The sequence below is a fragment of the Polaromonas sp. YR568 genome, assembly GCF_943369415.1.
Lineage (GTDB): Bacteria > Pseudomonadota > Gammaproteobacteria > Burkholderiales > Burkholderiaceae_C > Polaromonas.
The window spans coordinates 55876-111618 of sequence record NZ_CALRNF020000014.1; the positions used below are offsets into that span (position 1 = coordinate 55876).

General features: G+C 64.8%; 56 protein-coding genes and 1 pseudogene (1 of these 57 only partly in view). 35 read left to right on the plus strand and 22 right to left on the minus strand.

All coding sequences use genetic code 11. The annotated features are described in order from the left end of the window. The 4 genes from ACLV74_RS10830 to ACLV74_RS10845 all read left to right on the plus strand — a co-directional run. Positions 1–195, plus strand: the 3' portion of a protein-coding gene (locus tag ACLV74_RS10830; RefSeq protein ID WP_411879406.1) for a response regulator transcription factor. Its footprint begins 156 nt before the window's first position; the window shows 195 of its 351 coding nt (coding positions 157–351); its start codon lies beyond the left edge, outside the window; its stop codon occupies positions 193–195. A gap of 139 nt (positions 196–334) precedes the next feature. Next, positions 335–712 carry a hypothetical protein gene (locus ACLV74_RS10835; RefSeq protein ID WP_411879407.1) on the plus strand — a complete coding sequence of 126 codons (378 nt, stop codon included), beginning with the start codon at positions 335–337 and terminating at the stop codon, positions 710–712. A gap of 68 nt (positions 713–780) precedes the next feature. Further along, positions 781–1713 carry a hypothetical protein gene (locus ACLV74_RS10840; RefSeq protein WP_411879408.1) on the plus strand — a complete coding sequence of 311 codons (933 nt, stop codon included), beginning with the start codon at positions 781–783 and terminating at the stop codon, positions 1711–1713. 307 nt (positions 1714–2020) lie between these two features. Continuing rightward, positions 2021–2242, plus strand: coding sequence for a glycine zipper 2TM domain-containing protein (locus ACLV74_RS10845; RefSeq protein WP_411879409.1), 222 nt, complete (start codon positions 2021–2023; stop codon positions 2240–2242). A gap of 213 nt (positions 2243–2455) precedes the next feature. On the opposite strand, the gene ACLV74_RS10850 is transcribed toward ACLV74_RS10845, so the two are convergent. After that, positions 2456–2800 (minus strand): hypothetical protein, encoded by a 345-nt coding sequence (locus tag ACLV74_RS10850; protein WP_411879410.1) that lies wholly within the window; start codon positions 2798–2800, stop codon positions 2456–2458. A gap of 53 nt (positions 2801–2853) precedes the next feature. On the opposite strand from ACLV74_RS10850, the gene ACLV74_RS10855 reads away from it, so the two are divergent. Continuing rightward, positions 2854–2979: a hypothetical protein gene (locus ACLV74_RS10855; protein ID WP_411879411.1), complete on the plus strand. Its 126-nt coding sequence runs from the start codon at positions 2854–2856 to the stop codon at positions 2977–2979. Between the two features lie 40 nt (positions 2980–3019). On the opposite strand, the gene ACLV74_RS10860 is transcribed toward ACLV74_RS10855, so the two are convergent. Both ACLV74_RS10860 and ACLV74_RS10865 read right to left on the minus strand, forming a co-directional pair. After that, positions 3020–3724 carry an SDR family oxidoreductase gene (locus ACLV74_RS10860; protein WP_411879412.1) on the minus strand — a complete coding sequence of 235 codons (705 nt, stop codon included), beginning with the start codon at positions 3722–3724 and terminating at the stop codon, positions 3020–3022. A gap of 138 nt (positions 3725–3862) precedes the next feature. Continuing rightward, positions 3863–4471 (minus strand): TetR/AcrR family transcriptional regulator, encoded by a 609-nt coding sequence (locus tag ACLV74_RS10865; protein WP_411879413.1) that lies wholly within the window; start codon positions 4469–4471, stop codon positions 3863–3865. 250 nt (positions 4472–4721) lie between these two features. Here ACLV74_RS10865 and ACLV74_RS10870 point away from each other — a divergent pair, with 250 nt between their 5' ends. Then, the gene (locus tag ACLV74_RS10870) at positions 4722–5087 is read left to right on the plus strand and encodes a nuclear transport factor 2 family protein (protein WP_411879414.1); all 366 of its coding nucleotides are present in this window, start codon (positions 4722–4724) and stop codon (positions 5085–5087) included. Between the two features lie 29 nt (positions 5088–5116). On the opposite strand, the gene ACLV74_RS10875 is transcribed toward ACLV74_RS10870, so the two are convergent. The 3 genes from ACLV74_RS10875 to ACLV74_RS10885 form a co-directional block, all read right to left on the minus strand. Next, the gene (locus ACLV74_RS10875) at positions 5117–5551 is read right to left on the minus strand and encodes a hypothetical protein (protein ID WP_411879415.1); all 435 of its coding nucleotides are present in this window, start codon (positions 5549–5551) and stop codon (positions 5117–5119) included. A 62-nt stretch (positions 5552–5613) separates the two neighbouring features. Then, positions 5614–6306, minus strand: a complete 693-nt coding sequence (locus ACLV74_RS10880; protein ID WP_411879416.1) for a response regulator — start codon at positions 6304–6306, stop codon at positions 5614–5616. Positions 6307–6635: 329 nt separating this feature from the next. Continuing rightward, entirely contained in the window at positions 6636–7091 is a 456-nt protein-coding gene (locus ACLV74_RS10885; RefSeq protein WP_411879417.1) for an SRPBCC domain-containing protein, read from the minus strand. 198 nt (positions 7092–7289) lie between these two features. Between ACLV74_RS10885 and ACLV74_RS10890 the strand changes: the two genes are divergently transcribed. Continuing rightward, a complete protein-coding gene (locus ACLV74_RS10890) occupies positions 7290–7721 on the plus strand; it encodes a response regulator (RefSeq protein WP_411879418.1) in 432 nt (143 codons plus the stop codon). Between the two features lie 147 nt (positions 7722–7868). Here ACLV74_RS10890 and ACLV74_RS10895 read toward each other — a convergent pair whose 3' ends face one another. The 10 genes from ACLV74_RS10895 to ACLV74_RS10940 all read right to left on the minus strand — a co-directional run bounded on the left by ACLV74_RS10895 (position 7869) and on the right by ACLV74_RS10940 (position 19413). Next, positions 7869–8606: a PaeR7I family type II restriction endonuclease gene (locus ACLV74_RS10895; protein ID WP_411879419.1), complete on the minus strand. Its 738-nt coding sequence runs from the start codon at positions 8604–8606 to the stop codon at positions 7869–7871. Continuing rightward, positions 8606–10318, minus strand: a complete 1713-nt coding sequence (locus ACLV74_RS10900; protein ID WP_411879420.1) for an Eco57I restriction-modification methylase domain-containing protein — start codon at positions 10316–10318, stop codon at positions 8606–8608. Before ACLV74_RS10900 ends, ACLV74_RS10895 begins: the two co-directional genes overlap by 1 nt. Positions 10319–10680: 362 nt before the next feature. Continuing rightward, on the minus strand, positions 10681–11781 hold the full coding sequence (locus tag ACLV74_RS10905; protein ID WP_411879421.1) for a VWA domain-containing protein: 1101 nt from the start codon (positions 11779–11781) through the stop codon (positions 10681–10683). Between the two features lie 19 nt (positions 11782–11800). Further along, positions 11801–12832: a DUF58 domain-containing protein gene (locus ACLV74_RS10910; RefSeq protein WP_411879422.1), complete on the minus strand. Its 1032-nt coding sequence runs from the start codon at positions 12830–12832 to the stop codon at positions 11801–11803. Between the two features lie 117 nt (positions 12833–12949). Then, the gene (locus ACLV74_RS10915; RefSeq protein ID WP_411879423.1) at positions 12950–13978 is read right to left on the minus strand and encodes an AAA family ATPase; all 1029 of its coding nucleotides are present in this window, start codon (positions 13976–13978) and stop codon (positions 12950–12952) included. A 50-nt stretch (positions 13979–14028) separates the two neighbouring features. Continuing rightward, positions 14029–14967, minus strand: a complete 939-nt coding sequence (locus tag ACLV74_RS10920) for a S1C family serine protease (RefSeq protein ID WP_411879424.1) — start codon at positions 14965–14967, stop codon at positions 14029–14031. Positions 14968–15294: 327 nt separating this feature from the next. After that, a complete protein-coding gene (locus ACLV74_RS10925) occupies positions 15295–16155 on the minus strand; it encodes an ABC transporter permease (protein ID WP_411879425.1) in 861 nt (286 codons plus the stop codon). A gap of 10 nt (positions 16156–16165) precedes the next feature. Further along, positions 16166–17068, minus strand: a complete 903-nt coding sequence (locus ACLV74_RS10930) for an ABC transporter permease (protein WP_411879426.1) — start codon at positions 17066–17068, stop codon at positions 16166–16168. Positions 17069–17078: 10 nt separating this feature from the next. Continuing rightward, complete coding sequence (locus ACLV74_RS10935; RefSeq protein WP_411879427.1) at positions 17079–18179, minus strand: ABC transporter ATP-binding protein; 1101 nt, start codon at positions 18177–18179, stop codon at positions 17079–17081. Positions 18180–18336: 157 nt separating this feature from the next. Then, entirely contained in the window at positions 18337–19413 is a 1077-nt protein-coding gene (locus tag ACLV74_RS10940; protein WP_411879428.1) for an extracellular solute-binding protein, read from the minus strand. A 219-nt stretch (positions 19414–19632) separates the two neighbouring features. On the opposite strand from ACLV74_RS10940, the gene ACLV74_RS10945 reads away from it, so the two are divergent. From ACLV74_RS10945 to ACLV74_RS11015, 15 genes are all read left to right on the plus strand, one after another. Further along, entirely contained in the window at positions 19633–20478 is an 846-nt protein-coding gene (locus ACLV74_RS10945) for a TatD family hydrolase (RefSeq protein WP_411879429.1), read from the plus strand. Next, the gene (locus tag ACLV74_RS10950) at positions 20475–20996 is read left to right on the plus strand and encodes a DNA-deoxyinosine glycosylase (RefSeq protein ID WP_411879430.1); all 522 of its coding nucleotides are present in this window, start codon (positions 20475–20477) and stop codon (positions 20994–20996) included. Before ACLV74_RS10945 ends, ACLV74_RS10950 begins: the two co-directional genes overlap by 4 nt. Further along, positions 20996–21769, plus strand: coding sequence for a spermidine synthase (locus ACLV74_RS10955; RefSeq protein ID WP_411879431.1), 774 nt, complete (start codon positions 20996–20998; stop codon positions 21767–21769). Before ACLV74_RS10950 ends, ACLV74_RS10955 begins: the two co-directional genes overlap by 1 nt. A gap of 53 nt (positions 21770–21822) precedes the next feature. Then, positions 21823–23625: a GspE/PulE family protein gene (locus tag ACLV74_RS10960; RefSeq protein ID WP_411879432.1), complete on the plus strand. Its 1803-nt coding sequence runs from the start codon at positions 21823–21825 to the stop codon at positions 23623–23625. A gap of 284 nt (positions 23626–23909) precedes the next feature. After that, positions 23910–24395, plus strand: a complete 486-nt coding sequence (locus tag ACLV74_RS10965) for a tripartite tricarboxylate transporter TctB family protein (RefSeq protein ID WP_411879433.1) — start codon at positions 23910–23912, stop codon at positions 24393–24395. Positions 24396–24408: 13 nt separating this feature from the next. After that, on the plus strand, positions 24409–25920 hold the full coding sequence (locus tag ACLV74_RS10970) for a tripartite tricarboxylate transporter permease (RefSeq protein WP_411879434.1): 1512 nt from the start codon (positions 24409–24411) through the stop codon (positions 25918–25920). Between the two features lie 120 nt (positions 25921–26040). After that, positions 26041–27021, plus strand: coding sequence for a Bug family tripartite tricarboxylate transporter substrate binding protein (locus tag ACLV74_RS10975; protein ID WP_411879435.1), 981 nt, complete (start codon positions 26041–26043; stop codon positions 27019–27021). 207 nt (positions 27022–27228) lie between these two features. After that, positions 27229–28839: an ABC transporter substrate-binding protein gene (locus ACLV74_RS10980; RefSeq protein WP_411879436.1), complete on the plus strand. Its 1611-nt coding sequence runs from the start codon at positions 27229–27231 to the stop codon at positions 28837–28839. Between the two features lie 58 nt (positions 28840–28897). Beyond that, on the plus strand, positions 28898–29863 hold the full coding sequence (locus ACLV74_RS10985; protein WP_411879437.1) for an ABC transporter permease: 966 nt from the start codon (positions 28898–28900) through the stop codon (positions 29861–29863). 46 nt (positions 29864–29909) lie between these two features. Continuing rightward, positions 29910–30818, plus strand: coding sequence for an ABC transporter permease (locus tag ACLV74_RS10990; RefSeq protein WP_411879438.1), 909 nt, complete (start codon positions 29910–29912; stop codon positions 30816–30818). Positions 30819–30836: 18 nt separating this feature from the next. After that, positions 30837–31937 carry an ABC transporter ATP-binding protein gene (locus ACLV74_RS10995; RefSeq protein ID WP_411879439.1) on the plus strand — a complete coding sequence of 367 codons (1101 nt, stop codon included), beginning with the start codon at positions 30837–30839 and terminating at the stop codon, positions 31935–31937. Further along, positions 31934–32926 carry an ABC transporter ATP-binding protein gene (locus ACLV74_RS11000; protein WP_411879440.1) on the plus strand — a complete coding sequence of 331 codons (993 nt, stop codon included), beginning with the start codon at positions 31934–31936 and terminating at the stop codon, positions 32924–32926. Before ACLV74_RS10995 ends, ACLV74_RS11000 begins: the two co-directional genes overlap by 4 nt. Further along, the gene (locus tag ACLV74_RS11005) at positions 32923–33618 is read left to right on the plus strand and encodes a GntR family transcriptional regulator (protein WP_411879441.1); all 696 of its coding nucleotides are present in this window, start codon (positions 32923–32925) and stop codon (positions 33616–33618) included. Before ACLV74_RS11000 ends, ACLV74_RS11005 begins: the two co-directional genes overlap by 4 nt. Before the next feature lie 61 nt (positions 33619–33679). Continuing rightward, positions 33680–35290, plus strand: a complete 1611-nt coding sequence (locus tag ACLV74_RS11010; protein ID WP_411879442.1) for a gamma-glutamyltransferase family protein — start codon at positions 33680–33682, stop codon at positions 35288–35290. Positions 35291–35299: 9 nt separating this feature from the next. Then, positions 35300–36235, plus strand: coding sequence for a DMT family transporter (locus ACLV74_RS11015; protein WP_411879443.1), 936 nt, complete (start codon positions 35300–35302; stop codon positions 36233–36235). A 128-nt stretch (positions 36236–36363) separates the two neighbouring features. Here ACLV74_RS11015 and ACLV74_RS11020 read toward each other — a convergent pair whose 3' ends face one another. Next, the gene (locus tag ACLV74_RS11020; protein WP_411879444.1) at positions 36364–37404 is read right to left on the minus strand and encodes a M48 family metalloprotease; all 1041 of its coding nucleotides are present in this window, start codon (positions 37402–37404) and stop codon (positions 36364–36366) included. A gap of 33 nt (positions 37405–37437) precedes the next feature. Next, positions 37438–38046 carry an SH3 domain-containing protein gene (locus ACLV74_RS11025; RefSeq protein ID WP_411879445.1) on the minus strand — a complete coding sequence of 203 codons (609 nt, stop codon included), beginning with the start codon at positions 38044–38046 and terminating at the stop codon, positions 37438–37440. 38 nt (positions 38047–38084) lie between these two features. Here ACLV74_RS11025 and ACLV74_RS11030 point away from each other — a divergent pair, with 38 nt between their 5' ends. The 9 genes from ACLV74_RS11030 to ACLV74_RS11070 all read left to right on the plus strand — a co-directional run bounded on the left by ACLV74_RS11030 (position 38085) and on the right by ACLV74_RS11070 (position 47048). Continuing rightward, positions 38085–38879 carry an SDR family oxidoreductase gene (locus tag ACLV74_RS11030; RefSeq protein WP_411879446.1) on the plus strand — a complete coding sequence of 265 codons (795 nt, stop codon included), beginning with the start codon at positions 38085–38087 and terminating at the stop codon, positions 38877–38879. Between the two features lie 18 nt (positions 38880–38897). Beyond that, entirely contained in the window at positions 38898–39272 is a 375-nt protein-coding gene (locus tag ACLV74_RS11035) for a hypothetical protein (RefSeq protein ID WP_411879447.1), read from the plus strand. Between the two features lie 39 nt (positions 39273–39311). Beyond that, complete coding sequence (locus ACLV74_RS11040; protein ID WP_411879448.1) at positions 39312–40355, plus strand: LacI family DNA-binding transcriptional regulator; 1044 nt, start codon at positions 39312–39314, stop codon at positions 40353–40355. Positions 40356–40476: 121 nt separating this feature from the next. After that, positions 40477–41496, plus strand: coding sequence for a Bug family tripartite tricarboxylate transporter substrate binding protein (locus tag ACLV74_RS11045; protein ID WP_411879449.1), 1020 nt, complete (start codon positions 40477–40479; stop codon positions 41494–41496). 2 nt (positions 41497–41498) lie between these two features. Next, positions 41499–42779 carry a glucarate dehydratase family protein gene (locus tag ACLV74_RS11050; RefSeq protein WP_411879450.1) on the plus strand — a complete coding sequence of 427 codons (1281 nt, stop codon included), beginning with the start codon at positions 41499–41501 and terminating at the stop codon, positions 42777–42779. Between the two features lie 105 nt (positions 42780–42884). Further along, a complete protein-coding gene (locus ACLV74_RS11055; protein WP_411879462.1) occupies positions 42885–44039 on the plus strand; it encodes an ABC transporter substrate-binding protein in 1155 nt (384 codons plus the stop codon). Between the two features lie 156 nt (positions 44040–44195). Then, on the plus strand, positions 44196–45290 hold the full coding sequence (locus ACLV74_RS11060; RefSeq protein ID WP_411879451.1) for an ABC transporter ATP-binding protein: 1095 nt from the start codon (positions 44196–44198) through the stop codon (positions 45288–45290). 1 nt (position 45291) lies between these two features. Further along, positions 45292–46182 carry an ABC transporter permease gene (locus ACLV74_RS11065; protein WP_411879452.1) on the plus strand — a complete coding sequence of 297 codons (891 nt, stop codon included), beginning with the start codon at positions 45292–45294 and terminating at the stop codon, positions 46180–46182. Next, the gene (locus ACLV74_RS11070) at positions 46179–47048 is read left to right on the plus strand and encodes an ABC transporter permease (protein WP_411879453.1); all 870 of its coding nucleotides are present in this window, start codon (positions 46179–46181) and stop codon (positions 47046–47048) included. Before ACLV74_RS11065 ends, ACLV74_RS11070 begins: the two co-directional genes overlap by 4 nt. A 278-nt stretch (positions 47049–47326) precedes the next feature. On the opposite strand, the gene ACLV74_RS11075 is transcribed toward ACLV74_RS11070, so the two are convergent. The 4 genes from ACLV74_RS11075 to ACLV74_RS11090 all read right to left on the minus strand — a co-directional run bounded on the left by ACLV74_RS11075 (position 47327) and on the right by ACLV74_RS11090 (position 51422). Next, the gene (locus ACLV74_RS11075; RefSeq protein ID WP_411879454.1) at positions 47327–49330 is read right to left on the minus strand and encodes an AAA family ATPase; all 2004 of its coding nucleotides are present in this window, start codon (positions 49328–49330) and stop codon (positions 47327–47329) included. Position 49331: 1 nt separating this feature from the next. Beyond that, positions 49332–49568, minus strand: a complete 237-nt coding sequence (locus ACLV74_RS11080; RefSeq protein ID WP_411879455.1) for a hypothetical protein — start codon at positions 49566–49568, stop codon at positions 49332–49334. 373 nt (positions 49569–49941) lie between these two features. After that, positions 49942–50385, minus strand: coding sequence for a hypothetical protein (locus ACLV74_RS11085; RefSeq protein ID WP_411879456.1), 444 nt, complete (start codon positions 50383–50385; stop codon positions 49942–49944). A gap of 137 nt (positions 50386–50522) precedes the next feature. Then, the gene (locus ACLV74_RS11090) at positions 50523–51422 is read right to left on the minus strand and encodes a DMT family transporter (RefSeq protein ID WP_411879457.1); all 900 of its coding nucleotides are present in this window, start codon (positions 51420–51422) and stop codon (positions 50523–50525) included. 134 nt (positions 51423–51556) lie between these two features. Here ACLV74_RS11090 and ACLV74_RS11095 point away from each other — a divergent pair, with 134 nt between their 5' ends. The 4 genes and pseudogenes from ACLV74_RS11095 to ACLV74_RS11110 form a co-directional block, all read left to right on the plus strand. Continuing rightward, entirely contained in the window at positions 51557–52552 is a 996-nt protein-coding gene (locus ACLV74_RS11095; protein ID WP_411879458.1) for a quinone oxidoreductase family protein, read from the plus strand. 116 nt (positions 52553–52668) lie between these two features. After that, on the plus strand, positions 52669–54120 hold the full coding sequence (locus tag ACLV74_RS11100; RefSeq protein ID WP_411879459.1) for a DUF1800 domain-containing protein: 1452 nt from the start codon (positions 52669–52671) through the stop codon (positions 54118–54120). A 15-nt stretch (positions 54121–54135) separates the two neighbouring features. Then, positions 54136–55497, plus strand: coding sequence for a DUF1501 domain-containing protein (locus tag ACLV74_RS11105; protein ID WP_411879460.1), 1362 nt, complete (start codon positions 54136–54138; stop codon positions 55495–55497). Between the two features lie 33 nt (positions 55498–55530). Next, positions 55531–55743: pseudogene (locus tag ACLV74_RS11110) on the plus strand (hypothetical protein); the annotation flags it as partial.

Genomic DNA, 55743 nt, shown 5'->3' on the forward strand with positions numbered 1-55743 from the left:
GACGTGAACCGCGTGAGCGAGCTCGCCCGCTATGCAGGCGGCGACGGCGAACGCGTCCTGACTTGCAGGGAGCAGGAGATCGTTCACCTGTTGCAGCTGGGCTGGACCAGCGCCCGGATCGCGCGGCACCTGGGCCTGAGCACCTATACCGTTCAAACGCACCGCCAGCACATACGCGGCAAACGGCCGCCTTGAACGCGCGCCCAAAGATACGCTGTTTTAAGTATTTCTCCCGCCAGGTGCGCTGCCTAGGATTCATGGTGTTGCATCAATACCTGATGAAACCGGGTTTGCCGAAAAACGTCAAAGAGTAGGCATTCGGGGAGAAACCAAGATGATGAAAAAAGTTTTGCCGGTGCTGCTGGCCGCGCTGCTTTGCGGGCCGGCCATGGCGGCCCAGGAAGTGGTGTTCAAGCCGGGCTGGGACAAGGGCGACAACAACGACCTGAACTACCCCGGCGGCGCGCGCCCCTATACCCAAAAGCAGGTCGAGACCTTTCTGAAGGGCAGGAAGGATTCCGGCGTCACCGACACCGACACGGGCATCAATGTCCTGCGTGCCTGCAACCACATCGAGGTCCAGAAAGGCTGCCACCTGGACCGCGACGGCCGGCATGTGACGATTTATGCCAAGGGCAGCCATCCCAAGAACCAGCTACTGGCCTGCGAGAAAGTCAACCAGGGCCACGCCGTTCACGTCTACGGGTGCTGATCCCCGCCGCGGCCGCTTTCATCCATTCCGGTTTTTCACATCAACTTTCAGCACAAGGGGTAACCATCATGGGCCAGTCAACCGACATCAAGGACAAAGAAGCCAATGACGCCAAATTCCGCGAGTACATGAACGCGCGGCGCCAGGACGGCGACAAGATCCAGAAAGAGCTGGTCGCCAAGCTCAAGGAGCAGATCAACACCTACTACAAGGAGACCAGGTTCGACCACAGCCCCTACCTGGCCAACGAATACCAGGAGTTCCAGAACACCAGCAAATGGTCCCTGGAGAACATCAACAAAATCATAGGCGCCGTCGCCAAGGTGCTGCTCGGCGAGAGCAAGGACTCGAAAGACGTCAAGGGGGCCGAGCCCAAGGTGGTCGCCAAGATCGGCGAAGGCGCGGCGGCCCTGGTGGCCAACCAGCAACTGGTTGTCGCCAGGGTGTTTGACGCCGTCGCGTCCATCCTGGGTACCTTCGACGTGGTCTCTGAAACCAAGCGTGTGGCCAAGCAGGAGCACTTTCCCGTGCTGGCCGGCCTGCACCTGTTCCTGAGCGTTTCCAACGAAACCTTCAAGTCGAGGGAGTTCTTCACCACCGAATACATCAACCAGCTCAACATCTGTTACGAGGTGCATTTTTCCGAAGGAGAGGCCGCGCGGGCCGGCCTCATCGACAGCGCCACGCAGTACTTCGACCAGATCGTGGTGTTCAACAACCGCCTGAAGAAACTCAACATAGACCTGGCGGCATCGGAAACCGCCGACGAGTTCACCAAGCTCGAGAGCTTCATCGCCAATTTCGAAAGAAGGCGCGACGCGGCCCAGGAGCAGCTCGACAAGATCAACAAGGCGCGCAGTTCGCTCAAGGCGATGGCCTTGAATACGGGTGTGGATACGGCCGCGCCACGGCTGCGGGGCACAGCGCCCGCGCTCCATGCGCCGAACGCGAACCTGCTGCGCGCGCAGGCAGGCAGCTGGCCGGACGCACCGCTTCTGTAGCACTGAGCCCTTTAACGCAAAAAGCCGGGGCCGGGCTCGTGCAGGAGCCCGGCCCCGGCTTTTGCGTACCAAAATTCCCTCCGCGAAATCGGGCGGAGTGCGCATCGTTGTAGCGACTTCGTCCTACAGCCCAAACCAGGCAGCGCCCTAGCATGGTCACACCAGCAAAGAAAAGCCATCGCCGTGATGTGTATCGCAAAAACGGTGGCGATTCGCTGATGTGACGAAGGCCTGATGGCGTGATCCCCAGGGTGATCAAGGCATTTGCTCTTCACGCACTTTCATCCACTTTTGAAGGAGATTCACCATGATCAGCATCCAGAAAAGCGCTATCTGCGCAGCAGCAATTGCAATGGCTGCCCTGACGGGCTGCGCCGGCATGTCGACGCAAGACAGGAACACCGCCATCGGTGCGGGCGTGGGCGGCGTGGCCGGCGGCGTGTTGACCGGTGGCAGCACGCTCGGCGTTGTGGGCGGCGCCGCTGTCGGCGGCGTGATCGGCCACGAAGTCAGCAAACCCAAGCAATAAGCAAAACGGCCGGGTGCTGTCTTCTACGCTTTCAAGCGGGAGACGGCCGGCGGGCGCTGCTTGAAGCGACTGGGGCGGCGGGTTCATCCGTCCGGCTCGACAGTTGATGGCACGCCGGCATTGAACCGGCATTTTGGCAACGCTGGCTGAGCGCGGCGTTTCGCATGCAAAGCAAAAACAAAAGCGGCCCTTGAGGCCGTTTTTTTGTTTTTGTCAGCGCGCGGCCGGTGCCGGCCACTTGAGGTTGGCCAGCAGGTAGACCCCGATGGCTGTTCCGATGGGAAAGCCGAGCAACAACACGCAGCCAATCACCATGGAGGACGTCCGGGCCCAGGGGGCTGAGCGGGCGGCGCCGAACGCGATCACGCCATGGGCCAGGCCCAGCAGCAGGATGAGCACAATCGTTCCAATGACGGACGCCGAGTGGTTGCCGAAGATGGCAATGAAGGTGAGGCCTGTCACCTCGTAGAGGACGCAGAGCCCGATGTGCGCGCTCATGCTGCGAATGTTGTCCGGTACGGTGTATTTTTTGACTGGATGGACGGTTGCCGTTTCCATGGGTGTTCCTCCCTTTGAACAGAGGGACTGTACCAAGACAAGCTCGCTCCCGGGTGCAAAGCACCATCGGCGCAGCAGCGATGGCACTGGCCGCCCTGACGGGTTGCAAGCGGCATGGCTACCCAGGATCGCAAACAGCCATCGGCGGCGTGACCGGCCACGAAGTCAGCAAGCACTAGCCATAAAACGGCCGCTCACAAGAGCTGGCCGCATTCAATGTCAGGCCGCCTGCGGCAGGTAGCTGGGCCGGGCCGCCGTCAAGCCGGCCTTGACCTGCTGGGTCGGTTCATCGGCCAGCACTTCATCGGCGCCTGCTTCCAGCCCGTCCAGCGCGCGCTTGACGATGTCCTCGGGGCTGGTCTTGGGCACGTCGAAGTCGCGGATCAGGTCGGTATCGACATAAGCCATGTGCAGGCCCAGCACCTGCGTCTTTTGCGCCGCCAGTTCATGGCGCAATGCATTCGTCAGCGACCAGGCCGCCGACTTGCTGGCCGCATAGGCCGCCAGTTCCCCGCCGTTCACCCACGAAACAATCGACAGCACATTCAGCAGCCCGCCGCCGCCGTTGGCCTTGAGCACCGGCGCGAAGGCCTTGCTCATGCGCAGCACGCCGTAGAAGTTGGTCTCCAGCATGCGGCGCGCCGTGTCTTCGCTGTCGCTTGCCAGGAAGCCGCCGGGCTGGCCGACGCCGGCGTTGTTGATCACCAGCGTGACGTCCGAAGCCAGCGCCGCCGCGGCCGCGACCTCTTCGGGCTTGGTCACGTCCAGCCGCAGGGCCTGCACGCCGGGCAGCTTGACGCTGGCGGGGTCGCGCGCGCCGGCATACACCTTGCGCGCGCCGCGGGCCAGCAGCTCACGCGCGAACGCCTGGCCAATGCCGCGATTGGCGCCGGTGACGAGGACAACAGCATCTTTGATCTTCATAAATACGCTCCAGTTAAAAAGTTAAGGGTTGAAGGGACACACAGGTTCAGCGGATTGCCGGGTTTTGCCGTTTCGCATGACGGTCGTCATATTTAAGGGCGAACAAAAAAACAAAGGAAATTCATGGCCAAAGGGGATTCAGGCGGCGAGTGTGGGCACAAGCTGCTTCACCGCAGCCTCGCACAGGCTGTCGGCCAGCGCGGGGTCGTCCACCGCGCGCGCCAGCAGCAGGGTGCCCACCATGGTGGAGAGCGTCACCAGCGCCCGTTCATGCGCGCCGGGCTGGCCCCAGTCAGGCGACTGGCGGGCCACCAGGTCAATCATTTCCTTGACGTGGCGCGTGGTCGCGCGCCGCACCTCGGGCGCCTGGCGCGGCGTCTCGGATCCCAGCGCCGCCAGCGGGCAGCCCATCTCGGCGCTCTCCACATGCTCGCGCGAAAGATAGCCGCTGATCAGGGACGCCAAGGCTTGCTCCGGCGGCGCGGCGGCCACACCGCGAGCCACCAAGGCGGCCGAATCGCTGCAAGCCCGCGTGGCCGCTTCCGCCAGCATGGCCTCGCGCGACTCAAAGTGGGCATAGAAAGCGCCGTGCGTCAGCCCGGCTTCTTTCATGATGTCGGCGACGCCCGTGCCGCCATAGCCGCTGCGGCGTATGGCCCGCGCGGCCACGGACACGATGCGGTCGTGGGAGGCCTCTTTGGCGGCGGTTCTGGCGTTGGGTTGTGGGTTTGGCATGACGTGCATCATACATCCGGCGGCAAAAATATGTGCGGTCGGGGTTTTTGCACGCCAGCCTCTCTCCAATCTGCGTAAATCTGCGAAATCTGCGGATGAAATCTTTATCCACAGATTACGCAGATGAACACAGATTAAAAGACGGGAACGGGCTCACCGAAGCCTGTCACCTACACGCTGTGCTGCCAGCGCCCGACAAATCCCTGTGTTGAGGCGCGATCAGACTGCGGAGGTCTGCCCCTGAAACAAAGGAGATTCCCCCATGCCAGAGAACCACAAAGATATTCTGCAGAAAGCCAACGCGGCCATCCTGAAAGGCGATTACGAAGGATTCCTGGTGTTCTGCACCGAGGACACCGAATGGACCTTCGTCGGCGACAGGACGCTCAAAGGCAAACAAGCCGTCCGCGACTGGATGGCGGCCGAATACAAGGAGCCGCCGAAGTTTGAGGTCCACCACCTGGTCGCCGAGAACGACTTTGTCGCGGCGCTCGGCGAGATCACCCTGAAAGACCAATCGGGTACGGCCGCCCGCCACGCCTACTGCGACGTCTGGCGTTTCCGGGATGGCAGGATGGCCGGGCTGCAGGCTTTTGTCATTGAAGCTGGGCCGCAAGACCGCGGCTAGCGCATCCGCGCCCGGGTCTTGATGAGGGCTCAGGAATGCGCGCAGCCGGCCTGGCGCTCAAAGAAAAATCCATTGAATTCGATGGGTATATCGCCCAGGCCAATGCGATACACAAGCAGACGTTTTTCGGCATCGAAGCTGGCAAGGCTTCCCTGCGGCCGCAACCTCAGCTGGTCCTTCGCGACAGCCGTGGGGAAGTCCTGCTTCCCGCCCAATTCAATATGCACCAGCGCCGGGTTCGCGCTGTCCTGCCGCCAGCGGCTTGGGTTGTAGCCCAGGTAACCGCCTTGAAAGCGCAAGGTCCCGCCCGGCTCAAAGACCATGCACATCGCCGCGAACTCCGTGCCGTCGTTGAACCAGGACGTCCCGGAGATATTGAACGGGGCGGCTACCGCGAAAGCGCAAACAACAGCAGTCGCAGCGCAAACCAGCGATGAGCGAAGTGAAGAGAAAAAGGGCTTCATGAGAGCGTGAACACCGATAGAAGCTTGCGGCCGCTCACCACTGCGCACGGCCGACGGACAGGTTAGACCCCGAGGTGCAGGGCTGAGAGAACATATTCGAACAATTCGGCCGCGCGGCTTGTCAAGCCGAGTGCGCCGTTCTTTCGTGCCTCCGCCTTGCGCTCGGGTGTGCTCGATCCGGCATAGATAATGAAGGGCGTCGTGTTGCCCGCTTCCCGGAGTTTTGAGAGAAGGGTGAGGCCCGCGCGTGGATCGGACGGGCGTCCCATGTCTGAAATGATGACGTCGACGTGCTGGCGTGACACCTTCTCGAGGGCCTCCTCGGTTGAAGTTGCCAATATAAATCTGGCGCCTAGAGCCTCGAGGGACTTTCTTTCATTGACGTTGTTGCCAGGCCGGTCATCCACCCAAAGCACAGTCGATCGCCGTGCTTTGCGAAGCACTCGCGGTGTAACCGTTTCGGCCACGAGGTCCGCCACATCCTCCGCGTCTCGCGCTGCGGTTTCCGGCGTTGCGCCGGGCTCGGGCCGGGAGGCATTGGCGGCCGCCAATGCCGCCGCCACCTCGGCTTGCTTGCGCTTCGCCGAGGCCTCGAAGCCCGCGCCCTTCAAGGAGAATTCGCCCAGACTCTCAAAGAAGCTTCCCAGCGCCGGCCCAAACCGGACAAGGACAAACACCAGAAGCGCCGGCCAGATCAGGACGGCTGCAAGCCTCGTGGCGGCCTCCAGCACCTTTACAAATTCGTCGATGCTCATGGATAGGGGCCTCTCTCGGGAGTCTGATGGAAATCACCATGCGGTGACAGGCGGCGCTCCAGCGTGGCCGCAGCGGGAGGATTTCCCGCTGTGTCTGCCGCCACCGCTTTGTGAGCTTGCAGATGACGTGGCGCCTGCCGGTTGTGCCTGTTTAGGGCCTGGAGATTCTAGGAAGCATGCTTGAGATTCACATCCTCCGAATAGACTAGATAAACGACCGCACAGCTCGCTGTCGTCACGGTAGCAAGAACAGGCTTGCGAAGCTGTCCCCCGCAAGAGGAGGCTTGTTAAGGGTTTTTAATGCGTCCCCGGGCTTTGCGGCATTGGGTTCAGCCCTCCACCAGCCGTGCCAGTTTTCCCAGCGACATGCGCCATCCGGCTTGGTTGTCGGCCGGTGCAACACCGGGCGGCACACCTTCATGCAACGCGACAAGCCGGGTGCCGGCATGCTCATCCGAGAGTTCTATCGTGGACCTCATTTCGCCCTGCATTTCGGGCCTGGAGGTTTCGAACTCCATCACCTCGACCACACGCTCATTGAGCACCAGCTCCTTGAAATAGCCGTGGTAGGTGTCGGTGTGCGCTGATGTCTTGCCGGCCGCGCCCGGCTCTTGGTAAGTCAGCGAGACGCGGTACTTGCCGCCTTCACGCGCTTCAAATTCATGCACCACCAGGGTCATGCCGTCGGGGACTTTCCATTTGGCGATGGCATCGGCTTCGATCAGTGCCGCATAGATGCGCGGGCGCGGGGCTTCGATGTGCAGCGATAGGTGGGTTGAACTCATGGCCACAGCTTAGTGGCGGCCCTGCACAAGATCAAGCACGCCCTCCCTGCCAGTACCAGCTTGGCCTGCGCTTGCGCACTTCTGCAAGGGCCCCGGAGAATCGCGCCCCGGCGCGGACTATGCAGTAGTATGGGCTTCCCCCATCCGCCAGGTGGTTTCTTTCCCGGGTTTCCCGCAACCACCGCACAGGCCAGTTCCATGCCCCCTCTCCACATCGCCGAACCGCAGGACGCGGGCGAAGAAGTACGCGCGCTTGACCTTGACAGCGGCCCCACCCCAAAAATCCTGGTGGTCGACGACAACGCCGATGCCGCCGACGCCTTGGGTGCGCTGCTGCGCGAGTTCGGCCACGAGGTGCTGGTCGCCTACGGCCCCGTCGAAGCCCTGGCCGCGGCACCCGGCTTTGCACCGGACATCGCGATCCTGGACATCGGCCTGCAGGTCATGGATGGTTATGAACTCGCCGGCGAACTGCGCAAGCGCCTGGGCCTACAGGCGCCGGCCATGATCGCGCTTTCGGGGTATGGGCAGGAGAGTGACCGCAACCGATCTGCCGATGCGGCGTTCTCCGCGCATCTGGTGAAGCCGGTGGATCTGGATGACTTGTTTGCGAGTATTGCGGGGGCCTAGGTGCTGGGGTCAGTGAATCTCCACATTGGTGTGAGATATTTTCCTGGCTGGCCGTGCTTAACAACCTAGATTGGTCACGCGTTTGATCATCAAACTCATCTTTGGTCTGGCAATCAACTCTAAGACAAATTATGGAGATTGGTTTCGTTAAATTTTCTTTGCTGCTTCAGTCGCAATGTGACCTGCGAACGAAGTGACAAAACTCTCAAGGCTCGAGAGCTCTGATAGTTCGCAATATTTACCGGATTTAACCGCTGTGCGTGGGCTGGCAATTAAAGCAGTAGCGGTATATAGCTGCTCTTTAACCAAACGCTGGCAAAGCAAGTCGTACCTTCTCAAATAGGACGCGCCATCAAATTCAGGGAATACTTTGAAATGAGGTTCGTCATTACGGACCGACGCCCGGGACTTCGCCGCGTCTTCCACAACCATGAGCCATCCTAGAAAGGGTTTTGTTTGTCCCCCAAAAGCGCCTTCTCGGTAGGCTGTCCAAAGACAATGAGCCGTGCCGATAGCTTCTTCCGCCCGATTATTAAAATTGTTGCCAAAGGAGCCAACTTGTGACTTGCATTCAATTGCAGCAACAAGCCGATCTCCATTCATAACCAATAGATCCCATTGCTTGGTAGGACGAAAGTAGCCCGGTAGTACTACGAAGCCCTTGTTTTGGTAAATCTTGGCGTGGCCAAGGCCATTTGCTTCGACGAGGCTTTTGATCATTGCCACAAAGCCATCCAAGTTCTTTCCCGCCGTTACGGACCCGCGGGTGCCCGCATCAATATTCCCGGACTCGATTTGCTTTACTCTCGCTGCCTCGCGATTTCCCCAAAATGCCTTGATCGCGTCGCGGGCTTGGCCTTTGTAGTTTGCTAAATTAAGCGCCATTATGCTAACGCGAGTGCTACGCGCTCTGCTTGAGTCAAGTTGTAGAGATCCGCGACAGCAGAATTGGAGGCATCCATGTCCAAATTCTCTCCCGCTTCAAATAGTTTTTTTCGCATCGTATCGGGCACGGAATCCCAATGGGGAAGTCGAATTCGTCGCAAATACTGTGCTTGAAACCTTAAAAATCCGCCGCGCATCTTTGTCGAATAGGTTGCAATAAACAATCGCGTAAGACCGGATAGAAGCACAGCCTGAAGCGCACGTAGCTCCCAAGCATCTGAGGTTACAAAGTACAGATTGTGGTGAGGGTAAAGCCCATCAGCCTCATAAACCACCTGGGCTTTTCCCTTTATATCGGGTATGAGTAGTTTTGGGCGCTGAGAGAGTGAGGGAGTAATGCGATCAATAGTCCTAAACCAGCGTGTGGAGTCTTTTCTTGCCACGTGTCTGGCGGTGATGGTTTCTCTGCGAGCCTCAAGGTATGCAGCAAGCCTTGGATACGCTTTCAAGTCGACGAGTGGTCCTTCGTCCGTAAAGGGATTGATCACGCCGTACCCGCGCCACTCAACGCGACCGGTAAGTATGTCTCTCGTCATCACGAGCGGAAGTTTCCGGTCCTCTTCGACGTCGAGGTCTGCAAATTTTCCGATGTAGGCTTGATCTGCGCCTGTTGCAACCCCAATTCCAACTTTGCACCCAGCCTGTTCAAGTGTGGGATAGTTTGATTCGATGCGACGTACTAGATCGGTGAGTGTTGATCGATTTAGAAGCCAAGGTTCAGCTCCATTCGTGACACCGTCCAGCCGATACACACCGGGATGCTCTGATTTGGTTTTTCCGCTAAGAGCTTTGGCTAAGAGTTTCAGGCTACTTGGGCTGAGGTCGGGGCGTTCGGCAACGTAGGTTGGGCCACTCAACGCCCTCTCGATGACAGTTATTGCGGGATACGCGATTACGTCAGAGTGAAATGCTGGTGTATCGACCATATCAATGTAAGCGCGTAGACGGAACTGTGAAGCAACTAGAGCTCGTAGCGGAGCACCATAGCGATTCTTGGTCCATCGGTCAGCACAAATAAAACTCAGTTGCCCCCCTTGCTTGAGCAAATTGAGTGATTTTTCAATAAAGGGCACATATAGATCTGCTCGGTCATAAAGCGTTGGGAATCGCTTTCGATACTCCTGCAGCAACGGCGCGGGTATCAACTCCTGCCTCACATAGGGTGGATTTCCGATGACGAAATCAAACTCAGTAGGCAGCCGCGCGAGGAGGAAGTCACCTTGGACTAGCCAAAGCGACGCCAGTCGCTCTGCTTCTCCGGGGTCTAATCCTTCCTGACAGAGTCGAGCTAATACAGCGGAGCGAGTCCTGTCGAAGGTTGGCTTGTGCAGTTCTACTGCGCGAATGCAATTGTCTAGAGAGGGAGAAGGAGTGCCATTCCTCTGGGCTCGTTGCCAAGAGTCCAATAGCCGGTCGATGGCGGGAAGAAGGAAATCGCCGCCACCGAACGAGGGCTCCAACAAGGACCGATTTTGCAATGCTCTTGATGGAACGTAGTCGACTAGGTCAAGTACGAAGTCAACTACCTCTTTACGGGTGAATATAGCTCCTCTCTCCTCGATGCCCGACGAATGCGCAAGTTCATTCACCGCATCAGAAAGGGCACAAAATCCCGGCAAAGCGGGTTGATCGAGGAAGAGTTCGGTTTCCATGCTGGTTGAGGATGACACAGATTATCTTGTAATTCGTGCAAGCCAAAGCGCAACTTCATCAGTGATGTGGCGAAGGGCGTGGACTTTTGGGCGTCTTGCCTTCCAATAGAGACAGAGTTTCGCATGCGAAACATAGCAGAGCGAAGATTAAGGCGAAGAGACCCTCCAAATAGAAGTTTGGCAGGCACTACGGCGCTAGGGTTGATTTGGTCGTGACGATGCCCTTGGGGGCAAACCAACAGTTTGGGGCAGGCCTTTTCTCGACCTGCTGGCTTACAGCAGGCGACCCGATTATGCCGACTCGAGGCAAAGCATCAAAAACCAGGGGCGCTTCTTACGGCACAGCATGCCAGTGCCTCTCCTCAAAGAATCCGGTTAAACCAAAGCAGCGACAAACTCGCCGACACCAGCGCCAGCGCAGCCGCCACCAGCGCGAGCAGCCCGGAGATCTCGGTTTCTTTTTTCTCGATCGCCAGCCGCGAGCTCAGCGTCTCATAGACCTTCTTCAAGTCCGCCGCCGTGCCGGCGTAGAAATACTCAGCCTGCGTGGTGCGGGCGATGCCCTTCAAGGTTTCCTCGTCGAGCTTGACGCGCATGGACCAGCCTTCAAAGCCGATTGTTTCGCCGTCCACCGTGCCGACGCCCACGGTGTAGACGCGCACGCCGCGGTCGGCGGCGGCTTTGGCGGCGTCCAGTGAATCCACGCCTGTGGTGCGCTGGCCGTCGGTCAGCAGGATGATGGCGCCTGAGGTGTAGGAGCCTGGGGCTACCGGCACGAACTCTTTCTTGGCGCCCTTGTCGGGGGCCAGTGCCTGGTCTATGGAGGTGCCGCGCGGTTTTTCTCTGCCGTATTGCATGGACGCCAAATCAATGCCGGCATCGGGGAAGAGTTCGGCCAGCGAGACGACGATGCCGTTGCCGATGGCGGTGCCGCGCTGCAGCTGGAATTTGTCGATGGCGACGACCAGGTCTTCGCGGCTGAGGGTGGGTTGCTGCACGACCGAGGCCGTGCCGGCGAAGGCGACTACGCCCACGCGCACATTGCGCGGCAGGTCGGCGAGGAAGGCCTTGGCGGCGTTCTGGGCGGCGACCAGGCGGTTGGGTAACACGTCGGCGGCGCGCATGCTGCCGGAGACGTCCATGGCCAGGATGATGGTTTCGCGCTGCGAGGGCAGGCTGATGACGGCGAAGGGGCGCGAGGCCGCGATCAGCATGGCGACAATCGACAGCAAAAACAGGATGGGCGGCACATGGCGGCGAAAGCCCTGGCCGCGGCCCATGGCTTCGCGCACGATGGAGAGGCTGGCGTAGCGCAGGGCGATTTTTTTCTTGCGGCGCAGCAGCCAGATGTAGATGGCGATGAGCACCGGAATGGCCAGCAGCAGCCATAAAAATTCCGGCCACAGGAAAGTCGGCAAGGGCAGTTTGGACATGAAGGAGGTGAGCCAGCTGGGGGTGTTCATGGGGGTGTCCTTGGCAGCTTCAGGCGGCGTGCCTCAGGTGGGCGGGCAGGGCGCCGCCGCCAGCACCCGAAGTGCGGCTGCGGCGCTTGCGCAGTTCGGTGAAGCGCATGATGGCGTCGACCAGGTTGTCGTCGGTGGAAAGTTCCAGCGTGTCCACGCCGGCGCGCGCCAGCGATTGGCGCAGCTCGGCTTCGCGCTGGGCGGCGATTTGCGCAAAGCGTTTGCGGAAACCCGCGTCGTGGGTGTCGACCAGCAGTTGCTCGCCGGTTTCCACGTCGCGTATCGGGATCAGGCCCAGGTCGGGCAGGTCCAGCTCCAAAGGGTCGAGCAGGCGCACGGCCACGACTTCGTGGCGGCGGGCGAGCTGGCCCAAAGGCTTTTCCCAACCGGGTTCGGTGATGAAGTCGGACACGACAAACACGGTGGAGCGGCGGCGCACCAGGTTGGCGGCGGATTCGAGCAGCTCGTGCAGGCGCGTGGGGCCCAGCGTGGTGGCCTCGGGCCTGGCCTGCAGGGTGTGCAGCAGGTGCAGCACGTGGTTGCGGCCGCCGCGCGCGGGGATCACGGCGTCGACGCCGGAGCCGTAGAGCATGGCGCCCACGCGGTTGCCGTGGCGCGTCAGCATGCGGGCCAACACGGCGACGAAGTCGGCCGAGACATTGCGCTTGCGTTGCTCGCTGGAGCCGAAGTCCATGGAGGGGCTCAGGTCCAGCAGGAACCAGGCGCTCATCTCGCGGTCTTCGGTGAAGACGCGCACGTGGGGTTGTTCGAGCCGTGCGGTGACGTTCCAGTCGATGTGGCGCACGTCGTCATGGTGCTGGTATTCGCGCAGGTCGGCCAGGTCCATGCCGGTGCCGCGCAGCAGCGTGCGGTAGTCGCCCTGCAGCAGGCCGTCGAGGCGGCGCAGCACGGTCCACTCGAGGCGTTTGAGCAATTGATCCGCGCTCGCACCTCCCGTTCGCCCTGAGCTTGTCGAAGGGTGGGCTTCGACAAGCTCAGCCCGAACGGAGGAGGTGCGAGCGTGTGGGGATTCAGGCGGCGGGTTTTTCATGTTCGAGCGGTGTTGTCATGCGCCATGACTCCCCGTTCGCCCTGAGCTTGTCGAAGGGCTGGCTTCGACAAGCTCAGCCCGAACGGAGGGGAGGGACGTGAGCGCGTGGGACTCATCTCATGCAGCCAGTTTTTCATGCTCTAGTGGTTTTGCTGGGGGCGGGACTTTTGCCATGATCTTGGCGATCAGCCCGTCTGCGGTCAGTCCTTCAGACAGCGCCTCATACGACAGCACCAGTCGGTGGCGCAGCACGTCGGGCACCAGGTCGCTCATGTCTTCGGGCAGGGCGTAGCTGCGGCCGCGCAGCAGGGCCAGGGCGCGCGCGCCTTCGGTCAAATTGATGGTGGCGCGCGGGCTGGCGCCGAAGGTGATGAAGCGCTGCAAGTCCTTGAGGCCGTGCTTGACGGGCGAGCGCGTGGCCGAGACCAGGCGCACGGCGTATTGCACGAGGGACGGGTCGACGTAGATGCGGCGGCACTCGGCCTGCAGCGCGGCCAGCTGCTCGGTGGTGGCGACGGCGCTCACGGCGACGGCCGGGCCGGTGACGCGCTGGACGATGACGAACTCTTCCTCGTCGGTGGGGTAGTCGACCAGCACCTTCATCATGAAGCGGTCGACCTGGGCCTCGGGCAGCGGGTAGGTGCCTTCGGTCTCGATCGGGTTCTGCGTGGCCATGACCAGGAAGGGCTCGGGCACCTTGTGGGTGAAGCCGGCAATCGTGACCTGGCGTTCCTGCATCACCTCCAGCAGCGCGCTCTGCACCTTGGCGGGCGCGCGGTTGATTTCATCGGCCAGCAGCAGGTTGGTGAAGACGGGGCCCAGCGAGGTGCTGAACTCGCCGGTTTTCTGGTTGTAGATGCGCGTGCCCACCAGGTCGGCCGGCACCAGGTCGGGCGTGAACTGGATGCGCTTGAAGTTGCCCTGCACGGTGTTGGCCAGGGTCTTGATGGTGAGCGTCTTGGCCAGGCCGGGCACGCCCTCGACCAGCAAATGGCCCTGGGCCAGGATGGCGACCATGACGCGCTCGAGGAAGCGGTCCTGGCCGACGACGACGCGCTTGACCTCGTAGAGGATCTGCTCCATGAGCTGGGCGGTGTCGTGGTTGGCGTTGGTATTGGCGTGCGGGGGCGTGGTGCTCTGTTCCATGCGGCGGTGTCCTTTGGAGGAGGTCGAAAGATGTTGGGGCTGGTGCCTGTTCAGAACGGCGGCATGCCGGCGGCCGAGGCGGCGTTTTCAATTGGCACGGCAAAGCCTATGCCGACAAAGCTGCGCTGCTGGTTGGGGTTGAAGATGGCGGTGACGATGCCGATGACCTCGCCGTCCATGGTGACCAGCGGGCCGCCGGAATTGCCGGGGTTGGCGGCGGCGTCGAACTGGATCAGGTTGGTCATCATCTGCTTGCCTTCGGGCGAGCGGAAGTTGCGCTTGAGCCCGGAGATCACGCCCTGCGAGGCCGAGGGGCCTATGCCGAAGGGATAGCCCACGGCCATGACCTGGTCGCCGGGGGCGAGGTCTGCGGTGGAGCGCATGGTGGCGGCGATCAGGTCGTCGGGAATCTTGTGGGCCTGCAGCACGGCCAGGTCGTTTTCAGGCTGCACGCCGGTGATGCTGGCGGTGGATTCGAGGCCGTCGGCAAAGGTGACCGTGATGGTCTGGGCGCCCTGCACCACGTGCAGGTTGGTCAGGATGATGCCCTTGTCGACGATGACGACGCCGGTGCCCACGCTGGTGTGCTCCTTGTCATCCTTGCCGTCCTTGTCCTTGCCCGTGCCGGTGATGCGCACGACCGAGGGGATGATGGTGTCGTAGGCCTTGGTGCCGGGGGAAGGCAGCACCGTGGTCTCCAGCGTCTTGAGCACGGCGGCGTTGATGTCTTCCTGCGTGAGCTTGCGCGCCGGGTTGCGCAGCGGCGAGGAAAAGCTGACGGCCAGCAGCAGCGCCAGCAGGCCGACCACCGACCAGAGCAGGTAAAGCTGGTGGCGCGCCAGCCGGGTGGCGAGGCGGGACAGCCGGGGGAAGCGGGAGGGTGGGGTGTCGCCGGCCAGGGCGGCCTGCTCGGGCGTTTGCGGTGTCTCCGCATCACCCGCGCCCGGCGCCGGACGGTTTGAACTGCTGTAAAGGGCTGGCCTGCGCATCCGTTCACCTTTGGGGTTTAAGTCAAAACCGGGCTGGTACCGGGTCCTGGAACGCCGTTCCAAACCCCGGATTCACAGCTGCACCGTATCACGATTTGTGCATCCATGCACGGGATTTGGGTATGCGTGGGAGGGGGTTTTGTAAACCCTCGTTGCGGCGGGCGGCGCCGAGGGGAATCCCGGTTTGGTGCATCCTGGTTTTTAACCCCCTCTCCCTCAGGGAGAGGGTTGGGGTGAGGGCCAGCGGCGATAGATACGCCTCCCTTTTGTGCACGGGCCGCAGCCCCCTCACCCCTGCCCTCTCCCAGAGGGAGAGGGAGCAAGACCTTAGCGCCCGGCGCCGTCGGCCGGCTTGCGCAGCAACGTCAACGCCAGCGCGGCCGAAGCCAGCATCAGGAACAGGCTCACCGCATTGAGCACCGGCGTGGCGCCTTCGCGCATGCGGCCGTACATCATGACGGTGAGCGGCGCGTCCGAGCCGACCAGCATCAGCGTGGTGTTGAAGTTCTCAAACGACATCAAAAACGAGATCGCCGCGGCGCCTATGAGCGCGGGTTTCAGGTAGGGCAGCGTGATGGTGCCGAAGACCGCCGCGCGCGAGGCGCCCAGGTTGTAGGCGGCTTCTTCCAAAGTGATGTCAAAACGTTTCAGGCGCGCGGTGATGATCAGGGTGGCGATGGAGACGATGTAAGAAAACTGGCCTATCACCACCAGCGGCAGGCCGGGGCGCAGGAAGTCCAGCTCCAGGCCCCAGGCGTCGTCGGCGAACTGCGCCAGCCGGCTGGCAAAGGCCAGCACCGAGATGCCCAGGATCACGCCCGGGATCACCAGCGGCGCCAGCATCAGCATGGACAGCGCCTGTTTGCCCGGGAAGCGCGCGCGTTCGATCAAAAAGGCATTGGTGGTGCCGACCAGCACCGCCAGCAGGGTGACCCAGGCGGCCACCACCACGCTGGTCCACAGGCTGGCCAGCATGGGCCCGTCGGAAAACAGCCCGGTGCGGCCAGCCCGGCTGCCGAAAAACCAGTCCAGCGTGAAGCCGCGCCAGGGCGGCGCCGGGTAGGGCGCGTCGTTGAAGGCGAACACGGCGACCACCACCAGCGGCAGGAACAGAAAGGCGAAAAACGCCAGCGCATAGACCACGGTGCCGGCGCGCAGCCAGGCGGGGCGGGGCAGGGAGGCGATCATGCGGCTTCCTTCATGACCGGCGCATCACTTCGCCGAATTTTTGGCCAGTAAGTTTCAGGCCTAACCAGACGATGGCGGTGGACAGCCCCAGCAACAAAAACCCGAAGGCCGCGCCCTGTTCCCAGTTAAAGCGCGTGATGAACTGGGTGTAGATCTGCTCGGTGAACCACAGCGAATTCTTGCCGCCCAGCAGGGTGGGTGTGAGGTAGTTGCCCAGGGTCAGCATAAAGACCACGATGCAGCCGGCCAGGATGCCGGGCGCGGCATGCGGGATGACGATCTGGCGCAGGATGGACGGGCCGTTGCCGCCCAGGTCGTAGGCGGCCTCGATCAGGGTGTCGTCCAGGCTTTCGAGCGCGCTGATCAGCGGCACCACCATGAAGAGCATGGAGGTGTAGACCAGGCCGACCAGGATGGTGGCGTCGCGGTACAGCAGCTCGACAGGCGTATCCGTGATGCCCAGCTGCACCAGCACGGCGGGCAGCACGCCGGATTCGCGCAGCAGAATCATCCAGCCCAGGGTGCGCACGGTTTCGCTGACCCAGAAGGGGATCAGGCACATGACCAGCAGCAGCGACTTGGCGCGGCCGCGCACCAGCTTGGCAATCGTCCAGGCAATCGGGAAGGCCAGCAGCAGCGTGATGCCCGTGGCCAGGATGGACATCAGCGCGGTGCGCACAAAGGTGTGCCAGTACAAGGGCTCTTCGATAAAGGTGCGGTACTGCGCGAAGCTGGGCGCGTACTGGCGCGGCGCGATGCGTTCGCGCAGCGAGAGCACGGCCAGGTCTATGTGCGGCAGCACGATGAGGCCGACCAGCCAGATCAGCGCGGGGGCCAGCAGCAGGAACAGGATCAGCCGGGCCTGGGCCGGCGCGGAGTCGCTGGGGGTGGGCAGGACGGCCGCGGCTTGCATGGTTGAAGCCTCAGCGGTTGCCGAAGCAGACGGCCTGCCCCGGGTCGAAGCTGAAGGCCACCGTCTCGCCGATGCGCAGGTCGGCGAAGCGGCCGGTCTGCGGCAGGGCGATGCGGAATTCGGTGCGGCTGGCGGTTTCGCGCAGCAGCACCGCCGAGTTGGCGCCGTCAAACAGCAGGCTTTCCACCTGGCCGGCGTACACCGTGTGGTTGGCGGGTAGCTCGGTGGCGTCGCGCGCCAGGCTGATGGCTTCGGGCCGCACAAAAGCCTGCACCGCCTGGTTGGCCTGCAGCCGGCCGGCGGCGCGCGCGCGCAGGGCCAGGCCTTCGCCGGTGGTGAGCGCCACCACGCTGCCGGCTTCGGCGCCCGCGGCCGTGGTGCTGCCGGTGAGCTTGTTGTTGGCGCCCACAAAGCCCGCGACAAACGGGGTTTGCGGCTGGTAATAGAGCTCCTGCGGCGTGCCCAGCTGCTCGAAGCCGCCGGCGTTCATCACGGCCACGTGGTCGGACAGCACCAGGGCTTCGGACTGGTCGTGCGTGATGTAGACAAAGGTGGTGCCGAAAGCCGCCTGCAGCTGCTTGAGCTCGACCTTCATGTGTTCGCGCAGCTTCAGGTCCAGCGCGCCCAGCGGTTCGTCGAGCAGCAGCAGCGTGGGCTCCAGCACCAGGCTGCGCGCGATGGCCACGCGCTGGCGCTGGCCGCCCGAGAGCTGGTCGACGCGCTTGTCCTGCATGCCGGGCAGGCTCACGCGTTCGAGCATGGCGCCCACCTTGGCGGCGATGTCGCTGCGCGAGAGGCCACGCCGCGCCAGGCCGTAGCCGACGTTTTCACCGACCGACATCATGGGAAACAGCGCCAGGTGCTGGAACACCATGTTGACGGGCCGCTGGTTGGGCGGCACGCCGTTCATGGGCTTGCCGCCTATGTGGATCTGGCCCGCGTCGGGCGACAGGAAGCCGGCGATCATGCGAAGCAGCGTGGTCTTGCCGCAGCCCGAGGGGCCGAGGATGGAGAAAAAGCTGCCGCGCTCCACCGTGAAGGACAGGTCCTTCACGGCGGGCTGGCCGGCGTAGGTTTTACCGACGTGCTCGGCTTGCAAATCCGCGTGCATGGGTGGGCGTGCCTGCTTTAGTGATCTGCCGCGTGCGCCAGCGGACGGGTGCTTGCACACAAAGAGCGAAAGGCCAGTGAAAGCGCGGAACCGGCTTTGCCGGGCCGCAGCTTTCGTCCCCCTGGGGGGAAGGCGCGAAGCGACTCAGGGGGGCTATTCAATTGGCAGCTTTAATACGGTCCAGTACGCGGCCTTCGATGTCTTCAATGCCTGCGGGAACGGCCGGGTACCACTTCACATTTTTCAGCGCGGCTTCGGGGAAGCTGGCGGCGAACTGGGCCTTGAGCTTGGGGTCGGCCAGCTGGTCGGCGCCCTTGGAGGCGGTGAAGTTGCCGGCCGAGCCCGCGACCTTGGCGGCGATTTCAGGGCGCATGTTGAAGTTGATCCAGGCGTAGGCGGCGGCATCGTTGCGGCCCTTGGCGGGGATGGCGAAGGTGTCTATCCAGCCGAGCGCGCCGGACTTGGGCGCGACGAACTGGATCTCGGGTTTTTCGGCATTGAGTTTCCAGCCGCCTGTGTCCCACATCATGGCGCCCACGACTTCGCCGGCGCGCATGCCGTTGAGCAGCTGGTCCTTGTTGTCCCAGTAGAACTTGATGTTGCTCTTGCAGGCCACCATGGTCTTGCCGACTTCGTCCATCAGCGCGCCGTAGGCTTTCGGGTCCTTGTACAGCGCGAACGGGTCCTTGCCGGAAGCGAAGGCAAAGGCCAGCAGGGTGGGGCGCTTCAGGCGCACGGCGGTCTTGCCCTTGACGTCGGCCTTGCAGAGGTCGGGGTAGTCCGTCATCTTGGCCAGCCTGGTGTTGACGACCAGGCCGTCGGTGCCCCAGATGTGCGGCAGGCCGTAGACCTTGCCGTCCAGCGTGGTGTTCTTTTTGGTGGCTTCCAGCATGGAGGGGATGAAGAGCTCGGACTTGATCTTGCTGAGGTCCATGGGCTTGTAGATGCCGAATTCCTGCTGCGGGCCGGTGATGCGGTCCTGCGAGGGCTGGGCCAGGTCGAAGCCGGCGCCGCCGGTGGCGCGCAGCTTGGAGATCATTTCCTCGTTGTTCGAGAGGGTGAGTTCGACGTCGATGCCGGTTTCCTTCTTGAACTGCGCCACGACCTCGGCCGGCACGTAGTCGGCCCAGGTGATCAGGCGCAGCTTCTGGTCTTGCGCCCATGCGGTGCCGCTGAGGCTGGTGGCAACAAGGCCGGCGCCGAGAATCTGGCTCATCAGGCGGGATAATTTCATTTGGCTTTCCTTGGGTTGTCAGTTGAAGTAAGGGTGACGAAGCAGGAGATCAGTTGAAAAGACCGGGACCTGAAGAGGCAGGCGGTCCGCCGAAAAGAGCATAGCGTGTCCCGATTTCATTTCTGTGTCAACATCTCCGGCGACACGGACAACCCCCGCATCCCTTGCTGCCGCCCGCTTCTTCATGGCTTCTTTCTTCTTACCGCACCACTTCAGCGCATGAGCTCCTGGATAGACACGCATTGCCACCTCGACGCCGGTGAACTGGCCGCCGACGTGGACGCGGTGCGCGCGCGCGCGGCCGCCGAGGGCGTGGCGCATTGCGTGATCCCGGCGGTGGGTGTCTTCAACTTCGAGGCGGTGCGGCTGCTGGCGCACCGGTTTTCCGACAGCTACGGGCTGGGCATACACCCGCTGTGCGTGCCGCAGGCCCATGACGCCGACCTGGCGGCGCTGGACGCGGAACTCACGCTCAGGCGTGACGACCCGCGGCTGGTGGCGGTTGGTGAAATCGGCCTGGATTATTTTGTGCCGGCGCTCACGCAAAGCCCGATGCGCGAGCGCCAGGAACACTTTTACCGCGAGCAGCTCAAGCTGGCGCGCAAGCACGGCCTGCCTGTGATCCTGCACGTGCGGCGCTCGGCCGACAAGCTGCTCAAGCACCTGCGCGACCTGGCGCCCGAAGGCGGCTGGCACGGCATAGGCCATGCGTTCAACGGCAGCGAACAGCAGGCGGGCGAATTCCTGAAGCTGGGCTTCAAGCTGGGCTTTGGCGGCGCGGTGAGTTTCGAGCCGGCGCTGCAATTGCGGCGCCTGGCGGCCGAGCTGCCGCTGGAATCCCTCGTGATGGAAACCGATTCGCCCGACATCCCGCCGCACTGGATTTACACCACCGCCGGCGAACGCGAGGCCGGCAAAGCGCAGGGCCGCAACGAGCCGGGCGAGCTGCCGCGCATTGCGCAGCAGGTGGCGGAGTTGCGCGGCATCAGCGTGGAGGCGCTGGCCGCCGCGACCACGGCCAATGCGCGGCATGCGCTGCCCAAACTGGGGGCGCTGCTCGGATGAAGGCGGCACCGGTACCGCCGGCGCTGACCGGCCTGGCGCCGCTGGTCTCCGGCAACACACGCTTGCTGATCCTGGGCAGCTTCCCGGGCGCGGCCTCGCTGGCGGCGCAGCAGTATTACGGCCACCCGCAAAACCATTTCTGGAAAATCCTCAAGGCGATCTGGCCGCCCGGCCCGCAGGACACGGGGCCTGGCGGCTACCAGGCGCGCAGCGAATGGCTGCTGGCCAAAGGCCTGGGGCTGTGGGACGTGTATGCGGCCTGCGAACGCGAGGGCAGCCTGGACAGCGCGATCCGCAACGCGGAGGTGAACGACCTGGCGGGCCTGCGGCGCCTGTGCCCGGCGCTGGAGGCGGTGGCCCACAACGGCGGTGAAAGCTACAAGCATTCGAAGCACACATTGGCGCTGGGATTGCCGGTTTACAAGCTGCCCTCGACCAGCCCGGCGAATGCCTCCTGGAGTTTTGAGCGCAAACTCGCGGCCTGGCGCGAAGTTTTTGAAAAACACGGACTGGTTTGATGCAAAGAAAAGAAAAAGATACGGTGAAGGCTGCGGTGGAATTGCCGGAAGTCAATTTCTCCGACTACGGCGACGTGCGTTTCCTGCACCTGGGCACCGAATGGGTGCAGGGCTCCATGCTGCGCGACGCGCCCTATGACATCGAGCTGGAGTACGTGCAGCGCATGATGGCCGGGCTGCTGTTCATGGATGCCGCCGGCCTGCCGAAAAAACACGCGATGCAACTGGGCCTGGGCTCGGCGGCCCTCACCAAGTTTTGCTACAAGAAGCTGCGCATGAAAACCACGGCCATCGAAATCAACCCGCAGGTGGTCACGGCCTGCCGGGTCTGGTTCAAGCTGCCGCGCGACGACCTGCGGCTGCACGTCATCGAGGCCGATGCCTCCGTGGAAATCAAAAAGCCCGCGCACCAGGGCGCGGTGGATTTGCTGCACGTGGACCTCTACGACCATGAAGCGGCCGCGCCGGTGCTGGACAGCGCCGACTTCTATGCCGACTGCCGCGCACTGCTGGCCGAGGACGGCGTGATGACGGTCAACCTGTTCGGACGCGACTCCAGCTACCTGCAGTCGCTGACCAAGATCGCCGAAGCCTTCGGCCCCGAGGCGGTGTGGGCCTTCACCCCGACGCGCGAAGGCAACACCGTGGTGCTGGCCCAACGCGAGCCCACGCGGCCCGAGCGCGCCGAGCTCCTGCAGCAGGCCGGCGTGATCGAGTCGCGCTGGGACCTGCCGGCCAAAAAGTGGCTGCGGCTGTTCAAGCCGGCGGCCTGAAGGGGCGCGCTGGAAGGTTCTAAGCCCGCCAAGGATGGGGTACAGTGCCAGCCATGAGCGCCGCGCCCCACCCCAAGCCCCACCGCGACCCGCACCCCAAAAAAGGCCATGCCGGCCCGCTCGACTGGCGCACGCTGGTGGAGTGGCTCAGCGAGGACGGCGTGATCAGCGCCAACGAAGCGCAGCGCACCATTGCGCGCTGCTCGCAGGTGCAGAGCGCGCAGCCGCCGCTGATACGGCTGGCCAGCGTGGGCATGACGCGCCTGGAGGACGGCAAGCCGCTGGACATGGAAACCATCGCGCAGTGGCTGGCGGGCCGGGCACACCTTTCCTACCTGCGCATAGACCCGCTCAAGGTGGACGTGGGCAAGGTGGCCGACACCATGTCGGCCGTGTACGCCGAGCGCCACAAGGTGCTGCCGGTGCAGGTCACGCCGACCGAGGTGGTGATCGCCACCTCCGAGCCCTTCGTCACCGACTGGGTGCAGGAAGTCGAGCGCCAGGCCAGGCGCAGCGTGCGCCTGGTGGTGGCCAGCCCGCTGGAGATCACCAAGTACACCGCCGAATTTTTCGCGCTGGCCAAATCGGTCAAGGCCGCGATCAAGGCGGGCGGCGGCTCCGGCACGGCGAGCTTCGAGCAGCTGGTGGAGCTCAACAAAAGCAACAAGCAGCTGGACGCCAACGACCAGGGCGTGGTGCAGGTGGTGGACTGGCTCTGGCAATACGCCTTCGACCAGCGCGCCAGCGACATCCACCTGGAGCCGCGCCGCGAGCAGGGCGTGATCCGTTTCCGCATCGACGGCGTGCTGCACCCGGTCTACCAGCTGCCCATGGGCGTGCACAACGCGATGACGGCGCGCATCAAGCTGCTGGGCCGCATGGACGTGGTCGAAAAGCGCCGCCCGCAGGACGGCCGCATCAAGACCCGCAACCCGCGTGGCGACGAAGTTGAAATGCGCCTGTCCACCTTGCCCACGGCCTTCGGCGAGAAGATGGTGATGCGTATCTTCGACCCGGACAGCACGGTCAAGAGCCTGGATGCGCTGGGGTTCGCGCAGCACGATGCCGAGCGCTGGGAGGCGCTGGTCAAGCGGCCGCACGGCATCATCCTGGTCACCGGGCCGACCGGCTCGGGCAAGACCACCACGCTGTATTCCACGCTCAAGCGGCTGGCGACCGAAGAGGTCAACGTCAACACCATCGAAGACCCGATCGAAATGATCGAGCCGTCCTTCAACCAGACGCAGGTGCAGGCGCACCTGGATTTCGATTTCCCCGAAGGCCTGCGCGCGCTGATGCGGCAGGACCCGGACATCATCATGGTGGGCGAAATCCGCGACCTGCAAACCGCCGACATGGCGGTGCAGGCGGCGCTCACCGGCCACCTGGTCTTCAGCACGCTGCACACCAACGACGCGCCGTCGGCGGTCTCGCGCCTCATGGAGCTGGGCGTTCCCTCCTACCTGATCAACGCCACGCTGCTGGGCGTGCTGGCCCAGCGGCTGGTGCGCACCCTGTGCAGCAGCTGCCGCGTGCCCGACGAGAACGCCTCGCGCGAAACCCTGGCCGAGCTGGTCAAGCCCTGGCAGATCAGCGGCGGCTACCGGCCCTACAAGCCGGTGGGCTGCGTGGACTGCCGCATGACGGGCTTTCGCGGGCGCATGGGCCTGTATGAACTGCTCACGGTCACCGAAGGCTTCAAGGAAAAGGTTTCGAAAGAGCCCAACATCGACGCGCTGCGGCGCCAGGCGGTCAGCGAAGGTATGCGCCCGCTTCGGCTGGGCGGCGCGCTGAAAGTGGCCGAGGGGCTGACGACCATAGAGGAAGTGCTGGCCTCCACGCCGCCGCTTTCCTAGGAGCCGCTCAAAAATTCTCCTGGCGTTGTTGCGCCGCCTTGCCGTACTGGTGTACTGTCTGCGGCGACGCGCCTGGCCAGGACCGCTTCGCTGGGTTTTGTGAACGGCTCCAAAAAACAGCGGCACTACGGGTTTTCACTGCTTTTCGCGCCGGCCGGCTTTCATGTAAGTGAGGGGTAAGCGAAAGATAGAGTGAAAGGTAAGTGAAAGCCACATGTCGCCCCCGGGGGATTGAATGCACAATCCACCGATTCTTTCTTTTTAAACGTATTGAGGAGACAGCCGTGAATATCAAAAGTCAGAAAGACTTTTTCTCCGGCCTCATGTTCATGGGCGTCGGGGTGGCGTTCGCATGGGGTGCGACTACCTACAACGTGGGCGAAGGCGCCCGCATGGGCCCGGGCTACTTCCCGCTGATGCTGGGCATCCTGATGACCCTGCTTGGCGCGGGCATCACCTTCAAGGCGCTGGTGGTGGAAACCGTGGGCGGCGACAAGATCGGCAAGTGGGCCTGGAAGCCGCTGTCCTTCATCATCCTGGCCAACCTGGTGTTCGGCATCCTGCTGGCCGGCCTGCCCAGCATCAAGGTTCCCGCCATGGGCATGATCGTGGCGATCTACGCGCTGACCTTCATCTCCAGCATGGCCGAAACCGGCTGGAAGGTCAAAAACACCTTCATCCTGGCAACGGTGCTGGCCATCGGCAGCTACCTCGCCTTCGTCGTCCTGCTCAAGCTGCAGTTCCCGGTCTGGCCGTTCTTCATCGGCTAAGGAGATATAAAAAATGGAATTGCTATCCCACCTGTCGATAGGTTTTGGCGTCGCGTTCACGCCCATCAACCTGCTGTATTGCCTGATCGGCTGTATTCTGGGCACGCTGATCGGCGTGCTCCCCGGCATCGGCCCCGTGGCGACCATCGCCATGCTGCTGCCCGCCACCTACGCGCTGCCGCCCGTGTCGGCGCTGATCATGCTGGCCGGCATCTATTACGGCGCCCAGTACGGCGGCTCCACCACCGCCATCCTGGTGAACCTGCCGGGAGAATCCTCCTCGGTGGTCACCTGTATTGACGGCTACCAGATGGCCCGAAAAGGGCGGGCCGGGCCCGCGCTGGCCGCGGCCGGCCTGGGTTCCTTCTTCGCCGGTTGCGTGGGCACCCTGATCCTGGCGGCCTTCGCGCCGCCGCTGACCGAACTGGCCTTCAAGTTCGGCCCCGCCGAATACTTCGCGCTGATGGTGCTGGGCCTGATCGGCGCCGTGGTGCTGGCTTCGGGTTCGCTGCTCAAGGCGATTGCCATGATCGTGCTGGGCCTGCTGCTGGGCCTGGTCGGCACCGACGTGAATTCCGGCGTTGCCCGCTTCAGCTTCGACATCCCCGAACTGACCGACGGCATCGGCTTCGTGACCATCGCCATGGGCGTGTTCGGTTACGGCGAAATCATCAGCAACCTGGCGCAGCCCGAGCATGAGCGCGAGGTGTTCACCGCCAAGGTGTCCGGCCTGTTCCCGACCAAGGAAGACTTCAAGAACATGCTGCCGGCCGTGCTGCGCGGCACTTTCCTGGGCTCGGCCCTGGGTATCCTGCCGGGCGGCGGCGCGCTGCTGGCGGCCTTCGCGGCCTACGCGCTGGAAAAGAAGATCAAGTCCAAGCCGGGCGAAGTGCCTTTCGGCCAGGGCAACATCCGCGGCGTGGCCGCGCCCGAGTCGGCCAACAACGCCGGCGCGCAGACCTCCTTCATCCCGCTGCTGACGCTGGGCATCCCGCCCAACGCCGTGATGGCGCTGATGGTGGGCGCGATGACCATCCACAACATCCAGCCGGGCCCGCAGGTCATGACCAGCAACCCCGAACTGTTCTGGGGCCTGATCGCCTCGATGTGGATCGGCAACGCGATGCTGGTGATCCTGAACCTGCCGCTGATCGGCATGTGGATCAAGCTGCTGACCGTGCCTTACCGCTACCTGTTCCCGGCCATCGTGCTGTTCTGCGCGATCGGCGTGTACTCGACGAACAACAACACCTTCGACATCTGGATGGTGGGCATCTTCGGCGTGATCGGCTACCTCTTCGTCAAGCTCGGCTGCGAACCCGCGCCGCTGCTGCTGGGCTTCATCCTGGGCCCCATGATGGAAGAAAACCTGCGCCGTGCGCTGCTGCTGTCGCGCGGCGACTGGAGCGTGTTCGTGACGCGTCCGCTGTCGGCCGGCCTGCTGGGCGCCGCCTTGCTGCTGCTGATCATCGTGCTGCTGCCGACGGTGAAGAACAAGCGCGAAGAAGCTTTCGTCGAGGAGTGATTCTCACGCAGCCGGCGCGAAAGCGCACGCGGCACCCAAGCACAAAAGGCACCTTCGGGTGCCTTTTGTTTTGCCTGTTTGCAAGCGAGTGGGCACGCAAAACCGTTGCACAATCGCTGGATGAAACGTACACATATCATTCACCTCGCGGCGGCTTTTTCAGCGGCTTTTTCCCTGGCATTCACGGCACCCGTCCTGGCCCAGAGCTATCCCTCCAAACCGATACGCATGATCGTGCCTTTCCCGGCCGGCGGCGCGACCGACATCCTGGCGCGCGCCCTGTCGCAAAAGCTGGGCGAAAAAATCGGCCAGACGGTCATCGTCGACAACCGCCCGGGCGCCGGCGGCACCATAGGCGCCGACGCGGCTTCCAAGGCGCCGGCCGACGGCTACACGCTGCTGCTGGCTACCTCCAGCACGCACAGCATAGGCCCGGCCATCAACCCGAAAATTCCCTACAACGCCGAGACCGACTTCACGCCGATTGCCTACGTGGCGAGCTCGCCCAACGTGGTGCTGGTGCCGAATTCGTCGCCGTCCAAAAACATGCGGGAATTCATCGAGCATGCGCGCAAGAACCCGGGGCGGCTGAACTATGCCTCCAGCGGCAACGGCACCATCGTCAACCTGACCAGCGAGTATTTCAAGGCGCAGTCGGGCACCTTCATGCTGCACATTCCCTACCGCGGCACGGCGCTGGCCATGCCGGACCTGATCAGCGGCAAGGTCGACGTGCTGTTCGATTCCTTCGTCACCGGCATGCCCCACGTCAGGGACGGCAAGCTGCGGGCGCTCGCGGTTACCTCGCTCAAGCGCACCTCGCTCGCGCCCGACATGCCGACGGTGGCGGAAACCCTGCCGGGCTTCGAGTCGGTCACCTGGTTCGGCGTGTACGGCCCCAAGGGCATGCCGCCGGAGCTGGCGGGCAAGGTCAACCAGGCCCTCAACGCCGCGTTGGCCGAGGCCGACGTGAAGGACCGTTTCGCCAAGCTGGGCGCGGAACCCACGGGCGGCACGCCGGCGGCCTTTGCGGCCATGGTCAGGGCGGATACCGCCAAGTGGAGAAAAATCATTACCGAACGGAAAATCACCGCGGATTGATACGCAGGCGTTTGTGAAGATGCATGCACATGCTTAGTGCCCGCGCACAACAGCGCGGCACGGGCAGGCCGCCGGGCGGGGCGGTTTCAAAGTGCAAAACGGAATAAATCCAATAAAAACAGGCGCTTGAAATAAACATGCGGCGCCGGAGCCGGACTGGCACATTGCATGCATCGCAAGGTCATTCTCAACCTTGCGGAGCTCTCCATGCTTTCTGTGTTCAAGCAAGTCCATCGCATCGCGCTGGCCCTTCCGCTGGCCGCGGCATTCGCCCACGGGGCCATCGCCGAAACCGTGGCCCGCTACGGGATCTCCATGGCGGACATCCCGCTGACCACCGGGCAGCCCGACCGCGGCGCCGGGGCTTACCAGTTCACCGGCCACACGATTTACGACCCGCTGGTCGCCTGGGAGTCCAACATCGGAACGCGCCCCGGAAAGCTGGTGCCGGGCCTGGCGACCGAATGGAAGAGCGACCCCAAGGACCCGAAAAAGTGGACCTTCAGCCTGCGCAAGGGCGTGAAGTTCCACGACGGTTCGGACTTCAATGCCGATGCCGTGCTGTGGAACCTGGAAAAGGTGCTCAACGACAAGTCGCCGCAGTTCGATGCCAAGCAGAGCGCCCAGGTGCGGCCGCGCATCCCGTCGATCGCCAGCTATAAAAAAACCGGCGAGCTCACGGTCGAGGTCATCACCAAGGACGTGGACGCGCTGTTTCCGTACCAGCTGCCGTGGTTCCTGATCTCCAGCCCCGCGCAGTGGGAAAAAATGGACAAGGACTGGGCCAAGGTGGCCTTCCAGCCTTCGGGCACCGGCCCGTTCCGGCTCGACAAGCTGGTGCCGCGCGAACGCGCCGAGCTGGTCAAGAACACGGGCTACTGGGACACCAAACGCCTGGCCAAAACCGACCGCATCATCCTGCTGCCGATTCCAGAAGCGCTGACGCGCGCCAACGCCCTGCTCAGCGGCCAGGTGGACCTGATCGAGACGCCGCCGCCCGACGTGCTGGAGCAGCTCAAGAAGGGCGGCTTCAGGGTGGTGAGCAACGTCACGCCGCATGTGTGGCCCTACCATTTCAGCACCCTGCCGGGCTCGCCCTGGACCGACATCCGCGTGCGCAAGGCCGCCAACCTGGCGATCAACCGCGACGAGGTGGTCAAGCTGCTGAACGGCCTGGCTACGCCGGCCAAGGGCCAGATCGACGCCTCCAGCCCCTGGTTCGGCAAGCCGGCCTTCGACATCAAGTACGACCTGCCGCAGGCCAAGGCGCTGATGGCGCAGGCGGGTTATTCCAAGGCCAAGCCGCTGAAGGCCAAGGTCATCATCGCGCAGGGCGGCACCGGGCAGATGCTGTCGCTGCCCATGAATGAATACATCCAGCAAAGCCTGGCGGAAATCGGCATTTCGCTGGAGTTCGAAGTGGTGGAACTGGAAAACCTCTACCTGCACTGGCGCAGCGGCGCCAAGGCCGACATGAGCGCCGGCAAGGGCATCAGCGCCATCAACCTCGGCTACGTCACGTCCGACCCGTTCTATGCGCTGACGCGCTTCGTCGACAGCCGCTACATCGCGCCCAACGGCGTGAACTGGGGCAATTTCTCCGACCCGAAAGTGGACGCGACCGTGGACAAGATCCGCACCACGTTCGACGTGAAGACGCAGGACGCCCTCCTGGCCAGCATTCACCAGACCATGGTGGACCAGGCGCTGATGCTGTGGGTGGTGCATGACGTGAACCCGCACGCGCTGTCGCCCAAGGTCAAGCAGTTCGTGCAGGCCCAGCACTGGTTCCAGGACCTGACCACCATCGGCATGTGACCGGCCCCGGCCCGGGCGCCGAAGTGCCCGGGCCGTCTCTTTTCTTTTGAAGCCCCGCATGTTCGCCTACCTGCTTCGCCGCCTTTTTTATACGCTGCCGATCGCGCTGGGCGTGACGCTGCTGTCTTTCCTGCTGGTCTACATCGCGCCCGGCGATCCGCTCAACGCGATTGCGCCGGCCGATGCGCCGGCCGAAGTCGTGACGGCGCTCAAGGCCGCCTACGGCCTGGACAAGCCCCTGCCCGTGCAGTACGGGCTGTGGCTGGCGCGCGCCGTGCGCGGCGACCTGGGCGTGTCCATCGCCTCGGGCCGGTCGGTGCGCACCGAGGTGTTTGCCGCGGTGAAAAACACCTTGATGCTGGCCGCTTTCGCCGCGCTGCTGGGCATGGTCTCGGGCGTGGCGCTGGGCGCCATCGCCGGCAACCACATAGGCGGCTGGGCGGACCGGCTGGCCAGCGGGCTGTCGGTGCTCGGGGTCAGCGTGCCGCACTACTGGCTGGGGCTGGTGCTGACCATTGTGTTTTCCGTCTGGCTCGACTGGCTGCCCGCCATGGGCGCCGGGCCGGGCAGTTCCGCCGACGGCGGCAACGGCTGGGCCTGGGACTGGGCGCACTTCAGGCACCTGGTGCTGCCCGGCGTGACGCTGTGCGTGATTCCCATGGGCATCGTGACGCGCACCGTGCGGGCGCTGGTGGCCGAGACGCTGCAGCAGGAGTTCGTGACGGCGCTGTGGGCGCGCGGCCTGGGCCGCGTGGCGGTGTTCCGGCACGTCGCCAAAAATGCGCTGCCCACCATCCTGGCGGTGGCCGGCCTGCAGCTGGGGTATTTGATGGGCGGCTCCATCCTGGTCGAAACCGTTTTTGCCTGGCCGGGCACGGGATTTTTGCTGAACACCGCGATTTTCCAGCGCGACATTCCGCTGCTGCAGGGAACCATCCTGGTGCTGTGCATGTTTTTTGTGGCGCTCAATTTGCTGGTGGACGTGCTGCAGCCGCTGATAGACCCGCGCATGCGCCGGGCGTGAAGCGGCGCGGAATTTTGCAAGCCTTTCCCGTTTTACAAGGACCCTGATGCCGGCGACCGTTTCCCACTCCTTGCCCGCGGCCGCGCCGGCGTTTGTGCTGCCGCCGCAGGCCGCCAGTGCCGGCTACTGGCTGTCGGTATGGCGGCGGCTTCGCCGCGACCGCCTGGCCATGGCGTGCGCGGCCATCCTGCTGCTGCTGGTGCTGGCGGCGGTGTTCGCGCCCTGGGTCGCGCCGGCCGATCCATTCAAGACCAGCATGCTCAAGCGCCTGCTGCCGGTGGGCAGCGCGGGCAACTGGCTGGGCACCGACGAGCTGGGCCGCGACCTGCTGAGCCGCCTGATTTACGGCGGGCGGCTGTCGCTCACCATGGGCATCGTGCCGGTGGCGCTGGCCTTTGTGATCGGCACCGCCATCGGCGTGACGGCCGGCTTCCTGGGCGGCAAGGTCAACATGGCGGTCATGCGCACGCTGGACGTCTTTTATGCGTTTCCCTCGGTCCTGCTGGCGGTGGCGATTTCAGGCGCCATGGGCCCGGGCATGAGCAACAGCCTGGTGGCGCTGACCATCGTCTTCATTCCGCAGATTGCCCGGGTGGCCGAAAGCGTGACGACGCAGGTGGCCCGGCTTGACTACATCGATTCCGCGCGCATGAGCGGCGCCGGCGCGCTGGCCATCATCCGCCTGCAGGTGCTGGGCAACGTGCTGGGCCCGGTGTTCGTCTATGCCACCGGCCTGATCAGCGTCTGCATGATCCTGGCGTCGGGCCTGTCCTTCCTGGGACTGGGCGTTCGCCCGCCGGAAGCGGAATGGGGCCTGATGCTCAACACCCTGCGCTCCGCCATCTTCAACAACCCGCTGGTGGCGGCCTTGCCCGGCGCGATGATTTTCATCACCTCGATCTGCTTCAACCTGCTGGCCGACGGCATACGCTCGGCCATGGATCTGCGCCGCTGAATCCGCATGAGCCTTCCCATGACCATCCCCACACCCCCGCCGCCCGAGGCGGCCCTGCTTCCCACGCCCGACCGGGGCGGCCCGGCGCAGCCCCTGCTGGCCGTGCGCGGCCTGGTCAAGCACTTCCCGGTGCGCGACCCCTTCTGGGTGCGCCCGCGGCGCGCCGTCCACGCGGTCGACGGCGTGAGCTTCGAGGTGGCCAAGGGGGAAACGCTGGGCATCGTCGGGGAGTCGGGCTGCGGCAAGTCCACCACCGCCCGCCTGGTCGCGCGGCTGGTGGCGCCCGACGCCGGCAAGCTGGTGTTCGACGGCGAGGGCGTGGGCGAATTCGGCGGCGTGTCCCTGCAGGACTACCGGCGCGGCCTGCAGATGGTGTTCCAGGATTCCTTTGCCTCGCTGAACCCGCGCATGACGGTGGAAGACACGATCGCCTTCGGCCCGCGCGTGCACGGCGTGGGCGCGGCCGCGGCGCTGGCGCGTGCCCATGATTTGCTGGAGCGCGTGGGCCTGCGCGCCGCGCAGTTCGCGGCCCGCTACCCGCACGAGCTGTCGGGCGGCCAGCGCCAGCGTGTGAATATCGCCAGGGCCCTGGCGCTGGAGCCGCGCCTGCTGATCCTGGACGAGGCGGTCGCGGCGCTGGACAAATCGGTGCAGGCGCAGGTGCTCAACCTGCTGCAGGCGCTCAAGGCCGAGCATGGGCTGACCTACATCTTTATTTCGCACGACCTGCACGTGGTGCATTACCTGTGCGACCGCGTGATGGTGATGTACCTCGGCCAGGTGGTGGAGGTCGGCCCCGTGGAGCAGATTTACGCCGCGGCCCGCCATCCCTACACGCAGGCGCTGCTGTCGGCCGTGCCGTCCATGGACCCGGCGCGCCGCACCACCCGGGCGCCGCTGGCCGGCGACCCGCCCAACCCCATCAGCCCGCCCGGCGGCTGCCGCTTTCGCGACCGTTGCCCGAAAGCCGAAGCGGTGTGCGCCGGCGCGGCCCCGGTGCTGGGCGCATGGTCGGCGGCGGCAACAACGCATGAGGTCGCCTGCCACATGGCGGTCGCGGGGTCCGGGCATTCGGCCGCGCCGGCTCTACCGTCTTCGTCGATGCAGGGGGCTTCATGACGGCGCCCCTTCTTCCCCCTCTGCTGTCGGTGCAGGACCTGAACGTCACCTTCAGGGGCGAGCGTACCGTGCAGGCCCTGCACGGCGTGAACCTGGAACTGGCGCAAGGCGAGACGCTGGGCCTGCTCGGCGAATCGGGCTCGGGCAAAAGCGTCACGCTGCGCACCCTGCTGCGGCTGAACCCGCCCAAAACCACCGGGGTGCAAGGCCGCATCCTGGTGGACGGCCAGGATGTGCTGGCCCTGCAGGGCGCGGCGCTGAACCGCTACCGGGGCGCCGTGGTGTCCATGGTGTTTCAGGAGTCGGGCCTGGCCTTCGACCCGGTCTACACCATAGGCCGGCAGATGGTCGAGATGATCCGCGCCCACGAGGCGGTGGACGCGAAAACCGCCGGCGCGCGCGCGCTGCAGATGCTGGAGCGCGTGCAGATTCCGCAGGCGGCACGGCGCATGCAGGCCTATGCGCATGAGCTGTCGGGCGGCATGCGCCAGCGCGCCATGATTGCCCTGGCGCTGTGCTGCAAGCCCAGGCTGCTGCTGGCCGATGAGCCCACCACGGCGCTGGACGCGACGGTGCAGATCCAGATCCTGCTGCTGCTGCGCGAGCTGCAGCGCGAGCTCGGCATGTCGGTGATTTTTGTCACCCACGACATAGGTGCGGCGGTCGAGATCTCGGACCGCCTGGCCATCATGTACGCCGGCCGCATCGTGGAGCAGGGCCGTGTGGCCGACGTCATTGCGCGGCCCGAGCACCCTTACACCCGCGGCCTCATGGGCTCCACCGTGATGCCCGGCATGCGCGGCCGGCCGTTGCCGGCGATTGACGGCGCGCCGCCCGACCTGGCGCAACTGCCCGCCGGTTGCGCCTTTGCGCCGCGCTGCAATGCCGGCAGCGAGGTCTGCCGCGCGCGCGTGCCTGAACTGGCAGCGCACGGCACGCACCAGGCTGCCTGCTGGCATCCGGCGACACCGGCGGCGATGTTGCCATGACGGCCGTGACCGCGCATCCGCTGGCGGGCCAGGGCAGCTTGTGCGAGCGCGTCTTCAGCCGCCTGGCCGATGAAATCGTGCTGGGCCAGTTGCCGCCCGGCACGCACCTGGATGAAAAAGCCATTGCCAGCCGCTGCGGCGTTTCGCGCACCCCGGTGCGCGAGGCGCTCAAGCAACTGGCCGCCACCGGCCTGGCCAACTACCGCCCGCACCGCGGCTCGGTGGTGCGCAGCCTGACCTCCGCCGACCTGGACCTGATGTTCGAGGCCATCGCTGAGCTCGAGTCCTCCTGCGCCCGCTATGCCGCGCTGCGCATGACGCTGCCCGAGCGCGAGGCTTTGCGCGCCTGCCACGCGCTGGGCCGGCAGGCCGCGCGCGAGCGCGACATGGAGCTGTATGACCGCGCCAACCGTGAATTCCACGCGCTGGTGTTCGCGGGCGCGCACAACCCCTTCCTGCAGGAAACCACGGGCGCCTTGCGGGACCGCGTGATGCCCTTCCGGCGCGGCCAGTTCGCGAGGCACGAGCGGCTGGAAGAATCCGTCCTTGAGCACAGCCGCGTGGTCAATGCCATCCTGGCGGGCGATGCCGAGGCGGCCGGGCAGGAGATGCGCAACCATTTGCTGTCGGCGCGCATGGCGGCTGCGCGCCTGTCGGCCGCCGCCGCGGCTTGCACTCCCGCCGCCCTCTGACGCCTGGCCGCGGGCCTTCCGGGCGCCGTTCCCTTTGTTTTAAACCCTGGATAATCCCGCCATGAACTTCAACTTCGGCAACCCCTACACCTCCACCCGCCTGCCGCTGTTCGCGCGCAACGTCGTGTCGACCTCGCACCCGCTGGGCGCGCAGGCCGGCCTGCGCATGATGCTCAAGGGCGGCAACGCGGTCGATGCAGCCATTGCGGCGGCGGCCGCCATGACCATCGTCGAGCCGGTGAGCAACGGCCTGGGCAGCGATGCCTTCTGCATCCTGTGGGACGGCAAGGAACTGCACGGCCTCAATGCCTCGGGCCGTGCGCCGCAGAGCTGGACGCCGGAGTACTTCCAGCGCAAGTACGGCGCCGACGCACAGACGCCGCCCAAGCGCGGCATGGATTCGGTCACCGTGCCGGGCGCGGTCGCCAGCTGGATGGCGCTGAGCGAGCGCTTCGGCAAGCTGCCCTTTGCCGACCTGATGGAGCCGGCCATCGAAATCGCCGAGCGCGGCTACCTGTTGCCGACCGTGGTGCAGCAGAAGTGGGCGGCCGCTACGGACGAACTCAAGTCGCTCCCGGGATTCGCGCAGTCCTTCCTGCCCTGGGGCCGCGCGCCGAATGTGGGCGAGTTGTTCCAGTTCAAGGCCGCGGCCAAGGCTCTGCGCGCGATTGCCGAGACCAAGGGCATGGCCTATTACGGCGGTGCGATTGCCCAGGCGATTGAAAAATTCTCCGCGCAGAACGGCGGCAGCATCACCGCCAAAGACTTTGAGAACTACAAACCCGAATGGGTCAAGCCCATAGGCCGGGACTACCGCGGCTACACGCTGCATGAGATCCCGCCCAACGGCCAGGGCATTGCCGCGCTGATCGCGCTGGGCATCCTGGACAAGTTCGACGTGGCCGGCATGCCGGTCGACGGCGTGGATTCGCAGCACCTGCAGATCGAAGCCATGAAGCTGGCCTTTGCCGACGTGTACAACTATGTGGCCGAGCCCTCGTCAATGGCGGTGACGGCCGAGCAAATGCTAGATGACGCCTACCTCGCATCCCGTGCCAAACTGATCGACATGAAAAAGGCACAGGACTTTGGCGCGGGCAACCCCGTCAAGGGCGGCACGATTTACCTCACGGCGGCCGACGAAGACGGCATGATGGTGAGCTTCATCCAGAGCAACTACATGGGCTTCGGCTCGGGCTGCGTCGAGCCCGAATTCGGCGTCAGCCTGCAAAACCGCGGCCACGGCTTCAGCCTGCAGCCGGGCGCCAACCAGGTCGCGCCGGGCAAGCGGCCCTTCCACACCATCATCCCGGCCTTCGTGAGCAAGGACGGGCAGCCGGTGATGAGCTACGGCGTGATGGGCGCCAACATGCAGCCGCAAGGCCACATGCAGACGCTGGTGCGCATGCTGGACTACGGCCAGAACCCGCAGGCCGCCTGCGATGCGCCGCGCTGGCGCTACAACGCGGGCCTGGAGATCAACGTCGAGTCCGCCATGGACGCGGGCACGGTGCAGGGCCTGGCCGGACGCGGCCACCGCATGGAAGTCATCAACGACTCCTACCAGGATTTCGGCGCGGGCCAGTTCATCTGGCGCGCCGGCAACCCCAAGGTTGAAGGTTATGTGGCGGCCAGCGATGCGCGGCGCGACGGCCAGGCCGTGGGTTTTTAAGAAGCGATTTTGAGTCCATCACCCCACACCCCCACAACCCCGACGCTTCCCGCGACCCCGGCAGAGCCCAAAAGCCTGGTCCCCGGCCTGCTGCTGGCCACCTTCGGCGCCATCGCCTTCAGCGGCAAGGCCATCATCGTCAAGCTGGCTTACCGCTACGGCGTGGATGCGGTCACCCTGATCATGTACCGCATGCTGTTCGCGCTGCCCATCTTCGCGGTGATGGCCTGGTGGGCCAGCCGCGGCAAGGCGGCGCTCACGCGCAAGGACTGGCTGGGCGTGCTGTGGCTGGGCTTCACGGGTTACTACCTGGCGAGTTTTCTGGACTTCGCCGGGCTGGCTTTCATCAGCGCCTCGCTGGAGCGCCTGATTCTTTACCTCAACCCCACGCTGGTGCTGCTGCTGGGCCTGGTGATGTACAAGCGCCGCGTCAGCGCGCCGCAGATCATCGGCATGGCCATCAGCTATTGCGGCGTGGTGCTGGTGTTCGGCCACGAGATCACGCTGCAGGGCGCCGACGCGGCCTGGGGCGCGCTGCTGGTGTTCCTGAGCGCGGTAAGTTACGCGCTGTACCTGGTCTACAGCGGCGAGATGGTCAGGCGCCTGGGCGCGCTGCGCCTGGTGGGCCTGGCCACCACGGTGGCGTGCCTGTGTTGCCTGCTGCAGTTCGTGCTGCTGCGGCCCATGAGCGCCGCCGCCGTCGCGCCCGAGGTGATCTGGCTGTCGCTGCTCAATGCGACGCTGTGCACCGCCGTGCCCGTGCTCATGGTGATGATGGCCATCGAGCGCATAGGCGCCGGCATGGCCGCGCAGACCGGCATGGTGGGGCCCATGTCCACCATCCTGATGGGCGTGCTGATTCTGGGTGAGCCGTTCACGGCCTGGGTGGCGGCGGGGACGGCGCTGGTGATTGCCGGCATCTTTGTGTTCACCAGAACCAGATAGAGCCCCCACGGTCGCTCACTTCGTGTAGCTCCCTGCCCCCGAGGGGGCGCTGCGCCTGCGGCCCGGCAAAGCCGGTTCCGCGGCCCCGGCTGGCATAAGCCTCCACACCTTCGCAGCGGTCGGGCTTTTTATTTTTTGGCTGATGGCTTTGCAGGTGCCTGGGCTGCCGTGGGCCGGCGGTTCGAAGCACTCACGCGCTGCGCCACCGTGACGGCCGGCTGGCCGGCATAGGCGTCCAGGCGCGTGCCCATGGCTTGTTCCAGCTGGTTCAAACGCGTTTGTGCGGGCGGGTGCGTGCTCAGCGACAAGGCGAACAGCGCGTCGTCGGGTGCGGCGGTGCGCAACTGCTGCAGCACCGCGACCAGGCCGTAGGGGTCGAAGCCCGCGCGCGTGGCCAGGGCCACGCCGCTGCGGTCGGCGTCGAATTCATCCTGCTGGTCCAGCCCCTTGGTGTACATGTTGCGTCCCAGCGCCAGCAGCTGCGAGGACACCAGGCCGCCCAGGTCGTTCTTGAGCTGCGAGCCGATGACCTGCGTCAAGAGGCCGGCGCGCGCGGCCTTGTTCATCGCGATCAGGTGGTGTTTGGCCGTGACGTGGGTGATCTCATGGGCCAGGATGCCGGCCAGCTCGCCTTCGTCGGCGACGCGGTCTATCAAGCCCTTGGTGACGAACACATAACCGCCCGGCGTGGCGAAGGCGTTGAAGCCCGGGTCGTCGAGGACGGCGAAGGTCCAGGGCAGGTCGGGGCGGGACGACTGCAGGCTGATCCAGCGGCCCAGCTGGTTGACGTAGCGCTGCAGGGCCATGTCGGGGTAGAGCGGCTTGCTGCCCAGCAGCACGGCGGCCAGCTGCTGGCCGATCTGGATCTCGCGCGGCTCGTCGATCTGGTCCAGCGACTGCGACAGCAGCTGCACCAGGTCGCCGCCCTGGGCCGCCTGCTGCGCGCCCGCCGGCGCCAGGCTGGCGCCCAGCAGCGCGCCGGCGATGCCGGACGGCGAGTTGGGTTGCGGTGCCGGCTGCGCGGGCTGGCCGGGGCGTATCAGCGACTGGAACAGGCCGCCCAGCGCCTTGCCCGCGTCCTGCGCCTGGGCAGCGGGGGAGGCCAGGCCGGCGAGGAGCGCCAGGAGGGCCAGGGAAGGAGCCGCGCGGCCGAAGTGGTGAAGATGCATGTCGATGCCTCCTGTTTTTTTGTCGTTGCTTTGTCAGCGGCTGTACTGGTCGGGCCCGGCGGCGCCGGGCGCGGCCGGCGGCGGCGCGGGCACCGGCAGCGGCTCGACCTGCCGGCTGCTGAGCGAGGCGCCGCCGGCGAACTGCCGGGCCTGCGCGGCGTTCACGCGGTTGGCGTCGGCCTGCGCCACCGCAGCCAGGTTGGGCTGCGCATTGGCCAGGTCTTCGGCGCCCAGGCCGCGTATGCCGACGGTGGAGGTGGACACCGTGCTGGAAGGCGTCTGCGCGCTGCCCTTGTTGAAAAAGCTTGAAAGGCTGCGCAGCGCGCCGGTTCCGGCGCCGCCCGATGGCGCGCTGGCCGAGGTGATGTCGAACATGTGCACCCAGCCGCTGGTGCCGTCGGCCGTGCGCACCTTGATCCAGGCGCCCTGGCGCTCGCCCAGGCGTGTCACCGAGGTCTGCACCGGCAGCGGCGCCAGGCTGCGGGCCGTGTCGCCCGGGCCGTCGCGCAACTGCGCCGCGCGCTTGATGAGCACCGCTTCGCCCTGCGGCTGGGCCTGGGCCGCGGCGCCGAAGGCCAGCAGGGCGGCCAGCAGCAAGGGGATAACCACCCCCGCCTGCATGTTGGATTTACTCAGTATCATCAGCCGCTCTCCCCCCGTGTTGTCATCAAGGAATTATTATGGATTTGGGTATAGCAGGCAAATGGGCGCTGGTGTGCGGCGCGAGCAAGGGTCTGGGCCTGGGCTGCGCGCAGGCGCTGGTGCGCGAAGGCGCGCATGTGCTGATCGTGGCGCGCGGGGAGGAAGTGCTGCGGGCCGCGGCCGCCCAGCTGACGGCCGACAAGGCCAGGCCGGCGAGTGCCAGCGTGCAATACGTCGCGGCCGACATCACCACCGTGGAAGGCCGCGCCGCGGTGTTCGCGGTGCGCAAGGACTTCGACATCGTGGTGACCAATGCCGGCGGCCCGCCGCCCGGCGACTTCCGCGACTGGGACCGCGACACCTGGATCAAGGCGGTGGACGCCAACATGCTGACCCCGATCGAACTCATCAAGGCCACGGTCGACGGCATGGCCGCGCGCGGCTTCGGGCGCATCGTCAACATCACCTCCAGCGCGGTCAAGGCGCCCATCGACATCCTTGGCCTGTCCAACGGCGCGCGCAGCGGCCTCACCGGTTTTGTGGCCGGCGTGGCGCGCAGCAAGCTCGCGGCGCAGGGCGTGACCTTCAACAACCTGCTGCCCGGCGCCTTCGAGACCGACCGCCTGCGCGACAACTTCAGCAGCGTCGCCCAAAAAAGCGGCCAGCCTCTGGAAGCCGTCATGGATGCGCGGCGCAAGAATATCCCCGCCCAGCGTTTCGGCACGCCCGAGGAGTTCGGCAGCATTTGCGCTTTCCTCTGCAGCCAGCAAGCCGGCTACATGACCGGGCAGAACGTGCTGGCCGACGGCGGGGCCTACCAGGGTACTTACTGATACGGAGGGGGCAATCCCATGAGCCTGCGTTACCTCAGCTTTGGATATGCCGAAGATACCGACGGCACAGGTTCGATGGAGGCCGTGGCCTCCACCTGGCCGGAGCGCGCGCCGGCCGTGCATGCCGAGGTCGTGCGGGTGCTGGACTGGGCACATGCGCAATTCCCGGGCCGGCGCGGCCCGCTCGACGAAGGCTTTGACTGGGACTACGACCTGCACGGCCTGCTCGAATACACGGCGCCGCAGGTGTTGCTTTACGACGAAGCGGCGCGCGCGGTGACGGTACTTGCCGATCCGCCCGGCAAGCCGCGGCACACTGTCACCTTGTCCCTCAGCGGCAGCGCTGAATTTTGCGATGCCTTCAGGCGGGAGTTCGGCCTGGATGAGGAATGAACGGCCGCTGCGGGCCAGGTTAGCGTTAACATCCGGGGCATGAAGTCACCCTCAGAGACGCTGCGAAAAGCCAAGCGCGCCCCGCGCCCCGGCACCGGCGGCATCACCCTCAGCGACGTGGCCAGCCTGGCCGGTGTTTCGGCCATCACGGTGTCGCGCGCGCTCAACACGCCGGCGGCGGTGTCGCCCGAAACGCTGGAGCGCGTGCGCGGCGCGATTTCGCGCAGCGGCTATGTGCCCAACCTGGTCGCCGGCGGCCTGGCATCCAACCGCAGCCGCCTGGTGGCGGCGCTGGTGCCCACCATCGCCGGGCCGGTGTTCCTGGAAACCATACAGGCGCTGACCGACGCGCTGGCCGAGGCCGGCTGCCAATTGATTCTGGGCCAGAGCGGCTACAGCGGCGCGCGCGAAGACGCGCTGATCGACGCCATCGTGGGCCGCCGGCCCGACGGCATCGTGCTGACCGGCATCATGCATTCTTCCGAGGGCCGGCGCCGCCTGCTGGCCTCGGGCATTCCCATCGTCGAAACCTGGGACATCACGCCCACGCCCATTGACATGATCGTCGGGTTTTCACAGGAGAAAGCCGGCGCCGAAGTGGCCGACTACCTCTACCGCAAGGGCTACCGCAAACCCGCGCTGATCACCGCCGACGACCAGCGCGCCATGCTGCGGCGCACGGGTTTCGAGCAGCGCTTCGCGGCGCTGGGCGTGCCCGCGATTCCCGCCTGCATGGTGCCCGCGCCCTCGTCGCTGGCCAACGGGCGGTCCGGCTTCGCGCAGCTGTGGGCCGGGCATGGGCAGACCGACGTGGTGTTCTGCGGCTCGGACGTGATCGCGCAGGGCGTGATCACCGAAGTGCAGGCCATGGGCATGACGGTGCCGGGCGACGTGGCGGTCATGGGTTTCGGCGACATGCCCTTTGCCGCGCACACCCATCCCGCGCTCAGCACCGTGCGCATAGACGGCACCTCCATAGGCCGCCAGGCAGCGCGTTTTATCCTGGACCGCGTCGAGGGCCTGGACCCCGGTCCCAAGGTCCGCGACCTCGGGTTTTCCATTATCGAAAGAGCCAGCGCCTGACTTGACGGCACAGGTTTTGCTCATTAACATCCTCATTTGTTAGCGCTAACATAAGCGTTCGATCAAGACCCGGAACGTCCGCCGGACGGGCAGGGGCCCTAAAACATCAGGAGACAAAAAGATGAGCACTCACTTCACGCGCCGCACGGCGCTGGGCAGCCTGGGCGGCCTGGGCCTTTCGGCGCTTTCCGCGTCCTTGCCGCTGCGCGCGCTGGCCGCCGGCGACACCACCACGCCGGGCTGGCCCACCAAGCCGATCTCTTACGTCGTGCCTTTCACGCCCGGTGGTTCCACCGACGTCATAGGCCGCACCCTGTCGCAAAAACTCTCGGAAACCCTGGGCCAGCCGGTGGTGGTCGACAACAAGCCTGGCGCGGCCGGCGCCGTGGGCGCGAGCTACGTGGCCAAGGCCAAGCCCGACGGCTACACGCTGTTCGGCGGCACCATCAGCACGCATGCCATCAATGCCAGCCTCTACAAGAACCTGCCCTACGACCCGGTGAAGGATTTCGAGCCGGTCTCGCTGGTGGCCATGCTGCCCAATGTGCTCATCGTGAATCCGGCGCTGGGCCTCAATTCGGTGGCCGACCTGGTGGCGCTGCTCAAGCGCGACCCGACCAAGCGCTATTTCGCGTCGTCGGGCGCGGGCACCTCCACCCACCTGGCCGGAGAGATGTTCGCCGAGCTGATAGGCGTGCCGCTCACGCACGTGGCCTACAAGGGCACGCCGCCCGCGATGATGGACGTGGTGGCCGGGCAAGTACCTTTCATGTTCGACCAGATGACGGCCGCCGTCTCGCTGGTGCAGGCCGGCAAGCTCAAGCTGCTGGCCGTGACCACCGCCAAACGCATCGCGCTGGCGCCCGAACTGCCCACCATGATGGAGTCGGGCATCGCGAAGTTCGAGATGTCGTCCTGGCAAGCCGTCTATGCGCCCAAGGGCACGCCGCAGCCCATCGTGCAGCGCCTGAATGCCGAGATCACCAAGATCCTGAAAATGCCCGACGTGGTTGCCAAGCTGCACGACCAGCTCGGCATGGAAATCATCGCGAGCACCCCCAACGAACTGGCCGCCCACATGAAAAGCGAAATCACGCGCTGGGCCGAGCTGGTCAAAAAATCCGGAGCCACGGCAAGCTGACAATGAGAAAAAACGACATCCGCATCACGCACGCCCGCGTCACGCCCATTGCGTTCCGCGACGGCCCGCTGCTCAACGCCAGCGGCATCCACGAGCCCTGGGCCCTGCGCAGCATCATCGAACTCGAAACCTCCGACGGCCGCCTGGGCATTGCCGAAACCTATGGCGACGCGCCCATGCTGGCGGTGCTGGAGCAGGCGCGCGCGCTGGCCATCGGCCTTTCGCCCTTCGACCTCAACGTGATGGAGCAGCGCGTGCGCGCCAGCATCAAGCCGGGGCAGGGCGGCGGCGTGCAGTTTGAACTCGCGCCCGGTTCCCACACCGCGAAGAACGCCGAGAAGGTCATCAGCGCGCTGGAAGTCGCGATGCTCGATCTGCAGGGCCAGTTGCTGAACCTGCCCATCTGCGACCTGCTGGGCGGCGCGGTGCGCGACGCCGTGCCGTACAGCGCCTACCTGTTCTACAAATACGCCGAGCATGCGGACAAGCCCTATGCGCCCGACGCCTGGGGCGAGGCCGTGACGCCCGCGCAACTTGTCAAACAAGCCCAGGCCATGGTGGACCAGTACGGCTTCAAAAGCATCAAGCTCAAGGGCGGTGTATTCACGCCCGCCGAAGAGATCGCCGGCATCAAGGCCTTGCGCAAAGCCTTTCCCACGCATCCTTTGCGGCTGGACCCGAACGCCAACTGGTCGCTGCAGACCAGCATTGACGCCGCGCCCGAGCTCGACGAACTGCTTGAGTACTACGAAGACCCGACGCCGGGCCTCGAAGGCATGGCCGAGCTTGCCAAACATTGCCGCAGCCCGCTGGCCACCAACATGGTGGTCACCACCATGGACGAGTTCCGCCGCAACGCGTCGCTGAACGCGGTGAAGATCCTGCTGTCGGACCACCACTACTGGGGCGGCCTGCGCGCCACGGCATCGCTGGCGCGCATGTGCGAGGTCTTCGGCATGGGCATGTCCATGCATTCGAACTCGCACCTGGGCATCAGCCTGATGGCGATGACGCATGCGGCGGCCGCGATTCCCAACCTCACCTATGCCTGCGACACGCATTACCCGTGGCAGGAAGAAGAAGTCATCAAGGGCGGCCGCATCCAGTTTGAAGAAGGCGCCGTCAGGGTGCCGACAGCTCCCGGACTGGGCGTGGAACTCGACCCGGCCAAACTGGTCGAACTGCACCAGCAATACCTTGATTGCGGGATACGCAACCGCAACGACCTGGCGCAGATGCGCAAATACCAGCCGGAATTTTCCGGCGTGAGCCCGCGTTTTTAGGGGCCGGCCGAAGCCCGCATTTCCGTTTTCCCTGTTCACCGTTCACCGTTCGCTTTTCACACCAACAATGAAGGAGACAAGATCATGATCAAGTTCGAGCATTTGATGTCCCGCCTGGCCCGGGGCCTGCGGGCCGCGGGCTTCCTCGCGGCGTTCGCGGGCGCTTCGGCGTTCGCGCAGCCCGTGACCCTCAACGTCGTCGACGTGGCCGGCAACCTGGCGCTCACGCAGGAAGCGCTGGAGTCCTTCGCCGCGAAGAACCCGACGCTGGTCTCGCGCATCACCTTCACCAAGGCGCCGTCGCCCGAGCTGCCCGGCAAGATACGCGCCATGCAGGCCGCCGGCCGCACCGACATCGACCTGGTGCTGACCGGCACCGACGCGCTGGCCGCGGGCATCGCGCTCAACCTCTGGGAGCCGCTGCTGCCCGCGCATGCCGCGACATTCCCCAACCTGGTGGACAACTACCTGCCGGCCGCGCGCAAGATGCAGGACCTCTCCAGCGGCCAGGGCGTCATGGTGACTTACACGCCGGCAGGCCCGCTGCTCGAGTACAACCCAGACAAGGTCAAGACCCCGCCCAAGACGCCCGCCGAACTGCTGAGCTGGTGCAAGGCCAATCCCAACAAGCTGATCTACGCGCGCCCGGCCAACTCCGGCCCCGGCCGCACCTTCCTGATGGGCCTGCCCTACATGCTGGGCGACAAAAACCCCAAAGACCCGATCGCCGGCTGGGACAAGACCTGGGCTTACCTGAAAGAACTCAACAGCTGCATCGAGTACTACCCCACAGGCACAGGCGCCGTGTTCAAGGAACTCGGCGAAGGCTCGCGCGACATGACCGTGACCATGACCGGCTGGGACATCAACCCGCGCGCATTGGGTGTAGTGCCCAAGCAGTTCAAGGTCGCGGCCTTCAGCAATTTCACCTGGGTCGATGATGCGCACTTCATGGTCATGCCCAAGGGCCTGCCCGCCGCGCGCCAGGCCGTGGTGCTGGAGCTGATGGCCTTTTTGCTCAAGCCCGCGCAGCAGGCGCTGACCTATGACGCCGGTTATTTCTACCCCGGCCCGGCCGTGAAGGACGTGCCGCTGAGCGCCGCGCCGCAAAAAAGCCAGGACGTGATCAAGGAGTTCGGCCGCGCCGAGTACGCCGACTGGATCGCCAAAAACCCGCACGCCCAGCCGCTGGAAGACAAGGCCCTGGTGGCCGCCTTCAAGAAGTGGGATCAGGAAATCGGTTCGGGCAAGGCGAAGTAGGAGTCGCTCAAAAACCCTCCTGGCGTTGTTGCGCCGCCTTGCCGTGCTGGTGCACTGTCTGCGGCGACGCGCCTGGCCAGGAACGCTTCGCTGGGTTTTGTGAGCAACTCCAAATAACAAACAAACCCGCGATGCGGGCATGAAAAGGTTTCTGACATGGTGATGCCCAACACCGCGGGACGGCCCGCGGCGAAAAACGAGTTCAGGCAACTGCGCCTGGACGGCGTGAGCCGCAGCTTCGGCGGCGCCCACGCGCTCGAAAAACTCTCGCTGACCATAGAGCGCGGTGAATTCATCGCGCTACTGGGCCCCTCGGGCTGCGGCAAGTCGACCGCGCTCAACTGCATGGCCGGCCTGATGCCGCTGTCGGACGGCAGCATCTGGCTGGACGAGCGGCGCATAGACACCTTGCCGCCCGAAAAGCGCGGTTTCGGCATGGTGTTCCAGAACTACGCGCTGTTTCCGCACCTGTCGGTCAGCCGCAATGTGGGCTTCGGCCTGAAGATGCGCGGCGTGCCCTCGGCCGAGATCGACCAGCGTGTTGCCGCCGCGCTGGACACCGTGCAGCTGCAGGCGCATGCCAACAAGCTGCCCGGGCAGCTGTCGGGCGGCCAGCAGCAGCGCGTGGCGATTGCGCGCGCCATCGTGATCGAGCCGCCGCTGATCCTGATGGACGAGCCGCTGTCCAACCTGGACGCCAAGCTGCGCATTGAAATGCGTTCCGAGATCCGCCGCATCCACCGCGCCCAGGGTTGCTCCACCGTCTACGTGACGCACGACCAGGACGAAGCCCTGGCCATGGCCGACCGCATCGTGGTGATGAAGCTGGGCGTGGTGCAGCAGATCGGCACGCCGCAGGAGGTGTTCGCGCGCCCGGCGACGCTGGACATCGCGCGTTTCATGGGCTACCGCAATGTGCTGCCCGTGCGGGTGGCGCAGGCCAACGGAGTCGGGCTGACACTGGAAGGACCCGGTGGCGTGCTGATGGCCGCCACCGCCATGCAAACGCTCACAGGTGGCACGGCCATGGCAGCAATAAGGCCCGACGAATTGATCATCGGCGAAGGCCCGCAGGCCTTTCCCGGCATTGTCGAAACCGCCGAATACGGCGGCCGCGAATGGCTGCTGCAGGTCAGGACCTCGTTTGACGATTTGCTCTACGTGCGTTCGTCGCGCGCCGTCGTCCCGGGCGACCATGTGATGCTGTCGGCCCCGGCCGAACGCGTGCTGGTCTACGCAGGGGAAAGCTGAGATGAGCGCCATGACCCTGCCGCCGCCGCAAGGCGCCGCGCGGCGCCCGCCTTTCGACCCGGCCGTCATGCTGGTGGCGCCGGCCGCCGCGCTGATGGTGATGTTTTTTGTCTACCCTTTTGCCTACGGCTTGCTGTTGTCCTTCCAGCCGCAGCAAGGCGGGATATTCGACAACTACATCCACTTCTTCCAGACGCAGGATCTGTGGATGACGATAGGCAACACCATGCAGCTGGCGCTGCCGGCCACGATCATCAACGTGGCCTGCGCGCTGGGCATCGCCTATGCCACGCGCGTCAAGGGCCCGTACCAGCGTTTCCTGTCCACCCTGCTGGTGGTGCCGCTGACCCTGGGCACGGTGCTGATCGCCGAAGGCATGCTGACCTACTTCGGCCCGCAGGGCTGGCTCGCGCAGACGCTGCGTTACCTGCATGTGTATGAGGGCTCGATACGCCTCACCCATAACTACTGGGGCGTGCTGATCTCGCTGATCATCACCGGTTTCCCGTTTGCCTATCTGCTGATCCTCTCCTACATCACCGGCATAGACCCGGCGCTGCCGCGCGCCGCGGCCACGCTGGGGGCCGACGGCTGGAACCGCTTTCGCCACATCTACCTGCCGCTGCTCACGCCGGGCCTGGTCATGGCGTTTTGCCTGTGTTTTGTGCAGGCCTTTTCGGTGTTTCCTTCGGCCGTGCTGCTGGGCTCGCCGGCCGGCACCACGCGTGTGATCGCCATCGCCGCCTATGAAGCGGCCTTTGAACAGTATGACTATTCGCTGGCCTCGGCCGTCGCCATGATCATGGGCCTGGTCCAGCTGGCCATCGTCGTCGCGGCGCTGGGCTTGCGCTCCTTCTTCTACCGCGGCCCGGTGGCGGGGGGCAAGGGATGAGCAGCATGAACACTCAACAGATGCACGAGAAAGACCCGCTGCGCGACCGCGCCTGGCGCGCGCTGGTCTGGGGGCTGATCGCCTTCTTCCTCGTGAACGTCGGCATGATGATCATCGCCGTCGCCACCAACTCGGTCGCCACGCGCTGGCTGGGCACCTGGCTGCCCGAGGCCTACACCCTGAACTGGTACGTCTCGGCCTGGAAGGAATTCCAGCTCGGCCACGTGCTGGTCGTCACCGTGGTGGTGGTGTTCTCGGTGGTCTTCCTGTCGCTGCTGATAGGCGTGCCCGCCGCCTACACGCTGGCGCGCAAGGACTTTCGCGGCAAGAAGCTGCTCACGCTGCTGTTCCTGCTGCCGCTGATGGTGCCGCCGATTACCTACGGCATTCCGCTGGCCACGGTGATGTACCAGCTGCACCTGGCCGGCACCTTGCCGGGCGTGATCATCGCCAACATGATCCCGGCCTTGCCGTTTGTGATCCTGGTGATGACGCCTTTCGTCGAGCAGATAGACACCAACATCGAATCGGCCGCGCGCGTCTTCGGCGCCAACACGCGGCAGATGTTCCTCTACACCCTGGTGCCGCTGCTGGCGCCCGGCGTGCTGGCGGCCGGCTTGCTGGTGCTGGTGCGCACGGTGGCGATGTTCGAGCTGACCTTCCTGGTGGCCGGGCCCGACACCCAGACCCTGGTGGTCGCGCTCTACTACGCGGTGTTCGCCGCCGGCGTGCGCGCCGGCCAGTCGGTGGACGCCATGGCCATGATCTACATGGCGATCACCGTGCTGTGGCTGCTGATCGCGCTGCGCTTTGTCAACCCGACGCAGCTGGTCAGCCGTGTGAAGGAGCATCCGGTCAAGGCTTGATGACCAGGAGCCGCTCACAAAACCCGGCGAAGCGGTCATGGTGTTACTCCCTCTCCCTCTGGGAGAGGGTTGGGGTGAGGGCTAGCGGTGGTCAATACGCCACCGTTTTTTGCACGGGCAGCGACCCTCACCCCCGCCCTCTCCCAGAGGGAGAGGGAGCAAGGCTTGGTCAACAACGCGGCAGAGGTTGTGAGCGGCTCAGATTTGAAAAGATTTCCGTTGGTGGAAAGTTGGGCACGGAGGGCAGCATGGGCTGCCCACCGTGCTTTTTTTTGCGTTCATCCCAGTGATTTCTCACGGGGTTCCGCCGCCGCTTCGCGCACCCGCCGCATCAGCCCGTGCTGCAGGCCGAACACCTGGAGCTGCTCGGCATAAGGCATGAGCATCTTTTCCTCCGTCGCGATACCCACCCCCAGCAGGCCGGCCATTTTTTCCTTGCTCACCTGGCCGTGCGCCAGCAGCTCGTCCACGATCTGCAGCAGTAGCGCCGAATCCGTGGCGAGCAGCGCCTGCGCGCGTGCATAGGCCTGTGCGAGCAGGGCCTCGATCTCTGCGTTGGTCGGCTCCACGTCGGTGTTGATGTTCTCCTCCGTGCTGTCGGTCACGTCGGTGCGGCTCAGCCGCTTGCCGAAGCCGAAGTGGCGCACAAAGCGCGCAGCGAGCGCGGTGGCGTTCTTGAAATCGCTCTCGCTGCCGGTGGTGCAGGCGTCCTCGCCGAACACCAGGGCTTCGGCGGCGCGGCCGGCCAGGCCCACGCAGAGGCGGTCCAGGCAGCTTTGCCGCGACTCGGCCTTCATGCGCACATAGCTGTTGTAGCCGCCCTCGAAGGACGCGACATTGATCTTGACCTCCTGCGGTGCGTGGCCGAACAGGCGGCCGTAAGCCAGGCCATGGCCCGCCTCATGCACGGCCAGCAGGGCCCGGAAGTCCGGGCTGGCGCGCTGCTTGAGCTGGTTCAGGTCCAGCGGCACGGGGTAGGCGATGCACGGCCCGCCGTCCGCGCCGTGGCTGACGTGCAGGCACTGCGTGGCCGCGTCCAGCCTCACGTTGAGCGTGGCGTCCGCCGGAACGTCCTGCTCAAAAGCCCACAGCACGGCATTGACCAGCGGCGCGCTCAGGATGGCATGGATCGACGAGAACAGGGGGCGCGTGCCCTGGGCCGGAAACACCGCATTGGCATAAATGCCCTCGTACACCGATTCATGCAGCTCGAAAGACAGCCCGGCGCTCGCCTGCATTTCATCGGCATAGCGGGCGCAGGTGCTGCGGATCAGCCGCTCGTAGGTGGCCTGGCTCAGCGAGGGGTAGATCACATGGTTGTTGCCCAGCCGGGCGATCTGCTCGGGCTTGAAACGCTCCCCCAGTGCTTTCTTGACGTCGATCACCGACAGCTTTTTCGTCAGCTCGTGGAAGATGTCGGCATCGGTGTCGCAGTCCTCCACGCGGCTGGCAGTGCCCTCGTACATCTCGTCCAGGTTGCCCGAGACGATGATGAGCAGGCGGCTGTAATCGGTTTCCCATGCGTCGGTGGAGGTCCTGAATTCCAGCATGCGCTCCTGTAGTTGCTGGGGCGTCCAGGTCATCACTTCCTGCAGCGGCTCCTTGAGCTTGAGGCTTTGCTTGAACTCCTGGGCCTGGTAGGGCGAGAGCTTGAACTTCAGTTTTTTCGGCAGGGCGCCGTCCGCTGCGGGCTTGTCATCCGCCTGCGCTTCGCGCTCATGCTCGTATTGAGAGAAAGCCAGTGACGATTCAAGTTCCTGCAGAAACGACAGCGACGGCGGCAGGCGCCCGTCGGACAGCAGCTGCCACACGTCCTGGTAGCGTTTGACGGCAAAGTCCTTGCCTTTTTCGTCGACGGTGCGAAAGCGCTGGAACTCGTCCAGCACCAGGATGCCGGGCTCGCTCTCGGCGACGCCGGACTCCGCCAGCATCGCGCTGATGGAGTCGGCGCTGCGCCAGCTGCTGCCGTTGCTGAAGCCGTCCATCTGCACTTCGACGAAGCGGTCATAAAAGCCCAGCTTTTGCGCCAGGCTGCGCGTGAGCTGGGTCTTGCCGGTGCCGGTCAGGCCCCACAGGCACACGATCACCGGGCGGCGGATGATGTGCGGCAGCACATACCAGGCGCGTATCGACTCGATCACCCGGTCGATGATGTCGTCAATGCCGAACAGCTCGGTCTTCAGCTCGGCGGCCACCAGCGCCAGGTGGGCGCTGCGCTCGCGCATCAGCTCGGGCGGCACCCGCATCGCGGCTGCGGTGTTGGTTGTCAGGTCGTTCTTCATGTCAGTCAATCAATCTTTTGAGGGCCTTGTGCAAGGCCACGGTTTCAGCACGGCGGTTGGCGCCTGTGCTGCGAATATGTTTGCCCGCGCCGGACGTGATGGCGCGGCGCACGAGCGCCTGCACCACAGGGTTGCGCGGTGCGGGTAGCTGCACGGTCAAGGCAAGCGGCTGCTTCATGCGCCGCAAGTGCTTGACCTTGCCGGCGGCAAAGTCACGGGAAAAAGTTTTGGCACTCATGTGCACGCTCCAGAAAGCAAAAACCCCGGCGAAAAATCAGCCTGGGGTTTGCGGAGCGCGCTTCACACGTGAAGGCACGGCACCGACTGCCCGCAGGGCTGGGTATGGTTGGCACCATATCCAGCCGGGGGCAGTGGAGGGTGCGTCAGGTGTGAGTGAACAAAGTCATGGGTCTTAAGGGCCTCGAGGGGTGAACTGCGCAAGGTTGTTCGTTGTGCAGCGGCTCAAAGCAAGGAACGGATTCTGAAGAGCCCGCGCGGGCTTGGCAAGTTTTACGCGGTGGTTTTGCGCAATGTGTTGTGAAAATCAAACCATGGATGCAAGGTTCCAGGCAGGGAGCGGGCCGCCCGCGGCCGCTTCTTCGACGGCGGGCTTAGACGGCTTGATCATCGATGAGCTCCAGCAAATCGCCTGCGCTCCTGGAGACTGCGCCAGTGCCCTGCGCCAGCAGCGCAACTTTGGGCCGCATTGAATGGATGAATGCCTGAAGCGTTTTTTGAACTGACGCCCCAAGGTATAGCTCATGCCCTTTTTCCGGAACGAATGAGCCGCCGAGGTCTATGAGTGACTCCATTGCCGCGCGTTGAGACCAGGGGTCGCCGTCACTCACGATTTGCTGGATCTGCGGCAGGGCAGCCAGGACGACCGGATAGAAAGTGCCTGCGTGATTGTTTCCCATGGCCCAAAGAAATTCGTCGCAGGCCTCTTCCGCGGACTGTTGGTCGTGGGCATTGCGAAGCGCCTCAATGGCGCTGCCGACGCTATCCACGTCATTGGACTCGGGTTGGGGAAATTGACTGAAATCTGGTGCTTCCATGCTGCTTGGGTTGTCTAAGGGAATGATCTCGCAGTATGCAATTTAATCTGGCCTTCGTGGTTTGATCTGGACATCGGGTCCATCCAGAATTGGCTTGCGGGCGAACGCCAGCCGCTGATTCGGCTTTTTCGCCCGTCTCAGCGCCGCGAGGACACCACAATCCCGCCCACGATCAGCACAAAGGCCACCGCGTGGTAAAGGTTCGGCAGCTCGCCGAGAAACGCAACGGAGAGCAGGGCGGCGAACAGCGGCGTGAGGTTGGAAAAAAATCCGGCGATCGCCGGGCCGACGCGCTGCACGCCCATGCCCCAGCAGCGGTAGGCGATCACCGCGGGGCCCACGGCCACATACAGCAGAGCCGCGGCCAGCGGCCAGCCCCAGGTGATGTGGGCGTCCGTCACGGTCCATTCAGCCGCGGCGAAAGCGCCCGACCAGGCCAGGCCGAACGCAATCTGCGCCAGCAGAAAGGCGGCCCAGTCGCGGCGGAGTTCCGGCGGCTCTTTCGGTTGCGACAGCAGCCAGCTGTAGAAGGCCCAGGCCAGCGTGGCCAGCAGCACATAGAGGTCGCCGGGCACGAGCTGCACCTGCATGAGCAAGTCCCACCGGCCGCGCGACAGCACCACCAGCACACCGGCAATCGACAGCACGGCGCCGGCGACCTGGCGGCGCGACACGGCCTGGCCGAAGCACAGCGCACCCACGATCAGCATCCAGATCGGCACGCTGGAGGCCACCAGTGTGACGTTGAGCGGCGCCGAGGTCTTGAGCGCCAGGTATTGCAGCGCGTTGTAGCAACCCACGCCCAGCAGGCCCAGCACCGCGAAGCGCTTCCAGTGCGGCCACAGGCTGCTGCCCGGTTTGAGCACCTGCCAGGCCAGCGGCAGCAGAATTAAAAAGGCCAGGGCCCAGCGCAGGAAATTGAGCGTCATGGGCGGCACCAGGCCGGTGACGAGGCGGCCGACGACGGCATTGCCGGCCCAGAGCATGGGAGGGATCACCAGCAGCGAGGCGGTGGCGGGTGTCAGGCGTTGGGTCATGCGGGGACTTTACCAAGCGATGCGGTTTTGCACGGGCGGGCCCGGATTTGACCCTCTGCGGCTTGTCCCGATTCATGGCACCATGTCGCCCACGCTTTTCGCTTTTATCTCCCCCTCTGCAAGGAACACCCCCCATGGCCTCTTATTCCTCCAAAGCCGTACGCATCAACCAGCACGGCGGTCCCGAAGAACTCACGCTGGTGGACGTGGAGGTGGGCGAGCCCGGCCCCGGCGAGATCCGCATACGCCACAAGGCCGTGGGCCTGAACTACATCGACGTCTACCAGCGCAGCGGCGTCTACCCCTTTGCCATGCCGCTGCAACTGGGCATGGAAGCCTCGGGCGTCGTCGAGGCCGTGGGCGAAGGCGTCACCCACCTGAAGGCGGGCGACCGCGCGGCCTACGCCAGCCAGCCGCCCGGCAGCTATTGCGAGCTGCGCGTGATGCCGGCCAAGTGCGTGTGCAAGCTGCCCGATGCGATCTCGTTTGAGACCGGCGCGGCCATGATGCTCAAGGGCCTGACCGCGCAATACCTGTTGCGCCGCACGCTGCCGCAGGGCGGCCTGCAGGCCGGTGACCCTGTGCTCTTCCACGCGGCGGCCGGCGGCGTGGGCCTGATCGCCTGCCAGTGGGCCAAGGCGCTGGGGCTGCAATTGATAGGCACGGCCGGCTCCGACGAAAAATGCGCGCTGGCCCTGTCGCAGGGCGCGGCCTTCGCCATCAACTACGCCAAGGAAGACTTTGTGGCCCGCGTCAAGGAGATCACCGGCGGCAAGGGCGTGAAGGTGGTGTACGACTCGGTCGGCAAGGACACCTTCCTCAAGTCGCTGGACTGCCTGCGCCCCTTCGGCCTGCTGGCCAACTTCGGCAACGCCTCGGGCAAGACGCCGCCGCTGGACATCGGCATGCTGGCCGCCAAGGGCTCGCTGTATGTGTCCCGGCCCACGCTGTTCACCCACATCGCGACCCGCGAAACCACGCAGGAAATGGCGGACGACCTGTTCGCCATGGTCACCAGCGGCAAGGTCCACATCCCCATCGACCAGCGCTTTGCCCTGGCCGACGTGGCCGAAGCGCATCGCGCGCTCGAAGCCCGCAAGACCACGGGCTGCACCATCCTGACGCTGTAACACGGGATCGGGCCGGGCAGGGCGTTTGGACATAGAGCGGTAAACCTGTGTAAAGCCCAAGGCCGCATTCAACGCAAGCCGCGCCGGATGCGTTACAAAGGGCTAGGAGAAAAACCATGCCCACAGCGAACTCCATGGCCGGCATGCTGGCGGCCGTACCGGCCTTATTGGCTTGCCTTGCCGGCTCCGCGGCACAGGCACAAGCGCAGGACTATGCCGCGCCGTATTCAGCCAACCTGGCCGCCACCTGGCGCGCCGCCTCGCGCCTGGGCTATGCGCCCACCCCGGATTCGGCGCAGGCGGCCGCGGCCTCACCCCGCGCCTGGGCGCTACAGCAGCTGGATATGGCCTATGCCGCCAGCAAACGCCCTCCCACGCTCCCCGCTGAACTTGCCGGCATCAATGCACCGCTCAAGGACATCGTGCTCGGCTTCCAGGCCGAACGCGAAGCGCGCAGGACGGTGCGCGAGACGGCCAAGCCGGGCATGCCCGCCGCGGCCAATGCCGCGGGCGCGGAAAAATTCAGCCGCGACATGGCCCAGGACGCCGCCGCATGGCGCCTGATGTCCTGCAGCGACCCGGCGCTCGAGAACCCGATGCTCGCGCGCATGACCGAGTTCTGGTTCAACCACCTCAATGTGTTTGTCGGCAAGGGCTCGGTGCGGCCCTTTGTCGGCCACTATGTGGTCAACGTGATACGCGCCAATGCGCTGGGCCGCTTTGAAGACCTGCTGCTGGCCAGCGCGAAACACCCGGCCATGCTGTTCTACCTGGACCAGGCCCAAAGCAACAGCCGCGGCCTCAATGAAAACTACGCGCGCGAGTTGATGGAACTGCACACGCTGGGCGTGAACAGCGGCTACACGCAAAAAGACGTGCGCGAGCTGGCCCGCATCCTGACCGGGTGGACGGTCAACCTCAAGGACGGCGAAGGTTTCCGTTTTGCCGAGCGCCTGCACGACAAGGAAAGCAAGGTTTTGCTGGGCCGCACCTTCGGCAACGAGAGCGTGGCAGAGGGCGAGGAAGCCATACGCTACCTGGCCCGCCGGCCCGAGACGGCGCGGCGCGTCTCCATGCGGCTGGCGACTTTTTTTGTCGCCGACAAACCGCCCGCCGCGCTGGTCGACAGGCTGGCCGCCACCTTCATGTCCACACAGGGCGACCTGCGCGCGGTGATGCGCACCTTGATTGAATCGCCGGAATTCTGGGCCAAAGACAACCAGCTGTTCAAGACCCCGCTGGACTTCGCCTGCTCTGCGCTCACGGCGGCCGGCGGTGTGAAGGAGCGGCGCGATGTCGTGCAGACCCTGGGCTTTCTCGCACAGGCCGGCCAGCCCATGCACGGCTGGCAAACGCCCGACGGCTACAAGACCGATGCCGGCACCTGGCTGGCGCCCGAAGCACTCACGCGCCGCGCCGACTACGCCATGGGCCTGGCCCAGCGCACGGCCGAGCCGGCTTACCTCAATGCGTTTTTCAGCATCGCGACACGCGAACGCATCGCGCAGGAACCGGCGCAGATGCGCACGGGTTTGATGCTGGCCAGCCCCGACTTCATGCGCAAATAACCCACGGGAACATCCATGGACTCCAACCCTTCTTCATCGGCGAATTTGCTGCAACGCCGCCGGCTGCTGGGCCTTGGCGCGCTGTCCGCCCTGTCGCTGGCCGCGCCCGGTGTGTGGGCGCAAGCCCTGCCCGCGAGCCTCAACAACGGGCGCCTGATCGTCGTTTTCCTGCGCGGCGCCTACGATGGCCTGTCGGCCTTTGTGCCCTATGCGGACAAGGACTACTACGCGCTTCGTCCCAACATCGCGATCGCGGCACCTGACGGCACGGCACAAACCGCGATCAAGCTCGACAGGACTTTTGCGCTGCATCCCGCGCTGGCTCCGCTGCTGCCGTTATGGCAACAAGGCGTGCTGGGCTTTGTGCCCGCAGCCGGCCTGCCCGCGCCCAACCGTTCGCATTTCGACGCGCAATACCAGATGGAAATCGCGCAAGGCGGCAAGACCAGCAGCGCGCCGGGCTGGCTCAACACCACGGCGGGTATCGGCAAACCGTCACCGGCCGGTGCGGTCGCGCTGGGCGTCGGCGAAGCCAACCCCGCCATCCTGAATGGCCAGGCTTCGGTCGTCAGGCTGATCCCGCGCGGCCAGTCGGCCGAACGCACCGGCGTGCTCGCCAACGAACGCACGCGCCAGGCGCTGATGGATTTGTACGCCGGCGACGACAAGGTCAGCGAAGCCTTTCGCCAGGGCGCGGGCAGCCGCATGCAGAGCGCGCAGGAACTCACCGAGCAACGAACCGCCAGGACCGAAAAAATGGCACAGGACGCCCAGCGCATGGCCGACAAAAGCCTGGACCGCGACGGCGCACCCGCCAACGCCCAGGCCCTGAAGGCGCAAATGCTGGCGGCCAGCAACGGCGCCGCCGACCCGGTCGGCCTGCAGCTGGACGCGCAGCACCTGGGCACGCTGATGCGCAACGACCGCAAACTGCGCCTGGGATTTTTGTCCGCCGGCGGCTGGGACACCCACGCCAACCAGGGCGCCGCCACCGGCCAGCTCGCCAACAACCTGGGCAACCTCGCGCGCGGCATCGCCCAACTGCGCCAGGATTTTTCCGAACCCGGCGACGTGGTGGTGGTCATGAGCGAGTTCGGCCGCACCAGCGCGGAGAACGGCACCCGTGGCACCGACCACGGCTTCGGTAATGCGATGTGGCTCATGGGTAATCGCGTTGCCGGCGGGCGCTGGCATGGGGTGTGGAGTGGTCTTTCGCAGCTGAATGAAGGGCGGGACCTTCCTGCGCATCACGACTATCGGGCGGTGTTGGCTCAGGTGCTGCGGGGGACTTTTTCTTTTGGCGATACGCAGTTGGCGGATGTGTTGCCGGGGGCCAAGTGGGATAAGCGGCTTGATGGGTTGTTTCTTAAAGCCTGATGGTTGCTCTGGCGGTATGCCCTCTGCGTAGGCGTGCTGGCCGGGGTCGCCCGGCATGCGACTCACTTTTTTTGCTTCGCCAAAAAAAGTAAGCAAAAAAAGGCGACCCTGGTTGCTGCGTCCCTCCGCTTCGCTACGGGCAACCTGCGGTGCTCGGTCCAGCCGGGGTCAAAAACAACTCGCCTGCGGCTCAAACAAGTTTTTGCCCTGATCCGTCTGGCCCTGCGCTCCTCGGCGCATCCACAA

Bases quoted from the DNA above. Each gene is read 5' to 3' on its own strand.
- ACLV74_RS10835 (WP_411879407.1), top strand. From the start codon at position 335: ATGATGAAAAAAGTTTTGCCGGTGCTGCTGGCCGCGCTGCTTTGCGGG.
- ACLV74_RS10840 (WP_411879408.1), top strand. From the start codon at position 781: ATGGGCCAGTCAACCGACATCAAGGACAAAGAAGCCAATGACGCCAAA.
- ACLV74_RS10845 (WP_411879409.1), top strand. From the start codon at position 2,021: ATGATCAGCATCCAGAAAAGCGCTATCTGCGCAGCAGCAATTGCAATG.
- ACLV74_RS10850 (WP_411879410.1), bottom strand. From the start codon at position 2,800: ATGGAAACGGCAACCGTCCATCCAGTCAAAAAATACACCGTACCGGAC.
- ACLV74_RS10860 (WP_411879412.1), bottom strand. From the start codon at position 3,724: ATGAAGATCAAAGATGCTGTTGTCCTCGTCACCGGCGCCAATCGCGGC.
- ACLV74_RS10865 (WP_411879413.1), bottom strand. From the start codon at position 4,471: ATGATGCACGTCATGCCAAACCCACAACCCAACGCCAGAACCGCCGCC.
- ACLV74_RS10870 (WP_411879414.1), top strand. From the start codon at position 4,722: ATGCCAGAGAACCACAAAGATATTCTGCAGAAAGCCAACGCGGCCATC.
- ACLV74_RS10875 (WP_411879415.1), bottom strand. From the start codon at position 5,551: ATGAAGCCCTTTTTCTCTTCACTTCGCTCATCGCTGGTTTGCGCTGCG.
- ACLV74_RS10880 (WP_411879416.1), bottom strand. From the start codon at position 6,306: ATGAGCATCGACGAATTTGTAAAGGTGCTGGAGGCCGCCACGAGGCTT.
- ACLV74_RS10885 (WP_411879417.1), bottom strand. From the start codon at position 7,091: ATGAGTTCAACCCACCTATCGCTGCACATCGAAGCCCCGCGCCCGCGC.
- ACLV74_RS10890 (WP_411879418.1), top strand. From the start codon at position 7,290: ATGCCCCCTCTCCACATCGCCGAACCGCAGGACGCGGGCGAAGAAGTA.
- ACLV74_RS10895 (WP_411879419.1), bottom strand. From the start codon at position 8,606: ATGGCGCTTAATTTAGCAAACTACAAAGGCCAAGCCCGCGACGCGATC.
- ACLV74_RS10900 (WP_411879420.1), bottom strand. From the start codon at position 10,318: ATGGAAACCGAACTCTTCCTCGATCAACCCGCTTTGCCGGGATTTTGT.
- ACLV74_RS10905 (WP_411879421.1), bottom strand. From the start codon at position 11,781: ATGAACACCCCCAGCTGGCTCACCTCCTTCATGTCCAAACTGCCCTTG.
- ACLV74_RS10910 (WP_411879422.1), bottom strand. From the start codon at position 12,832: ATGAAAAACCCGCCGCCTGAATCCCCACACGCTCGCACCTCCTCCGTT.
- ACLV74_RS10915 (WP_411879423.1), bottom strand. From the start codon at position 13,978: ATGGAACAGAGCACCACGCCCCCGCACGCCAATACCAACGCCAACCAC.
- ACLV74_RS10920 (WP_411879424.1), bottom strand. From the start codon at position 14,967: ATGCGCAGGCCAGCCCTTTACAGCAGTTCAAACCGTCCGGCGCCGGGC.
- ACLV74_RS10925 (WP_411879425.1), bottom strand. From the start codon at position 16,155: ATGATCGCCTCCCTGCCCCGCCCCGCCTGGCTGCGCGCCGGCACCGTG.
- ACLV74_RS10930 (WP_411879426.1), bottom strand. From the start codon at position 17,068: ATGCAAGCCGCGGCCGTCCTGCCCACCCCCAGCGACTCCGCGCCGGCC.
- ACLV74_RS10935 (WP_411879427.1), bottom strand. From the start codon at position 18,179: ATGCACGCGGATTTGCAAGCCGAGCACGTCGGTAAAACCTACGCCGGC.
- ACLV74_RS10940 (WP_411879428.1), bottom strand. From the start codon at position 19,413: ATGAAATTATCCCGCCTGATGAGCCAGATTCTCGGCGCCGGCCTTGTT.
- ACLV74_RS10945 (WP_411879429.1), top strand. From the start codon at position 19,633: ATGAGCTCCTGGATAGACACGCATTGCCACCTCGACGCCGGTGAACTG.
- ACLV74_RS10950 (WP_411879430.1), top strand. From the start codon at position 20,475: ATGAAGGCGGCACCGGTACCGCCGGCGCTGACCGGCCTGGCGCCGCTG.
- ACLV74_RS10955 (WP_411879431.1), top strand. From the start codon at position 20,996: ATGCAAAGAAAAGAAAAAGATACGGTGAAGGCTGCGGTGGAATTGCCG.
- ACLV74_RS10960 (WP_411879432.1), top strand. From the start codon at position 21,823: ATGAGCGCCGCGCCCCACCCCAAGCCCCACCGCGACCCGCACCCCAAA.
- ACLV74_RS10970 (WP_411879434.1), top strand. From the start codon at position 24,409: ATGGAATTGCTATCCCACCTGTCGATAGGTTTTGGCGTCGCGTTCACG.
- ACLV74_RS10975 (WP_411879435.1), top strand. From the start codon at position 26,041: ATGAAACGTACACATATCATTCACCTCGCGGCGGCTTTTTCAGCGGCT.
- ACLV74_RS10980 (WP_411879436.1), top strand. From the start codon at position 27,229: ATGCTTTCTGTGTTCAAGCAAGTCCATCGCATCGCGCTGGCCCTTCCG.
- ACLV74_RS10985 (WP_411879437.1), top strand. From the start codon at position 28,898: ATGTTCGCCTACCTGCTTCGCCGCCTTTTTTATACGCTGCCGATCGCG.
- ACLV74_RS10990 (WP_411879438.1), top strand. From the start codon at position 29,910: ATGCCGGCGACCGTTTCCCACTCCTTGCCCGCGGCCGCGCCGGCGTTT.
- ACLV74_RS10995 (WP_411879439.1), top strand. From the start codon at position 30,837: ATGACCATCCCCACACCCCCGCCGCCCGAGGCGGCCCTGCTTCCCACG.
- ACLV74_RS11000 (WP_411879440.1), top strand. From the start codon at position 31,934: ATGACGGCGCCCCTTCTTCCCCCTCTGCTGTCGGTGCAGGACCTGAAC.
- ACLV74_RS11005 (WP_411879441.1), top strand. From the start codon at position 32,923: ATGACGGCCGTGACCGCGCATCCGCTGGCGGGCCAGGGCAGCTTGTGC.
- ACLV74_RS11010 (WP_411879442.1), top strand. From the start codon at position 33,680: ATGAACTTCAACTTCGGCAACCCCTACACCTCCACCCGCCTGCCGCTG.
- ACLV74_RS11020 (WP_411879444.1), bottom strand. From the start codon at position 37,404: ATGCATCTTCACCACTTCGGCCGCGCGGCTCCTTCCCTGGCCCTCCTG.
- ACLV74_RS11025 (WP_411879445.1), bottom strand. From the start codon at position 38,046: ATGATACTGAGTAAATCCAACATGCAGGCGGGGGTGGTTATCCCCTTG.
- ACLV74_RS11030 (WP_411879446.1), top strand. From the start codon at position 38,085: ATGGATTTGGGTATAGCAGGCAAATGGGCGCTGGTGTGCGGCGCGAGC.
- ACLV74_RS11035 (WP_411879447.1), top strand. From the start codon at position 38,898: ATGAGCCTGCGTTACCTCAGCTTTGGATATGCCGAAGATACCGACGGC.
- ACLV74_RS11040 (WP_411879448.1), top strand. From the start codon at position 39,312: ATGAAGTCACCCTCAGAGACGCTGCGAAAAGCCAAGCGCGCCCCGCGC.
- ACLV74_RS11045 (WP_411879449.1), top strand. From the start codon at position 40,477: ATGAGCACTCACTTCACGCGCCGCACGGCGCTGGGCAGCCTGGGCGGC.
- ACLV74_RS11050 (WP_411879450.1), top strand. From the start codon at position 41,499: ATGAGAAAAAACGACATCCGCATCACGCACGCCCGCGTCACGCCCATT.
- ACLV74_RS11055 (WP_411879462.1), top strand. From the start codon at position 42,885: ATGTCCCGCCTGGCCCGGGGCCTGCGGGCCGCGGGCTTCCTCGCGGCG.
- ACLV74_RS11060 (WP_411879451.1), top strand. From the start codon at position 44,196: ATGGTGATGCCCAACACCGCGGGACGGCCCGCGGCGAAAAACGAGTTC.
- ACLV74_RS11065 (WP_411879452.1), top strand. From the start codon at position 45,292: ATGAGCGCCATGACCCTGCCGCCGCCGCAAGGCGCCGCGCGGCGCCCG.
- ACLV74_RS11070 (WP_411879453.1), top strand. From the start codon at position 46,179: ATGAGCAGCATGAACACTCAACAGATGCACGAGAAAGACCCGCTGCGC.
- ACLV74_RS11075 (WP_411879454.1), bottom strand. From the start codon at position 49,330: ATGAAGAACGACCTGACAACCAACACCGCAGCCGCGATGCGGGTGCCG.
- ACLV74_RS11080 (WP_411879455.1), bottom strand. From the start codon at position 49,568: ATGAGTGCCAAAACTTTTTCCCGTGACTTTGCCGCCGGCAAGGTCAAG.
- ACLV74_RS11085 (WP_411879456.1), bottom strand. From the start codon at position 50,385: ATGGAAGCACCAGATTTCAGTCAATTTCCCCAACCCGAGTCCAATGAC.
- ACLV74_RS11090 (WP_411879457.1), bottom strand. From the start codon at position 51,422: ATGACCCAACGCCTGACACCCGCCACCGCCTCGCTGCTGGTGATCCCT.
- ACLV74_RS11095 (WP_411879458.1), top strand. From the start codon at position 51,557: ATGGCCTCTTATTCCTCCAAAGCCGTACGCATCAACCAGCACGGCGGT.
- ACLV74_RS11100 (WP_411879459.1), top strand. From the start codon at position 52,669: ATGCCCACAGCGAACTCCATGGCCGGCATGCTGGCGGCCGTACCGGCC.
- ACLV74_RS11105 (WP_411879460.1), top strand. From the start codon at position 54,136: ATGGACTCCAACCCTTCTTCATCGGCGAATTTGCTGCAACGCCGCCGG.